The 57121-nt window shown below is 54.1% G+C and carries 53 protein-coding genes, 1 tRNA gene, 1 other RNA gene and 1 pseudogene (1 of these 56 cut by a window edge); 30 read left to right on the forward strand and 26 right to left on the reverse strand.

Annotated elements, in window-relative coordinates; all coding sequences use genetic code 11:
- Positions 1 to 1147, forward strand: the 3' portion of a protein-coding gene (locus tag ACKPCT_RS21425; protein WP_319567916.1) for an ABC transporter transmembrane domain-containing protein. Its footprint begins 647 nt before the window's first position; only the last 1147 of its 1794 coding nucleotides appear in the window; its start codon lies off the left edge, out of view; its stop codon occupies positions 1145 to 1147.
- Between the two features lie 17 nt (positions 1148 to 1164).
- Here ACKPCT_RS21425 and ACKPCT_RS21430 read toward each other — a convergent pair whose 3' ends face one another.
- The 11 genes from ACKPCT_RS21430 to tkt form a co-directional block, all read right to left on the reverse strand.
- Complete coding sequence (locus ACKPCT_RS21430; RefSeq protein ID WP_319567917.1) at positions 1165 to 2193, reverse strand: peptidoglycan -binding protein; 1029 nt, start codon at positions 2191 to 2193, stop codon at positions 1165 to 1167.
- Between the two features lie 63 nt (positions 2194 to 2256).
- A complete protein-coding gene (locus ACKPCT_RS21435; protein ID WP_319569452.1) occupies positions 2257 to 3291 on the reverse strand; it encodes a flagellar motor protein MotA in 1035 nt (344 codons plus the stop codon).
- Positions 3292 to 3442: 151 nt separating this feature from the next.
- Positions 3443 to 3934 (reverse strand): DUF6691 family protein, encoded by a 492-nt coding sequence (locus tag ACKPCT_RS21440; RefSeq protein ID WP_319567918.1) that lies wholly within the window; start codon positions 3932 to 3934, stop codon positions 3443 to 3445.
- A gap of 11 nt (positions 3935 to 3945) precedes the next feature.
- The gene (locus ACKPCT_RS21445) at positions 3946 to 4362 is read right to left on the reverse strand and encodes a YeeE/YedE family protein (RefSeq protein WP_319567919.1); all 417 of its coding nucleotides are present in this window, start codon (positions 4360 to 4362) and stop codon (positions 3946 to 3948) included.
- A gap of 328 nt (positions 4363 to 4690) precedes the next feature.
- A complete protein-coding gene (locus ACKPCT_RS21450) occupies positions 4691 to 5476 on the reverse strand; it encodes an inositol monophosphatase family protein (RefSeq protein WP_090073249.1) in 786 nt (261 codons plus the stop codon).
- Positions 5477 to 5642: 166 nt separating this feature from the next.
- Complete coding sequence (gene efp, locus ACKPCT_RS21455; RefSeq protein WP_090073251.1) at positions 5643 to 6206, reverse strand: elongation factor P; 564 nt, start codon at positions 6204 to 6206, stop codon at positions 5643 to 5645.
- Positions 6207 to 6449: 243 nt separating this feature from the next.
- A complete protein-coding gene (locus ACKPCT_RS21460; RefSeq protein ID WP_175528071.1) occupies positions 6450 to 7565 on the reverse strand; it encodes a tetratricopeptide repeat protein in 1116 nt (371 codons plus the stop codon).
- A 117-nt stretch (positions 7566 to 7682) separates the two neighbouring features.
- On the reverse strand, positions 7683 to 8321 hold the full coding sequence (locus ACKPCT_RS21465; protein ID WP_090073255.1) for a thiamine phosphate synthase: 639 nt from the start codon (positions 8319 to 8321) through the stop codon (positions 7683 to 7685).
- A gap of 163 nt (positions 8322 to 8484) precedes the next feature.
- Entirely contained in the window at positions 8485 to 9678 is a 1194-nt protein-coding gene (locus tag ACKPCT_RS21470; protein ID WP_090073256.1) for a phosphoglycerate kinase, read from the reverse strand.
- A 259-nt stretch (positions 9679 to 9937) separates the two neighbouring features.
- Complete coding sequence (gap, locus tag ACKPCT_RS21475) at positions 9938 to 10948, reverse strand: type I glyceraldehyde-3-phosphate dehydrogenase (RefSeq protein ID WP_090073258.1); 1011 nt, start codon at positions 10946 to 10948, stop codon at positions 9938 to 9940.
- A gap of 228 nt (positions 10949 to 11176) precedes the next feature.
- Positions 11177 to 13162 (reverse strand): transketolase, encoded by a 1986-nt coding sequence (gene tkt / locus ACKPCT_RS21480; RefSeq protein WP_319567920.1) that lies wholly within the window; start codon positions 13160 to 13162, stop codon positions 11177 to 11179.
- A 613-nt stretch (positions 13163 to 13775) separates the two neighbouring features.
- Between tkt and ACKPCT_RS21485 the strand changes: the two genes are divergently transcribed.
- The 6 genes from ACKPCT_RS21485 (at position 13776) to ACKPCT_RS21510 (ending at position 17062) form a co-directional block, all read left to right on the forward strand.
- Positions 13776 to 14057: a DUF4164 family protein gene (locus tag ACKPCT_RS21485; protein ID WP_090073262.1), complete on the forward strand. Its 282-nt coding sequence runs from the start codon at positions 13776 to 13778 to the stop codon at positions 14055 to 14057.
- 38 nt (positions 14058 to 14095) lie between these two features.
- Entirely contained in the window at positions 14096 to 14455 is a 360-nt protein-coding gene (locus ACKPCT_RS21490; RefSeq protein ID WP_090073264.1) for a cell division protein ZapA, read from the forward strand.
- Between the two features lie 51 nt (positions 14456 to 14506).
- Positions 14507 to 14667: non-coding RNA, 6S RNA (ssrS, locus tag ACKPCT_RS21495), on the forward strand.
- A gap of 61 nt (positions 14668 to 14728) precedes the next feature.
- Positions 14729 to 15322 (forward strand): 5-formyltetrahydrofolate cyclo-ligase, encoded by a 594-nt coding sequence (locus tag ACKPCT_RS21500; RefSeq protein WP_319567921.1) that lies wholly within the window; start codon positions 14729 to 14731, stop codon positions 15320 to 15322.
- Positions 15323 to 15358: 36 nt separating this feature from the next.
- Complete coding sequence (locus ACKPCT_RS21505; protein ID WP_090073268.1) at positions 15359 to 16192, forward strand: TIGR00282 family metallophosphoesterase; 834 nt, start codon at positions 15359 to 15361, stop codon at positions 16190 to 16192.
- 120 nt (positions 16193 to 16312) lie between these two features.
- Complete coding sequence (locus ACKPCT_RS21510) at positions 16313 to 17062, forward strand: YebC/PmpR family DNA-binding transcriptional regulator (RefSeq protein ID WP_090073270.1); 750 nt, start codon at positions 16313 to 16315, stop codon at positions 17060 to 17062.
- 91 nt (positions 17063 to 17153) lie between these two features.
- Here the strand turns inward: ACKPCT_RS21510 and ACKPCT_RS21515 are convergent, their stop codons facing one another.
- Positions 17154 to 17786, reverse strand: a complete 633-nt coding sequence (locus ACKPCT_RS21515) for a LysE family translocator (protein ID WP_090073272.1) — start codon at positions 17784 to 17786, stop codon at positions 17154 to 17156.
- 145 nt (positions 17787 to 17931) lie between these two features.
- Between ACKPCT_RS21515 and ruvC the strand changes: the two genes are divergently transcribed.
- The 13 genes from ruvC to glmM all read left to right on the forward strand — a co-directional run bounded on the left by ruvC (position 17932) and on the right by glmM (position 32014).
- On the forward strand, positions 17932 to 18435 hold the full coding sequence (gene ruvC / locus ACKPCT_RS21520) for a crossover junction endodeoxyribonuclease RuvC (protein ID WP_090073274.1): 504 nt from the start codon (positions 17932 to 17934) through the stop codon (positions 18433 to 18435).
- A gap of 22 nt (positions 18436 to 18457) precedes the next feature.
- On the forward strand, positions 18458 to 19075 hold the full coding sequence (gene ruvA, locus ACKPCT_RS21525) for a Holliday junction branch migration protein RuvA (RefSeq protein ID WP_090073276.1): 618 nt from the start codon (positions 18458 to 18460) through the stop codon (positions 19073 to 19075).
- Positions 19072 to 20124 (forward strand): Holliday junction branch migration DNA helicase RuvB, encoded by a 1053-nt coding sequence (gene ruvB / locus ACKPCT_RS21530; protein WP_090073278.1) that lies wholly within the window; start codon positions 19072 to 19074, stop codon positions 20122 to 20124. The genes ruvA and ruvB overlap by 4 nt, the downstream gene beginning before the upstream one ends.
- A complete protein-coding gene (gene ybgC, locus ACKPCT_RS21535) occupies positions 20114 to 20575 on the forward strand; it encodes a tol-pal system-associated acyl-CoA thioesterase (RefSeq protein ID WP_319567922.1) in 462 nt (153 codons plus the stop codon). Before ruvB ends, ybgC begins: the two co-directional genes overlap by 11 nt.
- A 340-nt stretch (positions 20576 to 20915) precedes the next feature.
- On the forward strand, positions 20916 to 21626 hold the full coding sequence (gene tolQ, locus ACKPCT_RS21540) for a protein TolQ (RefSeq protein ID WP_090073280.1): 711 nt from the start codon (positions 20916 to 20918) through the stop codon (positions 21624 to 21626).
- Positions 21627 to 21629: 3 nt separating this feature from the next.
- Positions 21630 to 22082 (forward strand): protein TolR, encoded by a 453-nt coding sequence (tolR, locus tag ACKPCT_RS21545; protein ID WP_090073282.1) that lies wholly within the window; start codon positions 21630 to 21632, stop codon positions 22080 to 22082.
- Between the two features lie 95 nt (positions 22083 to 22177).
- On the forward strand, positions 22178 to 23038 hold the full coding sequence (locus tag ACKPCT_RS21550) for a cell envelope biogenesis protein TolA (protein WP_319567923.1): 861 nt from the start codon (positions 22178 to 22180) through the stop codon (positions 23036 to 23038).
- 207 nt (positions 23039 to 23245) lie between these two features.
- A complete protein-coding gene (tolB, locus tag ACKPCT_RS21555) occupies positions 23246 to 24502 on the forward strand; it encodes a Tol-Pal system beta propeller repeat protein TolB (RefSeq protein ID WP_244544708.1) in 1257 nt (418 codons plus the stop codon).
- Between the two features lie 371 nt (positions 24503 to 24873).
- Positions 24874 to 25353, forward strand: a complete 480-nt coding sequence (gene pal, locus ACKPCT_RS21560; protein ID WP_090073286.1) for a peptidoglycan-associated lipoprotein Pal — start codon at positions 24874 to 24876, stop codon at positions 25351 to 25353.
- A 330-nt stretch (positions 25354 to 25683) separates the two neighbouring features.
- Positions 25684 to 26700, forward strand: coding sequence for a tol-pal system protein YbgF (gene ybgF, locus ACKPCT_RS21565; protein ID WP_319567924.1), 1017 nt, complete (start codon positions 25684 to 25686; stop codon positions 26698 to 26700).
- A complete protein-coding gene (gene tilS, locus ACKPCT_RS21570) occupies positions 26687 to 28141 on the forward strand; it encodes a tRNA lysidine(34) synthetase TilS (RefSeq protein WP_319567925.1) in 1455 nt (484 codons plus the stop codon). Before ybgF ends, tilS begins: the two co-directional genes overlap by 14 nt.
- Positions 28142 to 28393: 252 nt before the next feature.
- Positions 28394 to 30316 (forward strand): ATP-dependent zinc metalloprotease FtsH, encoded by a 1923-nt coding sequence (gene ftsH / locus ACKPCT_RS21575; RefSeq protein ID WP_090073292.1) that lies wholly within the window; start codon positions 28394 to 28396, stop codon positions 30314 to 30316.
- 351 nt (positions 30317 to 30667) lie between these two features.
- A complete protein-coding gene (glmM, locus tag ACKPCT_RS21580) occupies positions 30668 to 32014 on the forward strand; it encodes a phosphoglucosamine mutase (protein WP_319569453.1) in 1347 nt (448 codons plus the stop codon).
- A 70-nt stretch (positions 32015 to 32084) separates the two neighbouring features.
- Here glmM and ACKPCT_RS21585 read toward each other — a convergent pair whose 3' ends face one another.
- The gene (locus ACKPCT_RS21585; protein ID WP_319567926.1) at positions 32085 to 32987 is read right to left on the reverse strand and encodes a DMT family transporter; all 903 of its coding nucleotides are present in this window, start codon (positions 32985 to 32987) and stop codon (positions 32085 to 32087) included.
- Positions 32988 to 33328: 341 nt separating this feature from the next.
- Here ACKPCT_RS21585 and ACKPCT_RS21590 point away from each other — a divergent pair, with 341 nt between their 5' ends.
- From ACKPCT_RS21590 to ACKPCT_RS21610, 5 genes are all read left to right on the forward strand, one after another.
- Positions 33329 to 34072, forward strand: a complete 744-nt coding sequence (locus ACKPCT_RS21590; protein ID WP_319567927.1) for an outer membrane protein — start codon at positions 33329 to 33331, stop codon at positions 34070 to 34072.
- Positions 34073 to 34435: 363 nt separating this feature from the next.
- Positions 34436 to 35599 carry a phosphoserine transaminase gene (locus ACKPCT_RS21595; RefSeq protein ID WP_319567928.1) on the forward strand — a complete coding sequence of 388 codons (1164 nt, stop codon included), beginning with the start codon at positions 34436 to 34438 and terminating at the stop codon, positions 35597 to 35599.
- Positions 35600 to 35734: 135 nt separating this feature from the next.
- Positions 35735 to 37324, forward strand: coding sequence for a phosphoglycerate dehydrogenase (gene serA / locus ACKPCT_RS21600; protein WP_319567929.1), 1590 nt, complete (start codon positions 35735 to 35737; stop codon positions 37322 to 37324).
- A gap of 483 nt (positions 37325 to 37807) precedes the next feature.
- Entirely contained in the window at positions 37808 to 39103 is a 1296-nt protein-coding gene (locus tag ACKPCT_RS21605; RefSeq protein WP_090073301.1) for an adenylosuccinate synthase, read from the forward strand.
- A gap of 79 nt (positions 39104 to 39182) precedes the next feature.
- Positions 39183 to 40820: a hypothetical protein gene (locus ACKPCT_RS21610; RefSeq protein ID WP_319567930.1), complete on the forward strand. Its 1638-nt coding sequence runs from the start codon at positions 39183 to 39185 to the stop codon at positions 40818 to 40820.
- Between the two features lie 196 nt (positions 40821 to 41016).
- Here the strand turns inward: ACKPCT_RS21610 and rpoH are convergent, their stop codons facing one another.
- Together rpoH and ACKPCT_RS21620 are read right to left on the reverse strand one after the other, a co-directional pair.
- Positions 41017 to 41913: an RNA polymerase sigma factor RpoH gene (rpoH, locus tag ACKPCT_RS21615; protein WP_319567931.1), complete on the reverse strand. Its 897-nt coding sequence runs from the start codon at positions 41911 to 41913 to the stop codon at positions 41017 to 41019.
- A 109-nt stretch (positions 41914 to 42022) separates the two neighbouring features.
- Positions 42023 to 43057 (reverse strand): RluA family pseudouridine synthase, encoded by a 1035-nt coding sequence (locus tag ACKPCT_RS21620; RefSeq protein WP_319567932.1) that lies wholly within the window; start codon positions 43055 to 43057, stop codon positions 42023 to 42025.
- On the opposite strand from ACKPCT_RS21620, the gene ACKPCT_RS21625 reads away from it, so the two are divergent.
- The gene (locus tag ACKPCT_RS21625) at positions 43056 to 43430 is read left to right on the forward strand and encodes a hypothetical protein (RefSeq protein ID WP_090073308.1); all 375 of its coding nucleotides are present in this window, start codon (positions 43056 to 43058) and stop codon (positions 43428 to 43430) included. The two genes, ACKPCT_RS21620 and ACKPCT_RS21625, sit on opposite strands and share 2 nt — an antisense overlap.
- 76 nt (positions 43431 to 43506) lie before the next feature.
- Positions 43507 to 43581 (forward strand) — tRNA-Glu (locus ACKPCT_RS21630).
- A gap of 567 nt (positions 43582 to 44148) precedes the next feature.
- Here ACKPCT_RS21630 and ACKPCT_RS21635 read toward each other — a convergent pair.
- The 7 genes and pseudogenes from ACKPCT_RS21635 to ACKPCT_RS21665 all read right to left on the reverse strand — a co-directional run.
- Positions 44149 to 45186: pseudogene (locus tag ACKPCT_RS21635) on the reverse strand (recombinase family protein); the annotation flags it as partial.
- Entirely contained in the window at positions 45183 to 45380 is a 198-nt protein-coding gene (locus ACKPCT_RS21640; protein WP_319567934.1) for a hypothetical protein, read from the reverse strand. The pseudogene ACKPCT_RS21635 and the gene ACKPCT_RS21640, both read right to left, overlap by 4 nt.
- Positions 45381 to 45993: 613 nt before the next feature.
- Complete coding sequence (locus ACKPCT_RS21645) at positions 45994 to 46473, reverse strand: hypothetical protein (protein ID WP_319567935.1); 480 nt, start codon at positions 46471 to 46473, stop codon at positions 45994 to 45996.
- Between the two features lie 134 nt (positions 46474 to 46607).
- Positions 46608 to 47012 (reverse strand): hypothetical protein, encoded by a 405-nt coding sequence (locus ACKPCT_RS21650; RefSeq protein WP_319567936.1) that lies wholly within the window; start codon positions 47010 to 47012, stop codon positions 46608 to 46610.
- Positions 47013 to 47098: 86 nt separating this feature from the next.
- The gene (locus tag ACKPCT_RS21655; RefSeq protein ID WP_319567937.1) at positions 47099 to 47665 is read right to left on the reverse strand and encodes a hypothetical protein; all 567 of its coding nucleotides are present in this window, start codon (positions 47663 to 47665) and stop codon (positions 47099 to 47101) included.
- 141 nt (positions 47666 to 47806) lie between these two features.
- On the reverse strand, positions 47807 to 49795 hold the full coding sequence (locus ACKPCT_RS21660) for a relaxase/mobilization nuclease domain-containing protein (protein WP_319567938.1): 1989 nt from the start codon (positions 49793 to 49795) through the stop codon (positions 47807 to 47809).
- Positions 49796 to 49943: 148 nt separating this feature from the next.
- A complete protein-coding gene (locus ACKPCT_RS21665) occupies positions 49944 to 50405 on the reverse strand; it encodes a plasmid mobilization protein (RefSeq protein WP_319567939.1) in 462 nt (153 codons plus the stop codon).
- A 38-nt stretch (positions 50406 to 50443) separates the two neighbouring features.
- Between ACKPCT_RS21665 and ACKPCT_RS21670 the strand changes: the two genes are divergently transcribed.
- The 3 genes from ACKPCT_RS21670 (at position 50444) to ACKPCT_RS21680 (ending at position 51546) form a co-directional block, all read left to right on the forward strand.
- The gene (locus tag ACKPCT_RS21670) at positions 50444 to 50782 is read left to right on the forward strand and encodes a hypothetical protein (protein WP_319567940.1); all 339 of its coding nucleotides are present in this window, start codon (positions 50444 to 50446) and stop codon (positions 50780 to 50782) included.
- 129 nt (positions 50783 to 50911) lie between these two features.
- Positions 50912 to 51148 (forward strand): type II toxin-antitoxin system Phd/YefM family antitoxin, encoded by a 237-nt coding sequence (locus ACKPCT_RS21675; protein ID WP_319567941.1) that lies wholly within the window; start codon positions 50912 to 50914, stop codon positions 51146 to 51148.
- Complete coding sequence (locus ACKPCT_RS21680; protein ID WP_319567942.1) at positions 51148 to 51546, forward strand: type II toxin-antitoxin system VapC family toxin; 399 nt, start codon at positions 51148 to 51150, stop codon at positions 51544 to 51546. The genes ACKPCT_RS21675 and ACKPCT_RS21680 overlap by 1 nt, the downstream gene beginning before the upstream one ends.
- Positions 51547 to 51577: 31 nt before the next feature.
- On the opposite strand, the gene ACKPCT_RS21685 is transcribed toward ACKPCT_RS21680, so the two are convergent.
- The 4 genes from ACKPCT_RS21685 to ACKPCT_RS21700 all read right to left on the reverse strand — a co-directional run bounded on the left by ACKPCT_RS21685 (position 51578) and on the right by ACKPCT_RS21700 (position 56625).
- Positions 51578 to 51817: a hypothetical protein gene (locus tag ACKPCT_RS21685; protein ID WP_319567943.1), complete on the reverse strand. Its 240-nt coding sequence runs from the start codon at positions 51815 to 51817 to the stop codon at positions 51578 to 51580.
- Positions 51817 to 52485: a ParA family protein gene (locus ACKPCT_RS21690; protein WP_319567944.1), complete on the reverse strand. Its 669-nt coding sequence runs from the start codon at positions 52483 to 52485 to the stop codon at positions 51817 to 51819. The genes ACKPCT_RS21685 and ACKPCT_RS21690 overlap by 1 nt, the downstream gene beginning before the upstream one ends.
- 536 nt (positions 52486 to 53021) lie before the next feature.
- A complete protein-coding gene (locus tag ACKPCT_RS21695; RefSeq protein WP_319567945.1) occupies positions 53022 to 54809 on the reverse strand; it encodes an ATP-dependent helicase in 1788 nt (595 codons plus the stop codon).
- Positions 54802 to 56625 carry an ATP-dependent nuclease gene (locus ACKPCT_RS21700; protein ID WP_319567946.1) on the reverse strand — a complete coding sequence of 608 codons (1824 nt, stop codon included), beginning with the start codon at positions 56623 to 56625 and terminating at the stop codon, positions 54802 to 54804. Before ACKPCT_RS21700 ends, ACKPCT_RS21695 begins: the two co-directional genes overlap by 8 nt.
- Positions 56626 to 57121: the final 496 nt, after the last annotated feature.

Here is a 57121-nt window from a genome sequence, read left to right on the forward strand (position 1 = left end):
GCGTATCTTGCAGTCATTCACACAGGAGGAACGGGCCAAATCCGTTTTCAGCAGTAATATTGAAGCCGCCTTCGGCGCGGCGCGGGCTTCTGTCCGAGCAAGGGCCGTGCTGACGGCTTTTGCCTTTTTTGTCATCTTTACCTCGATCGTGGCGGTGCTCTGGTATGCGGCCCATGATGTGACAGCCGGGCGGCTTTCTGCTGGCGCGCTTAGCCAGTTCGTTATCTATTCCACCATGGCTGCTGCTGGCCTTGGCGGCATGAGCGAGGTCTGGGGTGAGATATCGCAGGCGTCCGGTTCTGCCGAGCGGCTGTTTGAGTTGCTGGACGAGCCGGTGCTGGTGAAAAATGCCCAAGTGGTGAGCCCTCTGGTCACGGCATCCAACCTGTCGGTCGCATTCGAGGGGGTGGATTTTCACTATCCCTCATCAGAAGAGCGGACAGTTCTCTCGGCGCTCTCCTTTGCCATTGCTGGCGGGGAAACAGTGGCTATCGTCGGGCCGTCAGGTGCGGGCAAGACCACGGTCTTCCAGCTGCTGATGCGCTTTTATGATCCTGAGAGAGGGCGCATTTTGCTTGGTGGACAACCCATCGGAGGGCTGGATCTCAACGCTCTGCGCAGCGCCATCGCGCTGGTGCCGCAGGAGCCTGTGATTTTCGCCATGTCGATTGCCGATAATATTGCCATGGGGCGGGAAGGGGCCGAGCGCGAAGCCATTATCGAGGCAGCCAGAGCAGCGCATGCCCATGACTTCATTGCCCAATTGCCCGAGGGCTATGACACCATGGTCGGGGAACGCGGGGTGACGCTCTCGGGCGGTCAGAGACAGCGTTTGGCCATCGCACGGGCGATCCTCAAGGATGCGCCTATTTTGCTGCTGGATGAGGCCACAAGCGCTCTGGACGCGGAAAGCGAGCGCTATGTGCAGTTGGCCCTTGCCGACCTGATGAAAGGGCGCACGACGATTGTCATTGCCCACCGTCTGGCAACGGTAAAGAAGGCTGATCGTATTCTAGTGCTTGAAGGCGGAGCGCTGGTGGAGCAGGGCACCCATGACAGTCTTGTGGCCGCAGGCGGGCTTTATGCCCGTCTGGCACAGTTGCAATTTGGCATGGATGATCTAGGACATGATCTGGATGCCCCATAATGGGGCATCTTTGCCTGTTATCGCTGGGTTAGCTTGAATTCGATGCGGCGGTTCTTGCGCAGGGCTTCGTCCGATTCGCCTTTTTCAAGCGGTTGGAACTCGCCAAAGCCTGCGGCTACGAGGCGCTCGGGCGGCACGCCCTTGGAAATCAGATATTTGACAACCGAAATGGCGCGGGCCGATGACAGTTCCCAGTTGGAAGGGAAGCGGGCGCTGTTGATGGGGCGGTTATCCGTATGGCCGTCGACACGCAACACCCAGTCGATCTCTTCCGGAATATCCTGAATCAGTTCCAGGAGGGCCTCTGCCACATGGTCGAGTTCCTGCTCGCCTTCCGCTTTCATGCGATCTTCACCAGAGGAGAAGAGCACTTCTGACTGGAAAACAAAGCGGTCGCCGACGACGCGGATGTCTGAACGTTGGGAAAGGATTTCCCGCAAGCGGCCAAAGAAGTCTGAGCGATAGCGCGACAGCTCCTGCACGCGTTGGGCCAGCGCGATGTTGAGGCGTTTGCCAAGGCTGGCAATCTTGGTCTGACTTTCCCTGTCGCGGGTCTCAGAGGCTTCCAGAGCGTCTTCCAGAGCGGCGATCTGGCGGCGCAGGGCAGAGATCTGCTGGTTGAGCAGCTCCACCTGAGCCAGAGCGCGCTGGGAAATGGCTTTTTCACTTTCCAGCTGATTGGTCAGGGTCGCAATCTGCCCGCCTGCACTATCCTGATCCCCCTTCTGGGTTTCAAGCTGTATGGCAAAGCGATCACGCGCGGCTTCGGCGCTGGAAAGGCTGGCCTGAAGGGTCGCTATAGAGCTTTCCATATCCTGCCCGCTGGCGCGTTCCAGCGCGAGCAATTCGGTCAGTTCGGCAATCTGGCTGTTCAGTTCATTGAGCGCCGTGTCCTTGCCGGAGATTTCCTGGCTTAGGAAGAACTGGGCTACCATGAAAACGGTGAGCAGAAAGATGAGCACGAGCAACAAGGTCGCCATGGCATCGACAAAGCCGGGCCAATAGTCGGCTCTTTGTTCACTGCGACGATTACGGGACAGGCCCATCTTACTTCCTCACACATCAATCATGGGCTCGGTGCTTCACGGTGTGAAGGGAGCCCCTGTTGCCTAGTTTTGCCTGTTGGAGCTGGCTTTTGACAGAACGTCATTGAGCTTGACCAGCACATCCTTGACTTCTTCCTGCTGGCTTGCCTGTTGGTCGGCCCATTCGCGCATCAACTGCTGTTCGGTGCGCAAATGTTGCACAAGCCCCTGAATGCCTTCGGCAAGATTGGCCATGGCCGATGTTGCATTGCGCCCGCCGCCGGTTTTGGCCTCTTCACCGGCCTGATCAATCTTGCGAGAGAGTTGTTCGAGCACGGCAACGAGCTGCTCATTGTCGCCATTGCCCAGTGCTTCGCCATAGCTGTTGTCGAGATCTTCGAAATTGATGTCGGTAACGGTTGAGAGCCAGTCTTCCAGATTGGTAAAGAAGCGGGTCTGTGCCTGACTTGCCTGCAGATCAAGGAAACCAAGCACGAGTGAGCCGGAAAGACCAAAGAGCGAGGATGAAAAGGCGGTGCCCATGCCTTGCAATGGCGCTTCAAGCCCCTGTTTGAGATCTTCGAAGATAACGCCCACATCGCTGGAAGCGACCGACAGAGAGCTGATGACGTCGCCCACGGAACTCACCGTTTGCAACAGGCCCCAGAAGGTGCCCAGAAGGCCGAGAAACACCAGAAGACCGGTAAAGTAACGCGACATGTCGCGCGCTTCATCAAGGCGCATGCCAACCGATTCCAGAATGGATCGCATGGTCGAGGTGTTGATCGCCATGCGGCCTACACGGTCCCCCAGCAGGGTGGCCATGGGAGCCAGAAGGATCGGTGGTCTGTCCACTTCCAGCCCCGGATCGCCAAGACGGAAATTGTTGACCCATTTGACTTCGCGAAACAGGCGCACAACCTGACGCAGTGCAAGGAAGATACCGACGATCAGAACGAAAAAGATCATCGCATTCAGAAGCGGGTTGCTCCAGAAAGCTTCAAGGATCTGGCGATACAGGATGATGGGAACAAAGGCGGCTGCGCCAATGAAGATGAGCATGCGCCACAAGTAGCGTTGTGGGCTTGAAAGCTTGTAAGGATCGAGTTCGCTAGACATCATCCGATTCCGGTTACGCGAAAAGCTGGTCAAGAGCTTGACGAAGGGTTAACGCCAAGCTCAAGAACTTTGCCCAATTTCGTCCAATAGTAAAAGGGGTCTTGTGGACTATACACGCAATCAGAGGCAGAAAGATGACGCAAACAAGGGCTTATGCGCGATCCTGAATCTTTTCCGTGCCGCTGGTAAAGGATGCCGGGGTTGCAGATGAGGCGGAATGCTCGAAGAGCCGGGCCTTCTGAATCAGTTGCGCGAGCATGATTCCCGCGATCAGAGCGAGCACGAACAGGAAGCTGGTCGGGTGGCCCAAACCAAGGGCTGGCAGGGATGCGCCCGGGCAAAATCCGCCGATCCCCCAGCCGATGCCGAAGATAGATGAGCCGATCACCAGTTTGCGGTCGATTGTGCGATTGTTTGGGACATTGAAATTCGGCGTAAAGACAGGCTTGCGCAGTTTGCGAAAAATGAGCGCGTAACCGGGCACCGCTATGGTGAGGGCACCCGCCATGACAAAAGCAAGGCTTGGGTCGAAACTGCCTGCAAGATCAAAAAAGTTAAGCACTTTGGCAGGGTTTGCCATGCCCGAGGTGATGATGCCGAGACCAAAGATGGCCCCGATCAAGCCGGCTACCAGATATCGCATGGGGATGTCCTTTAAAAGATATGACGTGTGAGGAAGACCGTCAGGAAAGCAAAGCTCATGAACATGATGACAGCCACGGCTGAGCGGCGCGAGAAGCGCGCAAGGCCGCAGACGCCATGGCCGGAGGTGCAGCCGGAGCCAAAAGTTACGCCGATGCCGGTAATAACCCCGCCAATGATCAGGGCCTCAAGGGAAACAGGCATTTGATAGGCGATGTCGCTGATGGTTACCTCATATAAGAGAGGTGCGAGAACGGCACCCGTCAGAAAACTTGCTTTCCAGCGCATGTCCCTGCCAAACGGTGGCAGGATACCCGCCAAAATGCCCGTCATGCCCGCGATGCGGCCCCATGAGAGCATGAGCAGAACCGCGGCAAGCCCGATCAGTGTGCCGCCTGCAAAGGAGACCAGAGGGGTGAATTCAGTCACTTGATTTACTCCACGAGGGGAAGGGGGAAGCGAAGCAGATTGGCATTACCATACTTCTTTTATACTTTCTTATATTCGACTTAAGTCAAATTATCGAGCGTTTCCATGATTATTTCGTGGATTTCGAATATTAGTATATTGAGGACCGGTTTGGTGGCATGCCTTTCTCTTTGTCACGCTATGAAGGAGGATGGATTTCCATCCTTGACCACCCTTGGGTGTCGAGCAAAGCGCTTCTTTGTCTGAGGGTGGGCACAAAAAAAGACCGCCGATAAGGCGGTCTCTTCTGAATTCTTAAAAGTGAGCTTCGAAATGCGTCCGTGCTGGACTATTTCTTCAGGGTCTTTTCAAGGCGCGTGCGGATGAGCTCATTGCCTGCAATGACAGAGCCATTTTCCAGCATTTTGTCGCCGCCGTTAATGTCCGTTACAAAGCCACCGGCTTCGCGCACCATGATGATGCCTGCTGCGATGTCCCAGGCGTTGAGTGCCTCTTCCCAATAGCCATCAAAGCGGCCAGATGCCACATAGGCCAGATCCAGGGATGCTGCGCCGAGACGACGGATGCCGGAGACGTCTGCCATAACCTTTTCCAGCTGTTCCAGATAAGGCTTGTGCTTGCCACGGCCCAGATGCGGAACGCCGGTGCCGATGACGCAGTCATGGAAGTCGTCACGGGCCGCAACGCGCATGCGACGGTCATTGTAGAAGGCGCCACGGCCGCGCTCTGCGGTGTAAAGATCATCGGTCGCCGGATTGTAGATAACTCCGGCGATGATGCGGCCTTCATGTTCCAACGCAATGGAAATTGCGAACAAAGGAATGCCATGCAGGAAGTTCGTAGTGCCATCCAGCGGATCGATGATCCAGCGATGGCTCTTGTCGATGCCTTCTTCCTCGCCGCTTTCCTCTCTGAGGAAGCCGAAATTCGGGCGGGCTTTTCTCAATTCATCGGTAATAATTTTTTCCGACTGAAGGTCGGCATTCGAGACGAAATCGCCCGGCCCCTTGCGGGAGACCTGAAGATTTTCCAGTTCGCCGAAATCTCGAGCCAGTCGGCGGCCTGCCTTGAGGGCGGCTTGAACCATAACATTGAGAAGAGCAGAGCGTGCCATTGTCTTTAAGTTCCCAGATAAGCGGCTGGTGAATAATCCTTCCTGCCCGTTTGGCAGCGAAGCGGGTATGCACCATGTAAAACAAGGCGCGTCGACGATTTTACTCAAGCGACGCGCCGTAAGGATTGCAAAGGCCAATCATGATCGGCCAGCTTGACAAGCGAGCTTAGTCAGCGCGCTTCACATATTCAATTTCGTTGGTATCCACGACGATCTTTTCACCGGTGGTGACGAACGGAGGAACCATGCAGCGAACGCCATTTTCGAGCATTGCTGGCTTGTAGGAAGACGACTGGGTCTGGCCCTTGATGGTCGGCTCGGTTTCGGTCACTTCCAGAGTTACCTGATCAGGCAGGTCGATGCCGATCGGCTTTTCTTCATACAGTTCCACAACAACAGGCATGCCGTCCTGTAGGAATGCGGCGCGTTCGCCGACAAAATCCTTGTTCAATTCGAGCTGTTCGTAGGAAACGGTATCCATGAATACCAGATTGTCACCTTCTTCATAGAGGAATGTGAAATCCTTTTGCTCAAGACGCACGCGTTCAACGGTTTCACTGGCGCGGAACCGTTCGTTGAGTTTGCGGCCGTCGAGAAGGTTTTTCAGCTCAACCTGAGCGAATGCACCGCCTTTGCCTGGCTTGACTGCATTCACTTTCACCGCGACCCAGATCGTGCTCTGATGTTCGATTACGTTGCCAGGACGGATTTCGTTGCCATTGATCTTCATAACAAACCATCTTGCTGACAGGACGCGAGACGTGAACGGCTGCAGCGATCCTGTAAAAATGCCATAGGGTGAAAAGGCCCCGTACGGATCAAATCGAGAATGATCTTCGGGGCAGGTGGCCCTGTAGGACCATATTCAGGGGGTATTTGCAAGGCTTTTGGCAGAGTTTCCGGCTAAAAACTACCTTAAGTCTTTCAATTTTGGTAAATTTGCTCTCATATTTGATGCCGGAAGCGAGAATGGCTACCAAAGGGTATGCGTCTTGAGGGCATTTATTGCCAATTGCTTTTCCTTATCGGGCAGCTCTTGGAAAAACTTCTCGAGCCAATCATCGCTTTTGCCAGCTCGCTTGGACAAAAGATAGTATTTTGCCGCATCGATCGGATCTGCCGGCTGGCCATAGCCACGCGCCAGAATGCGAGCAAGGCGGTTCTGCGCAAGAATGCTGCCTGCATCGGCAGCCTGTTTGAGCCATGCTCGGGCGGCGGAAAAATCTTGGCGAACGCCCTTGCCCTGAAACAGCATCAGGCCAAATTCCAGTTGTGCATCCAGAAACCCGCCCTGTGCGGCGCGCTGCATCCAATAGGCGGCCTGATCAAGGTTGGGTGCAGGGAAGAAATCGGACTGATAAAGATTGGCCAATGTATATTGTGCAGCTGCGACACCTTGCTGGGCAGCCTTTGTCAGCAGATCCATCGCCTTTGTGATGTCTCTCTCAACCAGCTGGCCGCGCAGATAAAGTAGCCCCAGATTGAACTGGGCATTTTTCTGGTTTTGCTCGGCTGCCTTCCGGAAGTAGGTGAGAGCCTTGTCGAGATTTTTCTCAACGCCCTGTCCCTGCGCATAGAGCAGACCGATGTTGAACTGGGCTTCCCTGTCGCCTCGGTCGGCGGCAAGTTCAAACCAGTTTGCGGCTTCCTTCAGATCCTGCTCGACGCCGGTCCCTTTCAGATATAGCTCTCCGAGCAATGTCTGGGCGTGCATGTCATCCATACCGGCCAGCTTTGTGGCAAGCGCAAAAGCTGTGAGATAGAAACCACGCTGGTAGGCCGAATAGGCCGACGTTTTCTTCAGCACAAAGCGGGGCACATCGAACGGATTGCTCGGATCGGTAATCGATGCAGAGCCATCAAACACATAAGGCACTTTCGAGCCGTCTTTCGGTGCGGCCCCGATTGGCGTTGTCAGTTGCTCGCCGGCTGCAGCTGGAGAGAAGAGCTCCGGGGAAGGGTCTGACGCCCATGCGGGGGTCATACACAGCGTCAGGGCTGATGCAAGCGATGCATTCAGACATTTGCGCGAGAAAGCGCGGATAGTCAATCGGCTTGCGCTTGGCGCAGCATTCAGTTTGGAAAGCATGACCATGTAATCTGACGTCGTTTGCTGTGGGCTATCCGTGTGCCCGTTAGGCTTTTGTTTGGCAACCAAATTCGGCCATTCTGTGTCGCTCTCATCTTTGCGGGATGAGAGGTTGACTCAGGATTGTTCCTTGGCGCCTTCTGCAAGCAGGGTACATGCTTCGTTTACTGCAACCTGCGGACCGGCTTCATGGTCCCAGATGGCTTCGCGCAGGGCGATGAACTCAATGCCCATGGCCGAGACCTTTGCGCATTCGGAAAGATCAGAGCCGCCGATAATCACCGCGGGCACCTCGAACAGGGTGGACCACCAGTCGGCCATATCCAGCGACTTTTCATGAATCGTCTCCATGGTTGGCGCGTCCAGGCGGCCAAACATGATATAGTCGATACCGCTTTCGCCAATTTCCATGGCGGTGTGGCGCTTGTTGCCGCCTTCTGCACCGAGCATGAAGCGATTGGCATAGTCTTCCGCACCATTCTGAATATCGGTAAGATCACCGTCAATATGCAGGCCGTCACATTTGGTGCGGCCAGCGACGCGGGAATCGCCGCGCAAGACCACGGCGATGTCATGCTTTTGTGCCATCGGTGCGATGGTCTGGGTGATTTTCTGCAGTTCGTTGTCGTTATTCGTTTCGCAATCGATCAACAAGGCTGCGATGTCGCCCCCATCCATGGCGGCTTGCAATTGGGCCGGGAATGTCTCCAGATCAATGTGCCTTGGGGTAACGAGATAAATCTGGGTGGGCTCCATGATGTGACCTATCGATGGTTGGACGGTTTATGCGCTTCGCTTTCATATCTCGCAAAAGTGGGTCTGTTGCAAGGGCGCGAAAGCTTTGAGAAATAAAAAATGCGCCAATCGCGAGATCGGCGCACCTTTTTGATCATTGGGAACGGGGCAAATACCCCATTAATCAGGCTTTGAGAACTTCAACACCCGGAAGAGCCTTACCTTCCATCCATTCGAGGAATGCCCCACCAGCGGTGGAGATGTAGGAGAAGTCATCATAAACGCCAGCATGGTTGAGCGCGGAAACCGTGTCACCACCGCCGGCAACAGAGGTCAGCTTGCCTGCTTTGGTTTCTTCAGCGGCTGCCTGTGCGGCAGCAACGGTTGCGGTGTCGAATGGTTCGATTTCGAACGCGCCGAGCGGGCCATTCCAGACAACGGTGTTGGCTTTCTTGATCCATGCAACAACGGCTTCAACAGACTTAGGACCAACGTCGAGCATCATGCCGTCAGCCGGGATGCTGTCCACGTCGAGCACTTCGTGCGGAGCGTTGGCAGCGAATTCCTTGGCGACCAGAGCGTCGGTTGGCAGGACGATTTCACAGCCAGCTTTTTCAGCTGCGACGAGAATGCGTTTTGCGGTTTCGGCCAGATCATGTTCGCAAAGGGATTTGCCAACGTCTTTGCCCTGGGCTGCCAGGAAGGTGTTGGCCATGCCGCCGCCGATAACCAGACCGTCAACTTTGCTGACGAGGTTTTCGAGCAGGTCGATCTTGGTGGAAACCTTTGCTCCGCCGACTACAGCCAGAACCGGACGGTTTGGCGTGCCCAGAGCGGCATCAAGAGCTTCGAGTTCCTGCTGCATGGTGCGACCGGCAACTGCTGGCATATGGTGGCACAGGCCTTCGGTGGAAACGTGCGCACGGTGGGAAACGGAGAATGCGTCTGCTACGAGTAGGTCGCCATTGGCACCCAGCTGTGCAGCAAATTCAGGATCGTTCTTTTCTTCGCCTTTGTAGTAGCGGGTGTTTTCCAGAACGAGAACGTCGCCGTTGGCCATGTTGTCGATGGCAGCCTTGGCAACATCGCCGATGCAGTCTTCTGCAAAGCCAACAGGCATCTTGAGGGCTTTGGACAGCGCCGGAACAACCTGCTTGAGGCTCATTTCCGGAACCTTTTCGCCCTTGGGACGACCAAAGTGAGCAAGGATGATGACCTTGCCGCCTTTTTCGGAAATTTCGGAAAGGGTCGGTACGATGCGGTCGATACGGGTGGTATCGGTGACTTCGCCATCTTTCATCGGGACGTTCAGGTCAACGCGAACGAGCACGCGCTTGCCGCTCAGTTCTACATCATCAAGGGTTTTGAAATTCGCCATTGGATGATCCTACAGTCTGGCCGAGCCATGTCGGCTGTGTGTCTGATAAAAGCCTCTCGGTCCTTTTTAGGCCGGAAAAGGCTTCAGGTCGGTGCCCTACCCATGGTGCCTGTTGCAGGCGCGGCATGTCTGCCGCTCATGAAGTAGAAAAGGCGCTGTTCCCGGACTAAAAACCGCTAGTCCGGTTTTGTCTCTAAAACAGCGCCTTTGAAAATTTCACATTCTGCCGGATTGCTCCGGCAGAAAAGGCTGTCATCAATTACTTGATGAGTTTAGCCATTGCGACTGCAGTGTCGCCCATGCGGTTGGAGAAGCCCCATTCGTTGTCGTACCAGCTCAGGATACGAACCATGCGGCCGTCCATGACTTTGGTCTGATCCATGTGGAAGATGGAAGAGTGGCTGTCATGGTTGAAGTCGGAAGAAACGTTTGGCAGATCGGTGTAACCCAGAACGCCAGCCAGTTTGCCGTCGGCAGCAGCCTTGATTGCTGCGTTGACTTCTTCAACAGTGGTGTCTTTTTTGGCTTCGAATACCAGGTCGACAACAGATACGTTCGGGGTAGGAACGCGGATTGCAACGCCGTCCAGTTTGCCAGCCAGTTCTGGCAGAACCAGACCAACAGCTTTAGCAGCACCGGTAGAGGTTGGGATCATGGACAGAGCAGCAGCGCGTGCGCGATACAGATCTTTGTGCATGGTGTCGAGGGTAGGCTGGTCACCAGTGTAGGAGTGAATGGTGGTCATGAAGCCTTTTTCGATGCCAACAGCTTCGTTCAGTGCGTAAGCAACTGGAGACAGGCAGTTGGTGGTGCAGGATGCGTTGGAAACAACCAGGTCATCTGCAGTCAGGGAGTCGTGGTTGACGCCGAAGACGATGGTTTTGTCAGCGCCTGCTGCAGGAGCAGAAACCAGAACGCGTTTTGCACCAGCGGTCAGGTGCATGGAAGCTTTTTCCTTGGCGGTGAAGATACCGGTGCATTCCATTGCAACGTCAACACCCAGTTCGCCCCAAGGCAGTTCTTCAGGGTTGCGGATGGCGGTTACCTTGATCGGGCCACGGCCTACGTCAATGGTGTCGCCGTCAACGGTAACGGTGCCAGGGAATTTGCCATGTACAGAGTCGAAACGTACGAGGTGAGCGTTGGTTTCAACCGGGCCAAGGTCGTTGATAGCAACAACTTCGATATCGGTACGGCCGGATTCGATGATAGCACGAAGCACGTTACGGCCAATACGACCGAAACCATTGATCGCCACTTTTACAGTCATGACTTTCTCCTGATTTAGCCGGCACTTTTTCTTATCGAGCCGGTCTTGCACTTAGATCAACTTGATGAACGCGTGATATAAGAGGGTTTATGTCCGCGCCTTGATCGATCTCATATTAGGTGGACAATATACTTTTGTCGTATGACAATTCAACATCGCTGTTAAGCGAATTGGCAGAAAAAATCATTTTTTTCCTGCCAATCAGGTGCGCTTTATGAGTATTTACGCTTATTTTAGGCGTTCGACAACCTTTGCGACAACATTGTCGGAGGTGATGCCGAATTTTTCGTACAGCTCTTTATAAGGGCCGGAAGCGCCGAAGCTGTCCATACCAACAAAGATGCCGTCCGAGCCGATAAAGCGATCCCATCCCATGCGAAGGGCAGCTTCAATGCCAACTTTGACCTTGGCTTCGCCCAGAATATCTTTCTTATACTCTTCTGACTGCGCTTCGAAAAGCTCAAAGCATGGTACAGAGACCACGCGGGCCAGAATATCCTGCTCTGCCAATGCTGCTTGTGCAGCCATGGCGATTTCAACTTCAGAGCCGGAAGCAAAGATAGATACGTCAGCGTCGCCATCGCAGTCAGACAGAACATAGGCACCGCGTCCGCAGAGATTTTCTTCGGAATATTCGGTGCGATATGGTGTCAGACCCTGGCGGGTCAGTGCCAGAGAGCTTGGGTTCTTGTCTGACTTGATCGCCAGTTCCCAGCATTCTGCTGTTTCCATCGCGTCTGCAGGACGGAAGACCTGCATATTCGGGATGGCGCGCAGGGAAGCAAGGGTTTCAACCGGCTGATGGGTTGGACCATCTTCGCCAAGACCGATGGAATCATGGGTCAACACATAGATGACCCGCTGTTCCATCAGAGCTGACAGACGCATCGCACCACGCATATAGTCGGCAAAGACCAGGAAGGTCCCGCTATAAGGAATGACACCGCCATGCAGAGCCATGCCGTTCATGGCAGAGGCCATGCAATGCTCACGAATACCCCAGTTCATGTAGCGACCGGAGAAATCGTCAGGCGTGACCGATTCGGTCGACGGGGTCTTGGTGTTGTTGGAACCGGTGAGGTCGGCAGAGCCGCCAATGGTTTCCGGCACGGCTTCGGTGATGACGTTGAGTGCCATTTCGGAAGCTTTGCGGGTTGCCACATTCTTTGGTTCTTCAGCCAGAGACTTCTTGTAAGCTGCCATGGCATCTTCGAAGCCGGATGGCAGATCGCCACGCATGCGGCGTTCGAACTCTGCTCGGACTTCAGAATCTGCAGCTTCCAGTCGCTTTTGCCATTCTTTGTGGGCCTGCGCGGCATTGAGGCCGGCAATGCGCCATGCATCACGAATGTCAGCAGGCAGCTCAAACGGTGCACAATCCCAGCCGAGCGCTTCGCGGGTGGCCGCGATTTCATCTGCGCCCAAGGGAGCCCCGTGCACCTTGTTGGTGCCAGCCTTGTTGGGAGAGCCAAATCCGATCACTGTCTTACAGTCGATCATGGTCGGCTTGTCGCTCTTCTGAGCTTCCTCAATGGCCTCGGCGATGGCCGCCTGGTCATGACCATCAACGCTGATGGTGTTCCAGTTGCTGGCCTTGAAGCGTGCATGCTGGTCGGTCGAGTCGGAGACGCTGACATTGCCATCGATGGTGATGTTGTTGTCGTCCCACAGCAGCACAAGCTTGTTGAGCTTGAGATGACCTGCCAATGCGATGGCTTCCTGAGAGATGCCTTCCATAAGGCACCCGTCACCAGCCATGACATAGGTCCGGTGGTTGACAAGGTCGTCACCGAATTTGGCTGACAAAAGTCTTTCCGTGATCGCCATGCCGACGGCATTGGCGATGCCCTGACCCAGCGGGCCGGTTGTCGTTTCGATGCCTGCAGCATGACCATATTCAGGATGGCCTGCCGTTTTGGCACCCAACTGACGGAAGTTGGCCAAATCCTCAATGGACATGTCTTCATATCCCAGCAAATGCAGCAGGGAATAAAGCAGCATCGAACCGTGGCCGCCAGACATCACGAAACGATCACGGTCAGCCCATTTGGGGCTGGTAGGATCAAATCTCATGAATTTGGTGAAAAGAACGGTAGCAACGTCCGCTGCACCCATTGGAAGGCCAGGGTGTCCGGAGTTTGCTTTCTCAACGGCATCCATTGAAAGAAAGCGGATCGCATGCGCCATGCGAGTCTGTTTATCCATGTTGTTCATGAACTCTGCTTCTGGATGTTGTTCAATGCCTACGACTTGGAAATAAAATAGAATTGTCCATCGTCGTGTCTACAATCGAACGCAATCTGGTTAAACAGGAACTGCCTTGCCACTTAGCAAGCCCGGCAGACAGAGGCGTTTTACAAACGCCCTGACATTTAACATCAAGGGGATGAGAGTCAATGCGCCCGAAAGGGCAATCCGCCAAAACAGCAGAATATGCATGATATACGGGCTAGTTTTATTCGTCTGTGGACTTGGACTGTTGAAGAGTTGGGGCCATTGACGAAGTTAGATTATGTCTCCTAGATTTAAATCATATAAGGATTCTTGCGTGGTTTGCCAGTCTGATTCTGTTCATCTATGACTGTTTTCTCCTCGCAAATCCAATGCCCGGTTGCTTAATGCTTGATGGTTCCGCTTGGGGGAAACGACGCTGGAAGCATCTTCGACTTGGTAAAAACAAAGTTTCCGGTTATCTGTAAGCCGGTTTTGTAGCGTCTGGCGCAGCTGGGGGAGAGACTATCCGGTTTTGATATCTCTTCTGGCCGCAGCCGGTAGCAAGGCTGGAAGACAAGGAAAACGGGCCGTTTCGTGTGAGTTTGGGGGCTATATGAGTGAGAATGCGCGGGTAGAGGCGGCTTTGGGCAGACTCGACAGGGCGATTGAGACACTGTCGCAATCGGTTGACAAGAGACAGACCAGAGAGCTGTCGGTCAAGGCCCTGCAGGATGATCTGCAACGCTTGACGCAAGAGCGATCGGAGCTGACAGGCTCGCTGGAGAAGCAGAAGAAGCGTACCGAGAAGCTGGAAGGGGCTAGTGAAGAAGTGTCCCGTCGGCTCGGTGCAGCAATGGAATCAGTCCGGGCCGTTTTGGACCGGCATGGTGGATGACATGCGTGGTCAGCCACAAAGGTCGGCTGGAGTAAAAGATGGTTCAAGTCAGTGTCAGCATTAACGGGCGTGCCTACCGGATGGCCTGTGAAGATGGGCAGGAAGAGCACCTGCTGGCATTGTCGCGGCGTTTTGACGCCATGATCGAGCAGTTGAAGGAAAGCTTTGGTGAAATTGGTGATCAACGCCTGACTGTTATGGCCGGAATTATGGCGATGGACTTGCTTGCTGAAGCGGATGGCAAGGTCAAGGCCCTCAATGAAGAGATTTCGGCCTTGCGGGATGCACGCTCAGCGGTGATGGAAAAATCCGAAGGGGATCAGGAAGCTCTGGCGGAAAGAATCGACAAGGCGTCCGAACAGTTGGAGAAATTGTCGAAAGTTCTGCTTGAAAGCTAATGAGATAACAATCGCACTGGAAATTCGATAGCAATTCCTCTATATATGGAAAGCTTGCTGCACTTCGCGTTAGATGCAACTTTTCCTCGGGGCCTTAAAGATCCGAACGGGAGCTGGCGCTGATCTGGACCGTGGTCCGTTTCAACTGGCACCCACCTGTAATTCAGGTGTCCCAGGATCATGAAAGCGTCGACGGTCGTTGCGGCTTCAGTTTTGGAGCGGCGGTCCTTTTTTGGACTTGCCGCTCTTTTACAATAAGTTGGTAATCGACCGATGGACGACGTAGCAACAAGAGACCGCAAGCGGGAAGCAAGGCGCCAGATGCGCGCATTCAGAAATGCTATTCCCGCCGAACAGCATGCTGTCGCAAGCAAGCAGATCTGTAACAATCTCATCAATTATCTGGATTGGGGTAAGGTGCCTGATAATGGCTGTGTCGGCCTGTTCTGGCCGGTTCAGTCAGAGGTCGATGTCTCTTTGCTCCAGCAGCCCTTGCGTGACAAAGGATTAAAGCTTGCACTACCAGTGACTGTCGGGGCGACGGGCATGATCTTCCGGCGCTGGGATGATGGGGCGGAACTGGTTGATGCAGGCTACGGCACAGTTGGGCCAAAGGTTGATGCGCCGGAGGTTTTTCCGGACTGTCTCCTGATGCCCCTCTTGGCCTTTGATGCCCAATGCAACCGCTTGGGATATGGTGCGGGTCATTATGATCGCTATATTTCCGAACGCATCATCCAGAATTCCCGACCTTATCTGGTGGGGCTGGCTTTTGCCTTGCAGCAACTGGACAAGATACCCGTTGGAGAGTATGACCTTCCGCTAGATGCTATTTTGACTGAAAAAGAAATTGTTGTTCCGGCCTGATTGAGAGACAGAGCCGGTTAGATTGAGCGGGAATTCATGCGACTGCTGTTTATTGGAGACATTGTTGGACGGTCCGGGCGGGCTATTGTTGAAGAAAAACTTCCGGGGCTGATCGAGCAATATGGTCTCGATTTCGTCGTGATCAACGGCGAGAATGCAGCAGGTGGCTTCGGCATCACCGAAACAATTGTGCAAAATCTGGTTGATGCGGGCGCTGATGTCATCACCACAGGCAACCATGTCTGGGACCAGCGCGATGCCATGGTCTATTGCGAGCGCCAGCCGGCCTTTCTGCGTCCGATCAACTTTCCCAAAGGCGTTCCGGGCAAGGGCGCCAATCTCTACCATGCCCGCAATGGCGCTTCTGTGCTGGTCATGAATGCCATGGGCCGGGTCTATATGGATGCGCTCGATTGCCCGTTTCATGCAGTGGACAAGGCGCTTGCCGATTGCCCTATGGGCGAATTTGCTGACGCGATCATCCTTGATTTTCATGCTGAAGCGACGTCCGAGAAACAGGCTATGGGCTATTTTTGCGATGGCCGCGTCAGTATGGTGGTGGGCACCCATACCCATACCCCAACCTCTGATCATCGGATTTTGCCAACTGGCACGGCCTATCTGACCGATGCTGGCATGTGCGGTGATTATGATTCCGTGCTCGGCATGGACAAGGAAGAGCCCATTCAGCGTTTTCTGCGCAAGGTTTCTTCTTCGCGCTACACGCCAGCTCTTGGGGCGGCAACCCTTTGTGGTTTTGCAGTTGATACAGATGATCGCACCGGACTGGCGCTGGCAGCCGAACCTGTGCGGATCGGTGGCCAATTGTCCCGCCATATCCCGAGTTTCTGGGAAAAGAGCGGGAATTGAACCAAACTAACCAGTCTCGTGCGCCAAGGTCACTTGATCTTTGCCGCCATAGTGTGGCATGACCGGCAGCAAATACTGCGTAGGACGCGCGACGACCAAAGATTATACGGAATGTAGGATATGGCAGGCCATTCAAAATTCAAGAACATCATGTATCGCAAGGGCGCACAGGATGCCAAGCGGTCCAAGCTGTTCTCCAAACTTTCCAAGGAAATTACCGTTGCCGCGAAAATGGGTGGCGGCGATCCGGATTCGAACGCTCGTTTGCGTCTGGCTATTCAGAACGCGCGTGGCCAGTCCATGCCCAAGGACAATATCGACCGCGCCATCAAGAAGGCCGAAGCCGGTGATGAAGGCAACTTCGATGAAGTCCGGTATGAAGGCTATGGCCCTGCAGGCACTGCAGTTGTTGTTGAGGCCCTGACCGATAACCGCAACCGCACCGCATCCAACGTGCGCGCAGCCTTTACCAAGAGCGGCGGGTCTTTGGGAGAAACCGGCTCGGTTGCCTTCATGTTTGATCGTGTCGGTGAAATTTATTATCCGGCAGAAGTCGGCGATGCGGATACCGTACTGGAAGCTGCCATCGAAGCTGGCGCTGATGACGTGGTCAGCGACGAAGAGGGCCACACGATCTACACCACGTTTGAAGATATGAATGATGTGGGCAAGGCTTTGGAAGAGGCATTCGGCAAGGAAGCTGAATCCCAAAAAGCGATCTGGAAACCACAGAACGAGATCGATGTTGACGCTGAAAAAGCCGAAAAGATCATGAAGCTGATCAACGTTCTGGAAGATGATGACGACGTACAGAATGTCTATTCAAACTTCACCATGAGCGATGAAGTGGCTGCATCTCTGGAAGGTTGACGCTTTCTATTCTGGATGCAAAACAGATTTTGACCCTGCAGTGGATTGCCGCTGCGGGGTTTTTGTTCGCTCAAATGGTGGTGCCAACGCGTTATTGACTGATGGAAGTCGTCAGAATCTTGATGCTGGCTGCGCCAAACAGCATGGCAAATAGTCCATCAAGAGCGCGCCGTGATTTTCTGTAGCCTGCAACGATGGGCTTGCTGGCAAAGATCAGCGCATAAAGGTGGCAGATTAGGGCACTTTGGCAGCCGAGCGCCAGGACAACTGTGGCCAGATCCATGGGACGCGCGTCACTGGGAAGGCCCAGTGCATATATTGAGCCCAAGAAGAAGATCGCCTTCGGGTTGGTCAGGTGTATTGCAAGACCCTTGAGATAGGTGCGGCCAAGGCCGAGCGGTTGCTTTTCTGCTGACAGCGGCTCTGCAGCAGAGGGGCGTATGGCTGAGCGTGCAGATTTGCCTGCCAGATAGAAAAGATAAGCAGCGCCGGCATATTTCAGAGTTTCGAAAAGCCAGCTGTTGGCAAGCATCACGGTTCCCATGCCAAGGGCTGCGGCCGTTGACCAGATCAGAGAGCCGCTCGTAATGCCTGACGCAAGAACAAGCCCATGCTTGCGCCCATTTGTCATGGAGTTGCCCGCTATGGCGAGGGTTGCCGGGCCGGGGCTGGCCATGGCGATCAGAGCTGCGCCTAAAATCAGAGGAAGGTTTATATCGGTCATTCTGAGAGCTTCTCCGGCATCGCCTTAAAATGGCATCAAGGGTAAGAAAAAAAGCTATAGTCTCATGGCTTGAGAAAATGTCAAATCCTGTTTGAACCCTTAGTTTGTTCTGGTATTGTTCATATTCTTCGGCTATGCATGAAGCATGAGAGAGCATCCTACCAGAATCGTTGGCTTCGACCCCGGATTGCGTAAAACCGGATGGGGCGCCATTGACGTGATCAACAACCGGCTGATCTTTGTTGGCTCGGGGCTGATTACGTCCGAGGGCAAGAGCGACCTTGCAACCCGCCTGCTTCAATTGCACAACGGGGTCATGAGCGTGTTGCAGAAATATGAGCCTCAGGAAGTGGCCGTTGAGCAAACCTTTGTGAACAAGGACGCCACGGCAACATTGAAGCTGGGGCATGCAAGGGCCATTTCGCTGCTGGCTCCGGCGCAGCTCGGGCTGCCTGTGTCTGAATATGCCCCCAACGCGGTCAAGAAAACCGTTGTCGGGGTGGGGCATGCTGACAAGAAGCAAGTGCAGACCATGGTCAAGATGCTGCTGCCAAAGGCCTATTTCGATAGCGAGGATGCGGCTGATGCGCTTGCCATCGCCATTTGCCATGCGCATCAGCGCGGGCAGAAGACCTATAAGATTGCTTAGTTGAGAATGAGGACAGTGCCCGATGATTGGCAAGCTCAAGGGATTGATCGATGAATATGCTGATAGCTATGTCATCATTGATGTCGGTGGCGTTGGCTATGAGGTTTATTGCTCGAACCAGACCTTGCAATCCTTGCCATCGGTCGGGGAGGCGGCGACGGTTCTGATCGAAACCCATGTGCGGGAAGACCAGATCAAGCTTTTCGGCTTTGCAACAGCGCTTGAGAGGGACTGGTTCCGGCTTTTAACAACTGTGCAGGGGGTGGGGCAGAAGGTGGCTTTGGCTATTCTCTCGACCCTCAAGATTTCCGAACTGACCTCGGCCATTGCGCTGCAGGACAAAACCATGGTTGCTCGCTCTCCAGGTGTTGGCCCCAAGGTGGCCCAGCGGATTGTTTCGGAATTGAAGGACAAGACACCAAGCCTTGCTGCAACCGATGGGGCCGTTGCCAATCTACAGGCCGAGATCGATGCCGTTGGCGCGCCCAAAGCCATGGCGGAGGCGGTTTCGGCGCTCTCCAATCTGGGGTATTCTCAGGTTCAAGCAGGTGCAGCGGTCGCCACCATCATCAAGCGGGAAGGGGAGGGGCTGGGGACCGCCGCTCTCATTCGTCATGCGCTCAAGGAGCTTAGCCAATGATCGAAGAGGAAGAGCGCCTCGTTGCTGCGGGCACACGCGAGGAAGAAACGGATCGGGCCTTGCGGCCGCAGATGCTGGATGATTTTGTCGGGCAGGCACAGGCCCGCGCCAATCTCTCCATTTTCATTGAGGCGGCCCGCACGCGCAAGGAAGCGCTTGACCATGTTCTGTTTGTTGGCCCTCCGGGGCTGGGCAAGACGACGCTGGCGCAGATTGTTTCCCACGAGCTGGGCGTGAATTTCAAATCCACGTCCGGTCCGGTTATCGCCAAGGCGGGGGATCTGGCTGCTCTGCTGACCAATCTGGAAGAGAATGATGTTCTCTTTATCGATGAAATCCACAGGCTCAATCCTGCGGTGGAAGAAATTCTCTATCCGGCAATGGAAGACTTTCAGCTCGATCTGATCATTGGAGAGGGGCCGGCGGCGCGCTCGGTGAAGATCGATCTTGCCAAATTCACCCTTGTTGCGGCGACAACGCGGCTGGGGCTTTTGACCACACCTTTGCGGGATCGCTTCGGGATTCCGGTGCGGCTCAATTTTTATACTGTGGAAGAACTGGAGTATATTGTCACACGTGGGGCCCGTTTGATGGGGGTATCCATCACCCGGGACGGAGCAACTGAAATTGCCCGCCGTTCGCGCGGCACCCCCCGTATTGCTGGCAGACTTCTGCGGCGCGTGCGAGATGTCGCCATCGTTCAGGCCGGTGGTGAAATCAGTCGTGAATTGGCTGACCGCGCCCTGCAGATGCTCGAAGTTGACAATGAGGGGCTCGACGCCCTAGACAGACGGTACCTGACCTTGATCGCCACCTCCTTTGGCGGCGGTCCGGTTGGTGTAGAGACCATAGCCGCGGCGCTCTCGGAACCTCGGGACGCTATTGAAGAGATAATAGAGCCTTATTTGATCCAGCAGGGTTTCATCCAGCGCACGCCGCGCGGACGCCTGTTGGCGCCCAAGGCTTTTGCCCATCTTGGGTTGGCTGTGCCTCAGAAAGACACTCCTCCACAAATGGGTCTGTTTGCTGAAGGAATTGATGATGCCTGAGCATCGCAATGAAGGCGACTGGCCAGATCTTGCCGGTCGATTGACTGACTACGGACATCAGCAGATGATCCGGATTTATTACGAAGACACAGACTTTTCCGGTATTGTCTATCATGCTTCCTACCTGCGTTTCATTGAACGCGGGCGCTCTGACTATATCCGCCTGCTGGGGGTGCAGCATAGCGCACTTGATAGTGGCGAGAATGGCGAGAGGCTGGCTTTGGCCGTGCGACATATGGATATCAACTATCTGCGGTCTGCCCATATTGATGATATTCTGAAGGTCGAAACGCGCATCAACACCATCAAGGGGGCGCGCATGATCCTCGATCAGCAGATCTTGCGTGGCGAAGAGGTGTTGTTTACTGCACAAGTGACCGTTGTTGCCATTACTCGTGAGGGAAAACCCCGTCGTTTGCCTGAAAAGATGAGAAAAATTTTGATCCCCTGAGGGTTGAATTTCTCCGCATCAGAGCCTTTCCTTTCGGTTCTGTTCACTTTACTTAAACTTTCATTAACCATAATCGTGCCTTGTCAAAGGGTGCGTTCGATATGGTTGTGTGCACGCGCCGACCCTAGTTTTGACAAATTCTGATGACAAATGCTGTCGCTGGAAGGTCAAACCGGGGCCGGTTGTTTGTGCCTGTTTGAGAATGGTTGCGGTATGGATTGTGGCAAGCTGATTTGCCGAATATCTCCGCAATCCCGGTTTTTATGCATGGTTTCACTCCTGGCCCTTTTCTTGCCAGATGGGGCGAGATGAGGGCATGCGCTAGAAAGGACTAAGTTTCATGCCCAATGAGGTTGTGCAAACAGCCCTTGCCAATGCCACTGCCGATGTATCGCTGATGACCCTGTTCATGCAGGCTCATATTGTGGTCAAGCTCGTGATGATTGGTTTGATGGCTGCGTCGGTCTGGTCTTGGGCGATCATCATCGACAAGAGTTTGCTTTACACGCGTACCAAGCGTCAGATGGACCGGTTTGAAAAGGTCTTCTGGTCCGGGCAATCTCTTGAAGATCTTTATCAGACGCTCTCGGGGCGTCCCAATCACGCCATGGCGGCGCTGTTCGTTGCCGCGATGCGCGAATGGAAACGCAGTTTCGAGGGACAGGCCCGTTCTGTTGCCGGTTTGCCCGCGCGCCTTGAGAAGGTGCTTGATGTGACCTTGTCTCGCGAGGTGGATCGACTGGAAAAACGCTTGCTGTTTCTGGCAACCGTTGGCTCGGCTGCGCCCTTTGTTGGCCTGTTTGGTACGGTTTGGGGCATCATGAGCGCGTTTCAGGGTATCGCTGCATCTAAGAATACGTCCCTTGCTGTGGTTGCGCCCGGTATTGCAGAAGCCCTGTTTGCGACGGCAATCGGGCTGGTTGCCGCTATTCCTGCGGTTATAGCCTATAACAAACTGGCGTCCATCGCCTCCCAGCATGCCATGCGCCTTGAAGGTTTTGCCGACGAGTTCTCCGCGATTCTGTCGCGTCTGATGGACGAAAGGGGTTAATCTATGGGTATGGGCTCGATGGGATCTCCGGGAACGTCACGCAGGCGCGGTGCGCGCCGTGCAATGCGCCACAGGCCTGTTGCCGAAATCAACGTGACGCCAATGGTCGATGTCATGCTTGTGCTGCTCATCATCTTCATGGTGTCGGCACCGATGATGACGGTGGGTGTTCCTCTCGATTTGCCAGAAAGCACGGCCAAGCCGCTTTCCAGCCAGACCGAACCGCTGACGCTCTCCATTCGCAAGGATGGCAGCATCTATCTGCAGGATCAGCAGGTGGAGTTTGATGCTCTGGTCGATACCCTGCTCGGCGTTGCTGAGAATGGCTATGAAGAACGGATCTTTGTGCGTGGTGACAAGGATGTGGACTATGGCTCCATCATGAAGGTGATGGGCGCGATGAACCGCGCCGGTTTCAAGAAAATCGGGCTGGTTAGCACCGAGGAGCTTCAATAACCTTGAAGAATGTCGGTCTTATTGTTTCAAGTGTTGGTCATGCAGCGCTGATGGGCTGGGCTTTGATTAGTCTTCCGTCACCGAGCGCTAATGACGTGAGCGATCTTGAAATCCTGCCGATTGAGCTGGTGTCTGTCTCCGATGTGACCGATGTGGTCAAGGGAGAGGCCACAGCAGAGGTGCAGGAAGAGGTCAAGGAAGCCACAAAGAAAACGCCTGAACCGATAGAGGAAATTCCAGAGCCCGCGCCCAAGGTTGCACCCAAACCGAAAGAGGCTGCACCGCAGGAGCAGGCCGAACCGCAACCTCCCGTCGTTGAGCCCGATCCGGTTCCGACGCCGGAACCCGAGCCAGCCCCTGAACCGGAGCCAGAGCCGACACCACAGCCAGAACCCGAGGTGGCTCCTGAGCCAGAACCTACGCCCGAGCCGGAACCTGAAAAGCCGGCGGAAGTGGCGCCAAAACCGATTGCAGCCTTGCCCAAGATCAAGCCTCGCATTCCGCGCCAACCTGCCCGTCAGGAAGAGCCCAAGCGTTCGTTTGATGTCAATGCATTGAAGGCCCTTGCCAATGAGGCCGAGACGGGCGCTCCCACTCAGAGTGGGGCCGAGGATCAATCCGCGTCCTTCGGCTCCAGGAACGGCTCCGAAGCGGCCGCGATGACGCAGAGCGAGCTGGATGCCTTGCGGGCGCAGATCTCCCGTTGTTGGTCGCCACCGGTTGGTGCCGCGGATGCGTCACAATTGGCTGTAAAGATCGAGTTCGGACTCGACCGGCAGGGCAATGTGAATTTTGGGCCTCAGCCGATCCAGTATCCGGCCAACCAGTTCGGTGTTGCTGCCGTTGAAAGCGCCATGCGTGCGGTGCGCCGCTGTGCGCCATATTCGCTGCCAGCTGATAAATATGAAGCGTGGCGCCGTGTCCGGATCAATTTTGATCCAAGTGACATGTTCTAGACCCAATGTATGAGGAGCCCACAGGGCTCTTCGGTATAGATTATCAGGATGTTCATTCATCAAGCGGGCCGCTCGCGGTCTGGATAGGACAGGACAATAATTGTGATGAAACAGCTTCGACATGCAATGCCCATCCGGCTCCTCAATGCCTTTGTGACCATGAAAGCCGTCTTGCTGCCTCTTGTGGCCTTTGCCATTCTGTCCAGCATGGCCATGGTTCGCCCCAGCTATGCCCTGATCGAAATTGACATCACGCGCGGTAATATCCAGCCAATGCCGATTGCCATTACCGATTTCAGCGGCGTGGGACAGGGTGTGGAGATTTCCAAGGTGATCGAGGCGGATTTGCAGCGCTCGGGCCTTTTTGCGCCGATCAATCGGAACTCCTTCCTGCAGAAGGACCTGTCATCTTCTACGGTGCCGTCTTTTCCAAACTGGACCGTCATCAATGCCCAGGCTCTGGTGACGGGTACCGTGACCCGCGAAGCCGATGGACGCCTCAAGGCCGAGTTCCGTCTCTGGGACGTTTATGCGGGCAAACAGATGACCGGCCAGCAATTTTTCACCACGCCGGAAAACTGGCGCCGTGTCGCGCACATCATCTCGGATGCCATTTATGAGCGCCTGACCGGTGAAAAGGGCTATTTTGATACCCGTATCGTCTTTGTCGATGAAAGCGGGCCGAAGGATGGACGCGTCAAGCGGTTGGCCATTATGGATCAGGACGGTGCCAATGTGCGCTATCTGACGGATGGTCGTAATCTGGTGTTGACCCCACGCTTCTCGCCGACCAAGCAGGAAGTCACCTATATGGCTCTGGAAGATGGGGAGCCGCGCGCCTATCTGCTTAACATTGAATCCGGTCGCCGGTCGGTTGTTGGGCAATTCCCGGGCATGAGCTTCTCTTCCCGTTTCTCGCCTGATGGCCAGAGCATTGCGCTCAGCCTACAGCAGGGTGGCGACGCCAACATCTACCGTATGGATCTGCGCAACGGCAAGATCACCCGCCTGACCAATTCGGCCTCCATTGATACCAGCCCGAGCTTTTCGCCCGATGGTCGCCAGATCACTTTTGAAAGTGACCGTGGCGGCAGGCAGCAGATTTATGTCATGGGCGTCGATGGCTCCAATGTGCAGCGCATCAGCTTTGGCGAAGGCAGCTATTCAACACCGGTCTGGTCACCAAGGGGCGATCTTATTGCCTTTACCAAGCGCTATAAGGGCGAGTTTCAGATTGGGGTTATGAAGACGGATGGATCTCGTGAGCGCATTCTTGTCAGCGGTTTCCACAATGAGGGGCCAACTTGGGCTCCCAATGGGCGTGTGCTGATGTTCTTCTCTGAAAGTCAGGGACCCAATGGTGGGCCGAAGCTCTATTCCATCGATCTCACCGGCCGCAACAAATATATGGTCCCGACTCCGGCCTTTGCGTCGGACCCGGCTTGGTCGCCTCTGATCGATTGATCCGGTTGGGATCAATTTAGAAAGCTATCCTGTTCTAGTCTCCGGGTTGATTGTGTTATCAGCCCGGGGATTTTTGTTTGTACCCTTCTGAGTGGACGTCAGAATATGGCACGATGGGGCCGTCGAATCTGGCGGTGAATTGGTGTGGATGCCGGGTTTGCCTCACTTTTAGGGGCGTAAAGGGGGCTGCGCCTCAGTGTGGCCATCTTTTGATTCAAACAGAAGGACAGAGGCATGGCCCTCACAAGATAAACCCGAAAAGCGGTTTTTAATGGTTTGGTAACCATGTTTGCGAACGGGCGGTTAACCTAAATTTTCTATTATTCCGATCGACAAATCCTGATCTCAATAAACTTTCGAAGGACAATCAGATGTCAAATCGTGCAAAATCTTCCATTCGTGTTGTATTCGGCGTCGCTCTGCTGACTGCGTTGGCAGCCTGTTCTTCGACGCCTGATAAATTGAGTGGTGCTGGCCTGAACTCGGCAACTCCGGGTACGGCACAGGATTTCGTGGTCAATGTTGGCGACCGCGTTTTCTTTGAAACCGATAGTTCCGATCTGAACTATTCGGCTCAGGCCACTCTGGACAAACAGGCCACATGGCTGCAGCAATATCCCAACTATCGCATCGCGATTGAAGGGCATGCCGATGAACGAGGCACCCGCGAATATAACATCGCTCTGGGCGCACGCCGTGCCAACTCGGTGCGCAACTATCTCGTCTCCAAAGGCATTCAGTCTGGCCGCCTGACGACCAAATCCTATGGCAAGGAACGTCCTGTTGCGGTCTGCAACGACATTTCCTGCTGGTCTCAGAACCGTCGTGCCGTTACGGCGCTGGCAAACTGATCCCACAAGGCGTCGTTCGGTATGCTGAAGGGCGCGCCTAGAGGATGCCGGAGCAAAAAGCGACGAAGAGTTTATGAAAAGGGCCGGTTTATACCGGTCCTTTTTGTTTCGTTGCATGGCGCCACACATTTTCCTATATTTGCGTTCAAACTATGTACGATACCATTTGCTGTAAGCGTTGGTTTCAATGTCGGGCAATTGTCAGGGGCTTTGATAGGGGTATCGTCAGGGCCATGTCAGTATGTCGGGCATATGCTATGGCCTGTTGTTGGACTTGGGCCATACTTGACGGCATGCCATGGTTGCGCGATTGATTTAATGGGGATTTTCATGAATAGATTTTTGGTAGCCATGGTGGCGTTGGTCGTTGGTGGCAGTGGAACGGCTCTAGCCTCCAGTCAAGCCTCTCAGGATGAATTGGCCAGCCGGATCGGGGCGCTTGAAACTCAGGTGGTCGAACATGGCGTGCCGATGCCGCCCATGCCGATAGCACCACAGCCCAAGCGCATGCAGGTTGCCCAGTCGGCTGCCAGCCTTGCGGTGCGGGTGGATCGTCTTGAAGAGCAGATGCGGCAGTATAACGGCCAGATCGAAGAACTCAATTTCCGTGTGCGCCAGTTGCAGGAGCAGTTGCAGCGCTTTCAGGAAGATACCGAATTCCGCTTTCAGGATCTGGAAGGCGGCAAGCGTCCGCGCCGGTCCTCAAACAATCGTCCACAACCAAGCAATCCGGCCCCGCAGCAATTTGACCAGCTTGGCAGCCCACCACAAAGTCTGGGCAGCCTTTCGCAAGATCCTGCTCCCCAGAATAATGATTTCGGCAGCTCAAACCTGATCGGACAAGCGCCGAGTGGCAATGGGTCTGCCCCGATTGATCTGTCATCCATGCTGGGCGGTGGCGGCGGGGTCAGTCAGCCTGCGAATAACGGATCTTTTGGCGCCAGCTCTGCAGGTGGTCTGACCGGTGACCCGAATTCGGATTATGATGTAGCTTATGGCTATATGCTCCAGAGCGATTATGTAGCTGCGGAGCGGGCCTTTCAGCAATTTGTCGGGGCCTATAGTCAGGATCGCCGCCTTCCTGATGGTTATTACTGGCTGGGCGAAGCCAAATTCCAGCAGGGCAAATATCGCGACGCCATTCAGGTCTTTCTGGATGCCTATTCCAAATATCCAAGCGCGCAGAAAGCCCCTGACATGCTGCTGAGAACGGGCATGTCTCTGCGCCAGATCAACGAACGTGACGCGGCTTGCGCGACCTATGAGGAATTGCTGCAGAAATTCCCCAATGCATCATCCGCCATCCGTCAGCGCGTGCGGGCAGAGATTCAAAGTGCAAAATGCTAATGTAACGACCGCTGAAGACGATCCGTCTAAAGCTCAGCCGCTGTCCGATGCAGAATTGGACGCGGCCTTTTCTTTTATGCTTGATGCTCTGAAGATGACACATTCCTCCCGATCCGAGGCTGCGAACAAAGGCGTGGCGCAGGCCCGCTTGCCGCTTTTGCTGGCGGTTTCTGGTGGTGCGGATTCGGTCAGTCTGATGGTGCTGTGCCATGAGTGGGTCGAGCGCAACAAGCTCCCTATTTCCCTTTTTATTGCCAGTGTGGATCATCGCTTGCGGCCAGAGGCTGCGGATGAATGCGCCTATGTGGGCAAACTTGCGCAGGTGCGTGGGATGGACCATGCGACACTAGTCTGGGATGAAGAGAAATCCCATTCCAATCTTCAGGGGGAGGCGCGTGAAGCCCGCTACCGGCTTTTGTCAGAGCATGCCCATAGTTTGGGATGCGCCCATATTGTGATTGCACATCATCAGGATGATCAAGCCGAAACCCTGTTAATGCGGCTCATTCGCGGCAGTGGCGTGACGGGATTGGCGGCGATGCGGCCACAACAGGCCTGCGGAGCGGTTACTCTTCTGCGGCCCCTGATGGCGTTTCCCAAGGCGCGGTTGAAGGCAAGCCTTAAAGCGCGGTCAATCGACTGGTTCGAGGATCCGAGCAACCAGAGCCCGAACTATATGCGCGTGCGTGTGCGCTCCCTGCTTCCGGTCTTTGCGCAAGAAGGATGCGATTCTGCCCGCTTGGCCGCAACGGCCCGGCGATTGCAGCGGGCAGATCAGGCTCTGGATGAAATTGCCTATGGATTTTATCTGCGACATATCGCCTCGGAGCCAGGACGGTCTCTGTCGGTTTCCCTTATCTCGCTGCAAGAACAGAGTGAGGAGATCCGTCTTCGTCTGCTGCGCATGATGATCGCTCATGTGGTCGCCTCGGCCTATCCGCCAAGGGAAGAAAAGCTGTTGACGCTTGATGCCGCTCTTGGTGGGGAGGGGCTCTTTGAGAAGCGGATAAAGCGGACTGTGGCAGGCTGTTGCTTTGAAGTTTCGGCCAAGCGCCTCTGGGTCTATCGTGAACCGGGGCGCAATCGGCAGGAAATTGCGCTTGAGGGCCCGTGTGAGGTGAACTGGCAGGGGCTCTATAGCGTAAAGATTTCAGGCGCTTTTGCGGGCGATGTCATGGGCGGAGAGCGATCGGATATTCTGCTGCGACCATTGGGCGAGGACGGTCGAACATTGTTGAGTAAGGAAGGGCTTTCTTTCCCTGAGCAAGGATGGAGCGGCGAATCTGGTCCCAAGGGGATCCTTGAGGCGCTTCCCTCTGTCTGGTGTGATGGACGCCCCCAGTTTGTGGTTGATTGGCCAAAAGTTGAGGTGGTTGAGGATTTTCACGTTGAATTTGAGGAAAAACATTCGAATTTCGACGCAAATGAAACGTTAGAGTAAATCTTATTACTATAATAATGCAGAAAAGGGGGGCACTTGCCTTGGCAAGGACCCATCGAGACCCTAAATTCATCGAGAATGAACATAGGCGCCGAAGAAATCTTCCGATTTTTATGGCCGCCGCAAATTCTGGCCTGCTGTAAAGGGCGTGTGATCACACCCTTGCGCTTGCAACAAGTCAGTCAGAAGAGAGAGACGGGTCGTTTTTCGGAACAGAACGATCCCGATATCTGAGGAACCAAGGGATAACATATGAACGCGAATTTCCGCAGTCTGGCTTTGTGGGTCATTATCGGCCTTTTGCTGGTAGCATTGTTCCAGCTGTTTCAAAGCCCGGCGCAACAAGCCAATACACAGGAGATTCCATTTTCGCAGTTTGTGACTGATGCGGAACAGGGTCGTGTCAAATCTGTCACGATCGTAGGTCAGCAGGTCACGGGACAAATGTCGGACAGTAGCGGTTTCCAGACCTATATACCGCAGAATGACACGACGCTTATCCCTCTGCTGCAAGAAAATGGCGTTTCCATCACAGCCAAGCCACAGACCGAGAGCTTCTCGCTGCTCAATGCGCTGATTTCCTGGTTCCCGATGATTCTTATCCTCGCCGTGTGGATTTTCTTCATGCGTCAGATGCAGGGTGGCGGCAAGGCTATGGGCTTTGGAAAGTCCAAGGCGAAGCTGCTCACCGAAGCGCAAGGGCGCGTGGTGTTTGAAGATGTCGCGGGTGTTGATGAAGCCAAGGAAGACCTTCAGGAGATTGTCGAGTTTTTGCGTGATCCGCAGAAATTCCAGCGTCTTGGTGGTCGTATTCCACGCGGCGTGCTGCTGGTTGGCCCTCCGGGCACCGGTAAAACCCTGTTGGGTAAGGCAATCGCTGGCGAGGCTAATGTGCCTTTCTTCTCGATTTCCGGTTCTGACTTCGTGGAAATGTTTGTTGGTGTCGGTGCCTCTCGTGTGCGCGACATGTTCGAACAGGCCAAAAAGAATGCGCCTTGCATCATCTTCATTGACGAGATCGACGCGGTAGGACGCCATCGTGGTGCCGGTCTTGGCGGTGGTAACGATGAACGCGAACAAACGCTCAACCAGTTGCTGGTCGAGATGGACGGCTTTGAAGCCAATGAGGGTGTCATCCTTGTGGCTGCGACCAACCGTCCTGACGTGCTTGACCCGGCGCTGATGCGCCCAGGCCGTTTTGACCGTCAGATCGTTGTGCCAAACCCGGATATCACGGGCCGTGAAAAGATCCTCAAGGTGCATATGCGCAATGTGCCTCTGGCTCCCGATGTTGATCTGAAGACCCTTGCACGCGGTACTCCGGGCTTCTCGGGTGCTGACCTGATGAACCTTGTAAACGAGGCTGCCCTTCTGGCAGCGCGTCGTGATCGCCGTCTGGTGTCCATGGCCGAGTTCGAAGATGCCAAGGATAAGGTGATGATGGGGGCCGAGCGTCGTACGCTGGTGATGAGCGAGGAAGAGAAGAAACTGACCGCCTATCACGAGGCTGGCCATGCTCTGGTTGCTCTGCATATGCCTGCGTCTGACCCGATCCACAAGGCAACGATCATTCCGCGCGGTCGTGCGTTGGGTATGGTGATGCGTTTGCCGGAAAAGGATCAGGTGTCTCTGACCCGCGCCAAATGCTACGCCGACCTTGCGGTTGCCATGGGTGGTCGTGTGGCTGAAGAGCTGATCTTCGGCTATGACAAGGTTACCTCCGGTGCTTCGGGTGATATCCAGATGGCTACGCGGCTTTCCAAGGCCATGGCGACCCAGTTCGGCATGTCCGATAGCCTAGGGCCTTTGCTCTATGCTGAGAATGAGGAAGAAGTCTTCCTTGGTCATTCCGTTGCCAAGCAGCAGAATGTGTCTGATGACACGCAGAAGCTGGTGGATGCCGAAATCAAACGCTTTGTTGATGAAGGCTACCAGAAGGCAAAGGAAATCCTGACCGAGCATCAGGATGAGCTTGAAACCATCGCTCAGGGGCTTCTGGAATATGAAACCCTCTCCGGTCAGGAAATTCGCGATTTGCTTGGTGGGACGCCGCCGATCCGCGAAACGGATGACGAGCCGACCACTCCGAAAGGCTCTGCAGTGCCTTCGACCGGCGCGATCAAAAAGGGTGGTGAGACCGATGGTGGCGGGGCCGAGCCTCAGCCGGAAGCCTGATCGGTTCTTCCAGTCGATTGTGAGATTAAGATAAAGAAAGCGCCCTACAGAGGGCGCTTTTTTGTTGGCTGTCATTGCATTGGACGGTTGGCGATTGAATCGTATGCGAACGGGCAGACGACAGCCTGTAACAACAGGAAACAAAGTTTGACTGGATGATCCTGAATTCTTTCTCAATTTAACGTATAAAAAGCGTAGGAATGGCAATGCATTTACGGGGCCTTAGCGAGTCCCGCTCTAGTGTCCTGTATCTATTGGCACTTGTGTTTTTGCTGGCTGCGCCGGTTTGCTTTTTGGCTGACATGGGCGCGGTTGGACTTGATAATTTTCCGCTTGAAAGGTTGGTTGAGACTGATGGCTAAATATTTCGGAACAGACGGTATTCGAGGGTGCGCCAATCGTTTTCCAATGACGCCAGAAATTGCAATGAAGGTTGGCATGGCGACCGGCAAGATCTTCCGCCGTGGTGACTTTCGCCATCGGGTGGTGATCGGCAAGGATACCCGCCTTTCCGGTTATATGCTGGAGCCGGCCCTGACCGCAGGGCTGACGGCCATGGGGATGGATGTGTTCCTTCTGGGGCCGGTGCCGACACCGGGGGTTGCGATGTTAACGCGGTCTCTGCGCGCCGATCTCGGCGTGATGATTTCTGCCTCGCACAACCCTTATGAGGACAACGGCATCAAGCTTTTCGGACCGGATGGATACAAGCTGTCTGACGAGATCGAAGCGGAGATCGAAGAACTGATCGAAACCGACATGGTCAACAGTCTGGTGGCTCCGGAAGGTTTGGGGCGGACCAAGCGAATCGAGAGCGTTTATGACCGCTATATCGAATTTGCCAAGCGGACCATGCCCAAGGATCTTTCGCTGGAAGGCCTGCGTGTTGTCATCGATTGTGCCAACGGGGCTGCTTACCGGGTTGCTCCGGATGCCTTGTGGGAATTGGGCGCCGAGGTCATCAAGATCGGTGTTGATCCGAATGGTTTCAACATCAATGACAATTGCGGCTCGACATCCGTCGGGGCTCTTGTTTCCAAGGTGCGCGAAGTGCGGGCCGATATCGGCATTGCGCTGGATGGAGACGCAGACCGGGTGATTATCGTCGATGAAACAGGCTCTGTGGTCGATGGGGATCAGTTGATGGCTGTGGTTGCCGAGAGCTGGTTCCGTGAAGGTTTGCTGACTGCGCCGGGTATTGTTGCCACCGTCATGTCTAATCTGGGGCTGGAGCGCTATCTCAATAGCCTCAAACTCTCTCTGGTGCGTACGAAGGTTGGTGACCGCCATGTTGTCGAGCATATGCGCAAACATCACTATAATGTGGGCGGAGAGCAGTCTGGTCATATCGTGCTGAGCGACTATTGTACCACGGGCGACGGGTTGATCGCCGCACTTCAGATTCTGGCCGTTGTGGTGAAAATGGGCAAACCGGTCAGCGAAGTGTGCAACCGGTTTGAGCCGGTGCCGCAGCTCTTGATGAATGTGCGCTATTCCGACGGAGCCCCTCTGGAAGCGGATGCCGTTAAAAAGGCTATTACGGCGGGGGAAGCCGCGCTTGGCGACAATGGACGTCTGGTCATCCGTAAATCCGGCACAGAACCGCTTATTCGCGTTATGGCGGAAGGGGATGATTCTGATCTGGTGGAGAAGGTCGTTGGCGATATTTGCGACGAGGTGCGCAAAGTCAGTGGCTAAAGGCTCATCGATCCTTTGCATAGAATGAAAAAAGTCGCTCTAAATCAGAGCGGCTTTTTTTGTTGTCTGTCTAGACCGGAAGACGACCCTGGCGGCTGCTAATGGCAACCCCTGCAAGAATGATCGCAAAGCCGAACCATACGCCCCATGTAAGGCTTTCATTGAGGAAGATAATCCCGCCAAGAGCCGTGGCCACGGGGATCAGATAGTTGCTCATGGCTAGGAAGGTCGCCGTGGTCTGGGAAAGGAGAACGAAGACCATTAGGGTGGCCAGTGCCGTCGGGACAATACCCAGATAAATGAGGATGAGCCACTGCCTCATGTCCGCATTGAGAAGGGCATCCGCAGGCTCGAAGAAGAATGCTGCCAAGAGCAACAGGCATGCGCTTGTGGTTACCACCGCTGTTGCCTTGTCCAGATTGTCGGCTGGCGGGATGAGGCGCGAAGAGACCGTGTTCATCGCGTAGCACAGGCTGCAGAAGAAAATGGCCAATTCGCCCAAGAGTTCAAGATTGTGCTCGGGTGAGGCGGGGCCTGAATCGGGCTTGATAATGAGTACAAGTCCGGCAAAGCCGATGAGAAAGCCGATCGCCTTGTTGCGGGTCATCTTTTCATCGGGCAGCAGGAAGTGAGCCAACCCCAGAACGGAAAGCGGCACGGTTCCAATCAGAATGCCTGCAATTGCAGAGCTGGTATATTGCATCCCCCATGCCAGAAAAATGAACGGTACAGCCGAGCTGATCAGGGCCAGCCAGATAACCCACGGAATATGGTGCCTGCCGAGCGACCATGGTTTGCGCACGATAAATACCCTGTAGAGGATCAAGGCGATCGCTCCGGAACTGACCCTGCCTGCTGTAAGCCAGATGGGGGTCATTTCTGCGGCAATCACGCGCGTAAGAATAATGGCCGAGGCCCAACACAGGACGAGAAAAGCCAGAATGAGCCAATGACGGAGGGCATGAGTCTGCATGATTATCTAGAAAGTCCGGTGAGGGTGGCGGGTAGGTCTGGCTATATCGGTAATTGGCCCACCAGCGCAAGAGCCTCCGAACGAAAGAATGGGTAATGCACCATTTGTCTGGGGCCTGTCCAGGCGGGAGGGGCGTCGCTTAAGGATTGGTAACGGTTTGTTAAGAATAAAATTTGCAATTTGCACGAATTTATCTATGCATAATTGATTGTTTGACTATTCTTTGATGTATTTATGTTTAATATTCGTAGTTAATCCAGTATTAAGAAAATTCTGTGATCTTTTCTCTTGAGTGTATATCTCTAATTCAAGTTCAAATCTTTATGTCGAGAGGAAAAGAGATGAGCAGCCTCAAAAGAAATTTGTTTTTGAGTGTGTTCGGGGCCGCTATGACAGCTTCTGTTGCTTTTGCAGCGGATTTGCCTGCGCCGCCGATCATCGAATACGAACCTGAAGTTCCTGTAGAAATTGGCTCCGGCTGGTACTTGCGCGGAGACCTCGGGGTTGCCGCTTATACCGGTGCTGGCGCCACGTGGGTGGATTCCACTGGAACCAAATGGCATTTTGCTAACGAAGATATCGAGAACGGCTGGTTGGCTGGCATCGGTGCCGGTTACTATTTCAATGAAAAGCTCCGCGGCGATGTGACGCTGGACTATCATGGAAAAGCAAAGTTCAAGGCAGATGCACCATGCGCGGCTGCGCCATGCACGACGAAAGAAACGCTGAAATTCAGCGCCTGGACTCTGATGCTGAACGGCTATTACGATATTGGTACCTGGAATTCGATCACGCCTTACGTTGGTGCTGGTGCCGGTATGGCCTATCTGCGCGCAACGGATTATACCACGACCTCTGGTCAGGTATTTGGCAACAATAGCCGGGTGAATTTTGCCTGGAACGTGATGGCCGGTGCTGCATTCGACATCAGCGATCGTCTCAAGCTTGATGCCAACTATCGTCTGATGAATTTCGGTAAGGCCCGCACTGGACATTCTTCCAATGCAGCCCAGCCAAATCCGGTTAAATTCAGCGATCTGTATGCGCACGAGTTCCGTCTCGGCCTGCGCTACGACTTGAACTAGATCGAGCGATGCTGTCTTGCGTTATCGGCGCGGACCTATCCTGCTATTTTGCTTTCATGGAAGTGTGGCGGATGTGGTCATGAATATTGGCTGACGGAGACAGATCTTTATTGCTCCTCTCGAAGAAGGCGATTATCCAAGAGCGATGATCGCCTTCTTCGACGTGGTGATTTTGTTTCCCATGCCAGCTCCATGCTATTTCCCGAGCGGGGATAGGCGATAGCTGTGCGATAATCGTGCAACTGTTGTTGCTATACGGTGATCAACTGCAAGAATCCGTTTGACGCATGTCGTAAAGAAGAGTAACCCGATTTGTGGGACACCTCTCCCCAACGAGAGGCAACTATCTGTGAGGGTAGCTTTATGACAGATATTACACTACCGGCCGTACGGCCGAACAATCCCCATTTCTCTTCTGGTCCTTGCTCCAAGCGTCCTGGCTGGTCTTTCGACAGCCTTGCAGACGCGCCGCTGGGCCGTTCTCACCGCGCTAAACTTGGCAAATCCAAGCTGAAAGAAGCGATTGACCTGACCCGCGAAATTCTCGGCGTGCCTGCCGACTATCGCATCGGGGTTGTGCCTGCATCCGATACGGGTGCCGTGGAAATGGCTCTGTGGTCTCTGCTTGGTGCGCGGGGAACCGATATTCTCGTTTGGGAAAGCTTTGGTGCTGGTTGGGCAACCGATGTTGTCAAGCAGCTCAAGCTGGATGATACCCGTGTGATGAAGGCCGACTATGGCCAGATCCCGGATCTCGGCGCAGTTGATTTCTCCCGCGACGTTGTCTTTACATGGAACGGCACCACTTCTGGCGTTCGTGTTCCCAATGGCGACTGGATCCCGGCAGACCGCGAAGGTCTGACCATTTGCGACGCCACCTCTGCTGCTTTTGCGCAGGATCTTGCATGGGACAAGCTCGACGTTGTGACCTACAGCTGGCAGAAAGTGCTGGGCGGTGAAGCCGCTCACGGCATGCTGATCCTCAGCCCACGTGCTGTAGAACGGTTGGAAAGCTATGTACCAGCATGGCCGATGCCGAAAATCTTCCGCATGACCAAGGGTGGCAAATTGATCGAAGGCATCTTTGAAGGCGCCACGATCAACACCCCTTCCATGCTTTGCGTGGAAGACTATCTTGATGCACTCAAATGGTCCAAAGATATTGGTGGTCTTGATGCCCTGATGAAACGGGCCAATGAGAATCTTGCCACGTTGGAAGCCTGGGCGGACAAGACGCCTTGGGTTGATTTCCTGGCCAAGGACAAGGCGATCCGCTCCAACACATCCGTGTGCTTTACCATTGTAGACGAAGATGTGGCCGCACTTGATGCTGCTGCTCAGGCCAAATTTGCCAAGGCGCTGGTTGCGCGGTTGGACAAAGAAGGCGTTGCTTATGACATCGGGGCCTATCGTGATGCTCCGACGGGGCTGCGCATCTGGGCCGGTGCCACCATTGAGGCGTCCGATCTGGAAGCTCTGACCAAGTGGCTCGATTGGGCCTTTGCTCAGGAAAAGGCCGCGCTCTAGCTCTGGCGCATGTTGCCAATCAGACGGCTCTGCAGGGCAGGGCCGTCGCAAGACCTCAAGACACCATTTTCGTTTCATGCGACTTGCTGCGCCGGGGAGAGTTGGCGCGCGTTGCAAACCAGTGAGGATATTCCCATGGCTAAAGTTCTGATTTCCGACAAACTGTCGCCAACCGCCGTTCAGGTCTTCAAGGACAAGGGCGTAGAGGTTGATTACCTGCCAGACCTTGGCAAGGACAAGGACAAGCTGATCGAAGTGATCGGCCAGTATGATGGTCTGGCCATTCGCTCTGCGACCAAGGCAACCGAAAAGGTCATCGCTGCGGCTGACAATCTCAAGGTGATTGGCCGCGCTGGTATCGGCGTGGACAATGTGGACATCGAGAAAGCCACCCAGCGCGGTATCATCGTGATGAACACGCCGTTCGGCAACTCGATCACCACCGCTGAGCATGCCATCGCCATGATGTTTGCCGTTGCACGCCAGATTCCGGCTGCTGATGCATCCACGCAGGCTGGCAAGTGGGAAAAATCCAAGTTCATGGGTGTCGAGATCACGTCCAAGACCCTCGGCATCATCGGCTGCGGCAATATCGGTGGTATCGTCGCAACCCGTGCTGTTGGTCTCAAAATGAAGGTCATCGCGTTTGACCCGTTCCTGTCGCCGGAGCGTGCTGTCGAGCTGGGCGTTGAAAAGGTCGAACTGGCCGATCTGTTCAAACGGGCCGATTTCATTTCTCTGCATACCCCGCTGACTGACAAGACCCGCAATATTGTTTCTGCTGATGCCATCGCGACCATGAAAGACGGTGTGCGCATCATCAACTGTGCCCGCGGCGGTCTGGTGGATGAAGATGCGCTGGCTGCGGCCATCAAATCCGGCAAGGTCGCAGGCGCTGCCTTTGACGTGTTTACAAACGAACCGGCCAAGGAAAATGTGCTGTTCGGCTTGCCGAATGTTGTCTGTACGCCGCATCTTGGTGCGTCGACCTCTGAAGCGCAGGAAAATGTGGCCATTCAGGTTGCCGAGCAGATGGCCGACTATCTGGTCAATGGGGCTGTTTCCAACGCACTCAACATGCCTTCGATTACCGCAGAGGAAGCACCGCGCCTGACGCCATTTGTCAAGCTGGCCGATCAGCTCGGCTCGTTTGCCGGTCAGTTGACCGAAAGTGGCCTCAAGGGCATTCGCATCGAATATGAAGGCGATGTGGCCGAGATGAATACGCGGGCCCTGACGTCCGTTGTTCTGGCCGGTGTGCTCAAGCCACTGTTGCAGACCGTGAATATGGTCTCAGCTCCGGCGATGGCCAAAGAACGTGGTATCACTATCGAAGAAACCCGGCGTGAACAGCAGGGCAACTACGAAAACTATATTCGCCTCACTCTGGTGACCGAGCGTCAGGAACGCTCTGTTGCCGGTACCGTGTTCGGTGATGCCAAGCCACGCATCATCCAGATCAAAGGTATTAATATGGAAGCCGAGCTGGGTGAGAACATGCTCTATATCACCAACAAGGATAAGCCTGGCTTCATCGGTCGTCTGGGCACCTTGCTGGGCACGTCCGAATTGAACATTGCAACCTTCAATCTTGGCCGTAAGCAAGCTGGCGATGATGCCATTGCGCTCATCGAAATTGATGGTTCGATCAGCGATGCGGTGATTGCTGAGATCGAGGCGCTGGAGGGCGTTGTTCAGGCCAAGGCGCTGAAATTTTCCGTCTGATTAGACCGGGCTGGAGCCATCGTTCTGGCGTATGAAAATGAGAGGGCGTTTCGCGATCAGTGACGATTGCGAAACGCCTTTTTGTTGTGGCCTTCTGAGTCTTTTTGCTGCCGTTTCCTGTGTGGTTTGCAGGGTGGGAGGGCATATCTTGTGCCAAAGGCTGCCAATCACTGTGCAAATGCAGCATTCACGGGGCAAATATGCATGATCAGCAGTGGTCTAGCCTTTGAAAAGTCGGTTTCGCACTCGCTTCACACTAAAGAATTGTCTATAGTCCTGCTCGCTTGATGAGGTGGTTTTGCCGTTGGACGGCGAGGTCTGTCATCAAAGGGTGTGTCTTGCCTGTGCAAGGCGCGTTTCCATGGGATTGGGTTGGTTGATGCAACCGCGTCGGCTGAATTTCCCGTCATTTCCTAATTTGCTTTTAACAAGCAATCGGGCCGATCCCTTTCAGATTTAACGTTATTAAAGGAGCTCGCATCGATGGCAAATGTTGTGGTCGTCGGGTCGCAATGGGGCGACGAGGGAAAAGGCAAGATCGTAGACTGGCTGTCGGAGCGAGCCGATATCGTGGTACGCTTTCAGGGCGGCCATAATGCAGGCCATACGCTGGTCATCGATGGTGTAAGCTACAAGCTCAGCCTGCTGCCATCTGGTGTTGTGCGTCCAGGCACCATGGGTGTCATCGGTAACGGCGTTGTCGTTGATCCGCACGCGCTGGTCGCTGAAATCGGCCGTCTTGGCGAACAGGGCGTGGCTGTGTCTCGCGATAATCTGCGCATTGCCGAGAATGCCTCTCTGATCCTGTCGCTGCATCGTGAACTTGATGCGATGCGTGAGGAAGCCGCATCTGCCGGCACCAAGATTGGCACCACCAAGCGCGGCATTGGTCCAGCTTATGAAGATAAGGTTGGTCGTCGCGCAATCCGCGTGATGGATCTGTCCAATCCGGAAACCCTGCCTGCCAAGATTGATCGCCTGTTGGCTCACCACAATCCGCTGCGTCGCGGCTTGGGTGTTGAAGAAATCAAAGCGGATGACATCTATGAAGAGCTGATGAGCGTTGCTGATCAGGTTCTGCCTTTCATGGACCAGAGCTGGCGTCTGCTGGATCAGGCCCGCAAGGCTGGCAAGCGCATCCTGTTCGAAGGTGCGCAGGGCGCCCTGCTCGACGTTGATCACGGCACTTATCCGTTTGTGACCTCTTCCCACACCTCTGCCGGTCAGGCTGCTGCCGGGTCAGGCATCGGGCCATCAGCGCTCAACTATGTGTTGGGGATTACCAAAGCCTACACCACCCGCGTGGGTGAGGGGCCTTTCCCGACCGAGCTGTTCGATGAAGTAGGGCAGTTTTTGGGTGAAAAAGGCCATGAATTCGGCGTTGTCACCGGTCGTAAGCGCCGTTGTGGCTGGTTCGATGCGGTTCTGGTGCGCCAGACTGTTTGCACCTCCGGCATCACCGGCATTGCGCTGACCAAACTCGATGTACTTGACGGCCTTGAAGAAATCAAGATATGCGTCGGGTATATGCTGGATGGCGAACGAATCGATTACCTTCCTGCTTCGCAAGGGGCACAGGCTCGTGTGGAGCCGATTTATGAAACTATGGAAGGCTGGTCTGAAACGACTGCAGGAGCCCGTACCTGGAAAGAATTGCCAGCACAGGCTGTGAAATATGTTCGCCATGTGGAAGAGCTGATTGGCGCTCCGGTTGCTCTTTTGTCTACCAGCCCTGAGAGGGAAGACACGATTCTCGTGCAGGACCCTTACGAAGATTAGGTTGGGGTTGCCTATTGTCTTGGTTGGTGCGATCTTTTGTGCTCAGGTGGCTCCGGCGGACAAGTGAATGGAATAGGAAATGGCGGACTATTACGCAATTTTGAAGCGGGCCGTAGAGGCTGTGCCTACCCAGACTAGGGAACAGAGGCAGACGATCTACGACAAGGCGCGCAAGGCGCTTTTGGCGAAGCTTCAGAATATGGATCCGCCATTAACTCCTGCCGATATATCCAAGCAACGCATGGCGCTCGAAGAAGCCGTAAGGGCTGTTGAGCGCGATTTAAGCGGAAGCGGCATGTCTCTTGCTCCCGCTCATCATGATACTGATGATGAGGCACATGTTCGGGCCGATCAACATCCTCATGAGGCGCCAAAGGTTGGGGCTTCGCACAAGCCCAAAAGCGACCGGCCGAATGATGATGAGCGGGACGCAGGCGAGGCTAGCGATGAGCGCGCTAAGCCTCAAAAACCTCATCAGGGCGAGCGGCCTGATACCAAGGAAAGACCCAAGCAGGAGATTCTCGAAAAGAAGTCTCCTTCTGATAAGGTTGTGCGTCGCGCTGGACAGGATGTCCTGAAAAATGCAGTCAGGGATGCCAATGCGCTCGGGCAGGCGACCAACAAGGCTGTCAAGCATGCTCAGGATGCTGCCGATGCTGTGGGCGAGGAACGCGACAGCGGGGAGGCGGCCCGCATCGAACCAACGCTTGGCGACGCGGTTGTTTCTCAATCCAAGACCTATAAACGGCCTAGCATCGAAGAGGGCGTCTCCGATCGCCCCAGCTATGCTTCTGATGATTCCGCAGATGATGATGGCTCCAAATCGCGCTTTGGGTTGATTGCCATCGCCATGCTGATTGTTGTTGTGCTGATTGGCAGTGGTTATCTGCTGTATGCCAACAGGGATGCCTTCCTTCTTTCCGATACGACTGACACCGAGCAGGCTGCCAATGGCTCCGCCCAGTCTGTTGGGAAAACGCAACCGGGCGATACTGGCTCCTCCAGCAATTCATCCGATATGGCGGCCAAGTCCGTCCGCACGATTACCGTTACGCCTCCATCGGAAGAAGATGGCGCAGCGCAAGACGACGATGCAACCGCTCAAGCCGGTACAACGACGGCTGATGCCACCGCTCCGGCGGTTGAAGATGCAAATAATGGTGCAAGCAGTGGTCCGGCTGATCTGTCTGTTGCCCAGCGCTCGATCCTTTATGAGGAACCGGGGGGCGAGGGCGAACCGGGGTCTGCAAGTGCTGGCGAAGTTCTCTGGTCTCTTGATGGAGAAGGAGACAATGCGGTTGTTGTGATCGACGCAACCATTCCGGACAAGAAGATGTCCTTCAACATCACGATGAAGAAGAATCTGGATGCGGAACTTCCTGCTTCTCATCTGATCGAGATTTCAGCCACCCATGCTGACGCAGATCCGGCCAAGGCGATTGTCAAGATTCCTGGACTTATTCTCAAACCAACCGAGCAGAGCCGAGGGGAAGGGCTTGTCGGGGCTGCTATTCGCATCGCTGATGACCTGCACTGGGTTGCGCTTACCTCGGGAGACCGGGAAGAACGCTATAATCTGGAACTGCTGCATTTGCGCGGTTGGATTGATATTCCGATCCAGTATGAGACCGGTCGTCGTGCGATCCTCACGCTTGAAAAAGGCGAGGCTGGGGATCAGGTGATTACAAAGGCCATTCAAGCCTGGTCCAGTCGCTAGAGCGGAGTCTTCCTGCACGTTCTCGGGCTTTTGAAGATCTGAAGCCAGCGCGTGAGACGCACGGTTTGCGTTTAGGCGCGTCTCAATCGATAGGCATAAAAAAGACTGCCGGACGGGTGTCCGAGCAGTCTTTTGTTTTCTCAGCATGCGCTTGTCTGTGTCGCCAAGCGCCAGATTTTATGGTGAGGCTGGCGGCTCAGGCAGATTCTGTTTCCAGTGCCTTGGCTGCAGCTGTCTGAACCTCTTTTTGCACCTTTTCAAAGGCGCGCACTTCGATCTGACGAATGCGCTCGCGGCTGACGGAGAATTCTTCGGAAAGCTCTTCCAGCGTTGCCGGTTTTTCGGCCAGTCGACGCGCTTCAAAAATACGGCGCTCGCGATCATTCAGAATGCCCATGGCGTTGCTCAGAAGGTCCATGCGATGATTGAACTCTTCTTTGTCGGCCAGAACGGTTTCCTGACTTTCGCTGTCATCCACCAGCCAATCCTGCCACTGTCCGCTCTCGCCATCTGATTTGAGAGGCGCATTGAGGGATGCGTCGCCGGAAAGGCGGCGGTTCATCGAAATGACTTCTTCGTTGCTGACACCAAGTTTCTCGGCGATATAATCAACCTGATCGGGCTTCAGATCGCCGTCTTCCAGAGCCTGAATCTGACCCTTCACCTTGCGCAGGTTGAAGAAGAGACGCTTCTGGTTTGCTGTGGTGCCCATTTTGACTAGGGACCAAGAACGCAGGATATATTCCTGAATGCTGGCGCGAATCCACCACATTGCGTAGGTGGCCAGACGGAAGCCCTTGTCTGCATCAAAGCGCTTGACGGCCTGCATGAGGCCGACATTGCCTTCGGAGACGACTTCGCTCACGGGCAAACCATAGCCGCGATAGCCCATCGCAATTTTGGCAACGAGGCGCAGATGGCTTGTCACCAATTTGTGGGCCGCCTTGCTGTCACCATAGTCAGTGTAACGCTTGGCCAGCATATATTCTTCTTGCGGCTCAAGCATTGGAAAACGTCGGATTTCATTGAGATAGCTGCTCAATCCTCCTTCGGAAGAGAGCGCTGGAATATTGCCAGTAGAATCTTTTGCCATTCATATTACTCCTCTTATCCCCCAAAATGGCAGGACGAGTTGCGCAGCCGTAGCCTGCGGACATAACAAATATAGGCAGAAATGCGACAATTACAGGGCCTTGACCCAATTAAATTGACATTTTCTTCAATGCATTCATTACATTTTGTAAATCTTCCGGCATTTCGCTTTGAAAAACCATTTCTTCGCCGGTTATCGGATGCGCAAAGCCCAGCAATCCTGCGTGGAGCGCTTGTCGCTTGCGGTTTTCTATATCCTCGGCCAAGTCTCTGGGGAGTTTATTGAGCTTGGATTTGAAGCCCTGCCCGTATTCCGGGTCACCCACAAGGGGGTGGCCGATATGGGCCATATGCACGCGGATCTGGTGCGTGCGGCCGGTTTCGAGCTTACATTCGACCAATGACGCCAGAATGTCCCCTTCTGAGGCAAATTCTTCCAAAAGGCGGTAATGAGTGATGGCTTGCCTGCCACCCTGCTTCAGCACTTTCTGCTTGAGACGGTTATGCTGCGAGCGCCCGATCTGGGTGTCGATCGTTCCCTTCTTGTTTTTGAGCTGCCCCCATACCAATGCCTGATAGGCCCTGACAAGAGGGCCAGACCGTCCATGGTCTGCAAATTGCTCACTGAGCCCCTTGTGGGCCGCATCTGTTTTGGCGACGACCAACAGGCCAGAGGTCTCTTTATCTAGCCTGTGCACGATGCCAGGGCGCTTGACGCCCCCAATGCCCGATAGACTGTCGCCGCAGTGGTGGATGAGCGCATTGACCAGTGTCCCTGTCCAGTTGCCCGCTGCGGGATGCACGACCAGCCCGGCCGGTTTATTGATGACGATCAGGTCATCATCCTCAAAGACCACGTCGAGCGGAATATCTTCACCCTGTGGGGTCGGATCTTCGGGGGCAGGCAGAGTGACCGTTATACGATCACCCACATTGACCCGCTGGTTGGGCTCCAGTATCGTCCGCTCTGCCTGATCGGGGCGAGCAAGGACAACATGGCCTTTCTTGATCAGGCTCTTGAAGCGGGAGCGGGAGTGGCGCGTATCCTTGGTGGCGATGACGGCATCAAGGCGCTTGCCGGCCTCGTCCTCTTCGATGAGGAAAGACAGGATTTCATTTTCACTATCAAAACAAGAGTCAGACATGGTGCAACAAACTCCCGACGAACAAATGCCCGGCGATGAGTCCTTTCAGAGCCCGGAAATGCTGGATGTTCAACGCAAGATCCGCATGATGGTTGTCTCTTCAATCCTGATCATGGGGCTTGGTATCTTTTCCATTCTTGGTGTTATTATCTACAAGAGCGTAGCCAATAATGAAAGTGCAGAGAATGGTCAAGGTGATCCGGTCATTGTGGGTAATCAATTGAAGGCCGGTGAGAGCGTGCGCTCGATGATTGTCGAGAATGGCACGATCTATCTTCTGGTGGATGGAGAAGATCGGACATCCCTGATGACGGTCGACAAGAAATCCGGCTCTGTGAGCCGCCGGATCGAGTTTATTCCACAGGGGCAATGAATATTCACAGATTCGTCAAAATCGTCTCTTGCGCTTTGACACAAAGCTCCCTATAAACCGCCTCACCGATTGATGAGCGCCCTTCGTCTAGCGGTTAGGACGCCGCCCTTTCACGGCGGTAACACGGGTTCGAGTCCCGTAGGGCGTACCATTCCCGAACAAAACTGGGCACCTTAGACGTGTTTAGTTTTTCGGGGGTGCATATAGCGTGCGTCAGAGCATGTTTTGACCCGGTGATCCTCACTTCATTATCATTCAGCATGATCTGTTCTATGAACAGGTTCAAATATGCTTTTTGCATGCTCGGATTTCCGCCGAAAAATTTTTCGCGCATGAGTTTGGCAAAAGCTTCCAACTTCTCGGGCGTGATGGCGAGATCGTCATCGCTGATCTGTCGCGCCAAAAGCTCTACCTGCTCTTCCAACTCGTCTCGGTATGCTTTTGTTTTGGTGATGCGTTCCTTGAGCTGCGGATCATTAAGGTCAATGAGACCTTCTTCGATCGCTGCATACAGGTTTGAAAGCGCAGCCGCTTTTGCAGAATGCTCTTTCTTGAGGTGTGCCAGCTTCTGTTTCAGAGCTTCTTTGCCACCCTTCGAACGATCCATGATTTCCTGAAGAGTTAGGTAGAGCCGTTCCGGGTTAAAAAGCTTTTGGGCCAGTTCTTGCAGGATCATGTCATCCATGAAGTCCATGCGAATGCTTCTGCCCGGGCAAGCTGTTTTCCCCTTCCTGGCGCATGTAGAACAGGCATAATAGCGATATTGACCGCTTTTTCCGGTCCTCAAAACCATGCTGCCCCCACATGTGTCGCATTTCAGGAGACCCGAAAGCAAAGTTGGCCCGCTGACCACCCGTGGCGGTGTGTTTTGGGGACGCTTGGCTTCCAATGTCCTCTGCACCTTATCGAACACAACCTGTTCGATGATTGGGGGCACATCAACGGGAATCCATTCCTCACGCGGTTTGATTTCCCGTGTCTTGCTGTCCAGGCGGTTGAAGTAGTGGGTACCGGTGTAGATTGTTCGTTGCAGGATGTCGTGAACGTGGCTCACGTAGAACATCTTTCCTCGACGCTTGATGCCTCTATCATTGAGGTGATCGACAATGGCTTTCACGCCCAGTGGCCCACTGACGCCATCTCCATTTATGTAGAGGTCATAGATCCTACACACCAATGTGGCTTCGTCCTCGTCAATGGCGAGTCTTTTCTTGACCCGGTCTCCCCTTTTCTCCGCCTCTACTGTGCAATATCCGAATGGTGGTTTCCCGCCATTCCAATAGCCTTGGCGGGCATTTTCCAACATCGTACGGGTTGTGTGTTTTGCGGTCTCTGCGGAATGGTAAGCATCAAATCCGGTAAGCACGCTGCGAATGAGATTACCTTGCGGATCATCGGCAATTTCTTGCGTCATAGAGATCAAGGTAACTTTATGCCTTTTCAAACGACGGCGATAAGTTTCGAACTCATAATCGTCCCGAAAGAAACGGCTGAATGAATGCACGAGCACTGCATCAATGGGTTTGTCAGGGCCACAGGCAAAAGCGATGAGTTCCTGAAAAACCCGGCGATTGTCATTTGTTGCCGACGCCCCGGGTTCGATAAATTCTCTTACCAATTCCCAGTCTCTCTGCTCGCAATACTGCTTCGCTTGACGAACTTGATCAGGGATGGAAAGGTCTTTTTCCGCCTGACGACTGGTCGACACTCGACAGTATAAAGCGCAGTTCCTGATCTTTGTATCTGTCATCTTCATTCTCCCATGATCCGTTGAAGGTCGCGATCGAGGTGGTTCAAAATCAACTGAATTTCTTCTTCGGTCACTTCGAAAGATGCTGCCCAGTCACTGGTGACGGTCAGGCTGTTATTCTTTGGCTGCCCTCTGTGACCGGCCGAGTTCAATACATTTTTCGCATCTGCCGTGGTTGTCGGCTGATGTGAAAAATCCATATTTTCTGGTTTCGGACTTGATGGCATTGGGGGACAAACTGAGTTTGATGTTTAGTCGGCGGCGATTTCTAGGCGCCGACTGGGCATCAACGAAGTGAGTCCGTTTGAAAAATTTAAAAATATTTTCTTCGACTTTTATTCAAACTGTTGAATTGTTTGAATAAAGTGCGCCATTCATTCCACTTGCGCTGGATTCGAAGCGGTTGAGTTTTATGCCGGCCGCATGTTGAGCCAGAGATTCCACTAATCAGGATCCTGTTATCGAGGCAGACCGCTGCTTTTGCTGTAGAGGTCGATTTTTTGGGCAGATTTTGGCTTTTGGTAAAAAATGGGTGAATCCCATGACATGGGTTCGTTTGGCTGGGAACCAAAACACATTCTTCCACCACTGCACAAGCTGCTGAAATATTTTAGTAATTTTTCTTTCTGGCACATTTTCAGAAAGTGGGCCCCTCATAAAAGCTCATGACCGTTTGCTGCAATCGCAGACACGTCCAGCCTTCTGGGCGTGAGATCGTCCCGAGAAAAAACATGAGTTTTCAAAATCCATGTTTTTTGGCTGCGTTGCTCTGGCTATTGCAGTTATTCGAGCCGGCCGAGGGACCAGATGTGCTCAGGAAACCACCTGACTTGATGCTGGCTTACGTGGTGTTTCGAAGAGGCAGAAAGACATGCCATCCGCCGAAACTGCGTACCGGTCACTCAATCCAGATTCTTTAATGTCCTCGTCAGGCCTATACTCGATGAGATATTCGACCACCAACATGCTGCAGGTCTCGGTTACGGTTGGAACATAGTTTATTCTCGGGAACTGATCGCCGTCTTCGTCACAGTCGTAGAAGAAAGCATCTTTGCTGAGCCTGGTTCCCGTTGCTGCTTCAAACTCGACGAGGAGCTGATAGAGGCGCCGATCTTCCTCATCTGACAATTCCGAGCTGAAATTGAAATAGCCCGTGATCTCGCCCCCCTCTGCTCTTGTGGTCGCGATGACGCTGGCGATTTCGTCAGGTTGGAGTGTTTTGCACTGCAACGGTCCTGCGACGAAATTCTGTACGCAAATGAATGATCCCATGCTGATGAAAAGGTCTTTCATGATCAATTGTCTCCTGAAGGCATGCCTGACTATAGGCGGTTGTTGGTATTGGGCCTGTGAGGCTATTGGGCTTTTGGCCGTTTCGAACCCCGCCCACAGGATGGGCGGGGTCGAATGGATGCCGATGTTTGCGTTCAATGCGCGCTGCGTGATTGAGCCCGTTGCTTCTCAGCGTGAATGAGATCCAGAAATCGATTGGCAAAATACTGAGCCTCTTGCAGATCAGCCCGTAGACTGGCCATGGCTGGAGCCAAAGGATTGTCCGCATCCAGTTCGGCTATCTCCTCCAGTAAATCGTCGACGATCTGTTCAAATTGCGGATCAAGAACACGGCGATTGATGACAGCATCGATCAGGGCATGCATTGGCCTGATGTCGTCGAAAATATCGCCGAGTGCAATATCGGGCAAAGAGGAAGACGCCTGTCGAGCCGCGTGGATTGCATCGGCTCCGATATCGACGATGCGGCTGGCATCGGTCGTGTGCTTATCGACAAGAAGCGAAATATTGTGGCGATAGGTTTCAGGTATAAGGGGCATATAGTCATCCTTTTCAAAATGAATGGGTTGGTGATTTGTCCGGCCGACACCGTGGCTGGTCGGACAAATCTCAGACCACACTGTGGCTACTGCTGGGGATCGGGTTTTGGGATGGCAATCGGCGCTGGGATAATCATTCCGGACATTTGGTGGCCAGATCTCTTGGCAAGCAGGGCTTGTCGTTTGAGCATATCGGCTCGTCCTTCTGCGCGCTCAACGTTGGTGGCATGGATAAGAGCTCTAAGGCGTTCCAACTGAACGAGCTCGTCACCAACCAACCGACCAAGGACTGGTGTTCCACCCTTGTTGAGTGCAAAGCCTTCATGGTTGACAGAGACAATCACAAGGCCACGCAGATTGTAGACTGTCGGCTGCGTGAGACCTGCAGCACTAAAGGCGGCAGAATGCTCGACGCGGATTTGGGGGCCGTGGTTAAAAGTTGTCCCGATGTCATGTCCCCGTGCGAGAGTCAGATAACGGGTGCCGACATAGATTGCCTCGTCAACGATGAGCCATGGCAATGCCTTCTTGGGTGGTTGTGGAGGATTGTCGAAATGCTCTGAAGGCATCTCGAAGGCAACAATGTCGCCACAGCTGACAGAGTCTTGCCAGTTGCTGGCGTGCTTCGTGGATAAATTATTGGCGGTGGTCATGGATTTTCTGTTCCTATGTGGTTCTCCGCCTATCCATTCCTCCCATCAGTTTTGCAGACCAATCGGGTTGAATGTGGCGTCACCCGGATCGCCACATGAAAGCAGATTGGTCGACTTCTCCCTCTTTCTCTTCGTGCGGTATCACCGCTCATATCCTCTGTCGCGGCGGCGCTTTTTAGGGGAAATTTCACCGCCGTTGGGTTTGCTCTGGGCCTGAGCGCTCGATGATGTGACAGGCTGAGCCTGCCGTTTGTCATTCGTTGGTTGCGAGATCGGGGCGGCAGGTCGTGGCGGTCGAGTTTCCTCATTCCGTGCCATTTGCTCCGTCATCCGACCGTGGGGCTCGCGACGAGGCGCAGGCGCGGCGGAGTTCGTGTGACCGCTATTGTTCCCTGCTTTTCGGTCCACCGTTGGGCGATTGTCGTGGATGCTGGCGTCAGCAACATAATCGTCACCGTCAATGATCTCACCTGTCTCCAGATTAATAAGGCGTTCGAATTCGGCCGCATCGAGGTGGTCAAAGGAGCGGGCTTGTTCCATTGGCCTTGGTGATGTTGCGGGCCGAGCTTTGGCCCTTTCGATGTCTCGCTCCCTTTTCGCTCGTTCTTCCTGCTCACGCTGTCGCTGTTGTCGAAGCTCGTAAATTTTCATGATTATTTCGACGAAGCGGCTCGCTCGAGACTTTCCAGAGCCTTGAACGCTTGAGACAAGCGGGCCCGACTTTTCTGGTCGTTCGGCGCGGCCGCCCAACCAATCAAGGCAACGTTGTAGGCCATCTGACATGTTTGAAAGGCCTTGAATGAGGCTTCGAGCGCGTCCTGCCGTTGCATCAGCAAGTTGACGGTATCGAGCAGTGCTTCGTTTTGCTCTTCGTTGGGTCCGTTCAATTGTGTCACCAATTCTTCGATGGATGACATCAACTCGCGCTCGAGTGGCGTCAGCAAGGTGGGCTGACTGGTATCTTGATGGTTTTGTGGCATCGGTCAAAACTCCACTTTCGAGCATTGAGGCTGTCGACCGGTCGGCAGCATCAAACAGTTGGCCATCTCGCCGGTTTTGATGTCCATGATCAGATATCGGCCTGGCAGCTGGAGGGACATTGGTTTGCCTTGCTGCAGATGGTCCTGCTGGGTCGGCACCAGAAGCCAGAAAATCACCGGCATTGAGAGGATCGCCGCTGCCGCCATCATCTTTTGTCTCTTCATCTGCGCTTCCAATTGTTCCAAAGCTGTCGCAGTTGTCGTTTGTTCCTTGAAGATCTTCGTCAGGATATCCGACAGGTTCTTTTGGAGTTTCTCGTATCGGGCTAGATGCTGTTGCTTCTCGGACCGTTCCTGGTTCAATTCCGTCTCGACTTCGCTCTTGAGGTCTTGGATACCGGCTTTGATTGTATTTCGTGCGTCGTTCAATATGGTGTCCAAGTCGTTCTTCAAGCTCTGCGAGGCTGATGCCATCAAGTCTTTTCGGCTGTTTTCCATGTCTTGCTCGTTCTCTCGCAATCTCTCGCGCAATGGTTTCGTCTCTGGTCCATCCTTCATGGAAAATTACTCCTTTCATGCGCCATCTGGCCTTGTTTTGTGGATCTTTCACAGTGATGTAATTTTTGCGGGCAAGTGGAACCTCTAAGCCGAATTTCTGCAGGGCTTCGATCATCTCTGATCGATCGTTGATGGTTCCGGCTACTATCTGGCTCTCAATCCAGTTCTGGATCTCATCCCGCATTTCGGCCCGGCTTTGACTTTCTTTGACATTTTTGCGCTCTCTGGCGCGGGAAGGGTCTTCAGGATCCGCCCAGCCATAGCGCTTGTTCAGCACGTCGCGCGCGCTGTTGAATGCTTTTTCAAAACGTGGCGGGAACGGATTGAACGATTTGCCCGATATCAGCTCGAGGCGAGGCAGACAGAAATGCAGCTCAACGCTTCCTTCATGCGTATGCCGGACCCAGAGAATATTATATTGCTCTGGCTGCAGGCCGGCGAACGCCAAGCCTTCAATGGCGTCCATCACTTCCTGTTGTTGCTTTTCAGTCGGATTGTCTTCCAACTCAAAGGCAACAACGCCTGACACATATGCCCATTTGAATGGGGAGCTGTTGATCAGGTCGCGCGTGATATGAGGATCGCCACGCATAATGTCTGGCGGCGGATCACGGCGTTTGATGATCACGTCACCATTCTCATCGCGGAGAATGTTGCGAATTTTGTCATAGGCCGGCACATCGAGGGCTATGAGATAATTGACCGGAGCAGCGCCGCCACCCTGACCCTTGCCGAACACATCAATGATCATTGCCGACCTCCTGTTTGGAGTGAGACAGGCGGATGGATGCTAGTTGTCGATCAAGAGAGACAAGGGTGGTGAGGATGTCGATCGCGTCGAGTTGGCGCATATCGCCATGGCGACGCGCCGCATTTATGCCGCGGGCAATCTGGTTGCAATTGGTTCCAATGGCATGGATTGCAACGAGAAGCTTCTGGTCGACTTTCGGAGGTGGACGGCGTGTGCGTCTGGGGCTTTCGATGAGCCCCAACGCATCGCGCAACAGCTCAGAAGTCGATTTGCGCTTGGCCTTGGCCGAGGCAACAAGCTTCTCTTTCTCCGCGGCTGTGCAGCGTATTGTAATCACCTTGGTAAGGTGGTTTACACATGCGCCCTCGGTGGGGTTCGAAGGGGATGGTGTCCTCCCCTCGCAAGGCTCCGTGTCATACACGGGTATCCTTGCTGTCTTCTCTTCACTCATACATCTGCCCCCACTCTTGTGTGTGGTTGGTGGATCAGATGGATATGATTTTCGCGGTGCGGGTAGGCTGCCGTTACGGCCAGATGATGGTTTCGGCAATCCGGTTGGGATCGCTTTTGACCGAGCTGCCCGGCACTATCCTTGCCGAACTTGCAGATAATGCGGGGGCGGATTCCACATGGCCACCATCTGTCGGAGTCATTTTGGCCGACTTGGTTCCTATGGTTTCGAGAGCAGAAATGCATGTATCGTCTCCTGATCAAATCACGTTTGAAGAGAGACGGGATACCGACACTATGAATCCGGACTGCTGGATCAGACGATCAGAGCGTCTCTCAGCAGGGGAAGTGAGTCCGTTTTCGGAAAACAAAAATTGAATTTAAAATTTAATGGCTCTTCGGACTTTCATGTGGGATCCAAAAGCCTTCAGCAGTTGGTTGAACCTAGTGAACCCATCATGGGCTCGTGTACAGTGAGAAATTGTGAAGGCAACCAGGAGGTCCTGCATGCAAGTCAACTTACACGAAGCAAAAGCCAAACTTTCGGCCCTAGTCGAAAAATGCCGCTCGGGTGAAGAGGTGATCATCGCAAAGGCGGGGAAGCCGCTTGCTCGACTTGTCAAATACGAAGCGGATCCCACTCCCCGCGAATTGGGACTCTACAAAAATGCCGGTTTATCAATGCGCAAAGGCATCCATGATGGTGACGCCGAGATCGCGACCATGTTCGGGATGGAAGATTGATGAAACGACTGCTTCTTGACACGCACACCTTCATTTGGGCTCTGACGGATGACCCGGAGCTGGGAACGTTTGCAAGGTCGCTCCTGGCCGATGCTGGAAACGAAATTTATGTTAGTGCGGCAAGCGTCTGGGAGGCTGGTATCAACTCGGCATTGGGGAAATGGTCGATCCCCCTTGATCTTGAGGAAGCGATATTTGCCTTCGGTGCCAAACCGCTTCCCATTTCTCCTTACCATGCGAAAATGGCCGCCAATCTGCCGCTTCATCATATGGATCCTTTCGATCGCATGATTATTGCGCAGGCGCAAACGGAAGGATTGACCATAGTCAGTTGTGACGGTCAATTCTCGAACTATCCAGTCGCATTGATCAATGCCAAGGATGTTCCATCATCCTGAACTTGAAACCGCGCCCAATTCGGGTGTGGGGTTAGGGATTTCTTGCTCGCCATTCTTCCCAAACCAGCTGCCATAGCTGTCCCATCGGAATGCCTCGTGCCACGCAGGTCATCTTGAAATCCCGCAAGGTCTCCTCAGAAACAAGCATATTGAGCTGTCTCTTCATGCCCCTTGGGGGCTTGGCCAGATTGTTTGTCGTTGCCACCTGCAGGTCGGCTTCAGGGCTGCCTTTGCGGTTTTGATTGTCGATGCTGGGCTTTTTCAGTGACATCACCGTTCTCCTGGTTGTTCCTGATTGGCGTCAGACAGCTCCTTCATTAGTGATCGGAAAAATACACGGGCGCGATTGTTGAGCTCTCCGAGCCATGTTTCTGTCACAGCCCGACCAAGATCGCTTGCCCGGCGGTAGGTCACCATGTCGCGCAGTTCACCTGATGCCACGCGATAGCTAGTCTGTTCGAGATAGTGTCGGGCTTCTGAGTTTTCCAGCTCGCTGGTGCCGACGCGGTTCAGGCCTAAGACGATGGTTCGGCGCGATATGCCATTTCTCTCGAGCTCATTGGCCAATTGCACAGTCGGGATGAGGTCGTCGCGTGATGTGCCGGTTGGGATGATGACAACATCTGCAGCCTGAGCAACGCGTAGCGTGTCGCGGGATGCATTGGGGGCACCATCGACGATAACGATGTGATATTTCCCTGCATCCGCCATCACCTGTTCGGGGCTTGCATATGGTCTGGTATCGATATCTGGCTTCATGGCGTTTTCCTTGCGCCATTGGGACCATCTATAGGCAGTTGCCTGCGATGGATCCAGATCGGCGATCAGAACTTGCCAGCTGCCACCCTCCATCCGTGCAAATTCGACTGCGATCATGCGGGCAATCGTGCTTTTGCCGACCCCTCCCTTCTGGGAGACAACAGAAATAATATAGGGCATTGGCTTTCCTTCCATTCGGTTGAAATAATCAAATGGAAGGGAAGTGGGTTCGATATCGCCGAAAGAAAAACGGAAATGCGATTTTTATTAAATTTTTTGGATCGGCCCTGCAGGGACAGCGAATTACGCATTGGACGGCCATAGAAGTCTAGATTTCTAGGGGTCTAGGTTCATAGATTCCTATAGGTCTAGATAACTAGAAGCATAGACTTCTAGAACCCGTGGACTGGTTGTCCTCTGGCGCAGACGCAGAAAGTTCATGGGGAACGTCAATGTGGGCGGATTACGGTCATTTCTTGCGGGTGCGAAATCTTCGACACCGCAGGCTGAAGCAGCTATTCAAGAGACCTTGAGGCGCATTCAGGCTTAGGCCGCCTGTTCGGGCGGAAAGAGGCCTCTCGCTGCAGAGTCGATAGACGGCGGCTTCGTGTCCGATATAGGACTGCCAGCTCAAAAATATACAAACGATAGATGATGATACGCGGACGAGCAAATGGCAGTGTCAGCAATCGTTTGAATAGCGGTCCTTCTGCAGCTCAAACCATTTCCTCCAGGCGATTTTTAACCTCGGTCACGAAGCGCGATGGGTTTGCTTGCTGATACAGCAGGTGAATTTCGTGCCGTGCGCGGGTGAAGCCGACATAGAATAGCCGGCGCGCTTCTCGGACATCTGCTTCGTTGGCGTTGTTTCTCGGCAGCCGCCCTTCTTCAATCCCGAACAGGATGACGACATCGAACTCGCGTCCTTTAGCGCTGTGCAGCGTCGACAAATTGATGCGGTCGATCCCGGAGCCGATGCCAGCGAACTCACCGACTGAGAAATCATCAACATCTCCTTCAGGGCCCAACCGACCGATGAAGGTGTTCAAGATTTCCAGCTCATCGGCCAAGGATCGCGCCTGTCCCATGCACGGTCGAATGATCTCATCGCGCAGGGCAACGAGCCAATCGTGCAAACTGATTGTGTCGTCGCGACGCCCCCAAAGCGCATCGATCAACGTACTTTGGAATTCGAGTCTATCCTCCTCGCCGCCAAGAACCTCATGGAAGAGCCGTGCCCCCTCGGCAATGACCCGAGTGATCCGCGGCTGACCCGATCGCCAACCACCACAGCACCACACCGCGCACTGTTCCAACCAGCGCATTAGGCGGCTGCCGCGAGGATAGAGCGCGTTGCCGTCGGATCGGACGACAGCATAGCCATTGTCCGCCGCCGCCGAGGCCACTTCGTCTCCGATGAAAGCGGCCGGGTAGAGCACCGCTATCTCACCGAGATTTTGGTCCGGGCGCCGCGCGCAGATTTCGGGGATCAACTTCTTGAAAAGATAGCATGCCCGCTCAGCATAATCACCGGGGCGTGGGTGGAAATAGATCGTGCCTGCATGAGCGCCGTCCGGTGCGCGATAACCGCGCTCTTCGCCCAGTGCATATTCCGAAGCGGTGACGATATGTGACCCGCAGCGATAGTTTAGGCCTAGCCGGATGGTTTCGACTTCGTCTCGCTCGGATAGCTTACGCAGCAACTCTGGATTGGCACCGGTGAAACCATAGATCGACTGATCGACATCCCCGACCGCGAACAGGCGAATGCCCGCTCTGAAACAAAGCCCCATTACCATGGCGTGCAAAGCGCGCCCGAGGTCCTGATATTCATCGACGGCAAGGATCGGAAACTTAGCGGCAATCGCTCTCCGGAGCCAGGTTTGCTCTGCAAGCGCGCGAAGAGCGAGCAGTGGCATGTCGTCGAAGTCGATCACTCCCATCTTGCGCAACTCAGCTTCATAAGCCTCGACGAGATGTGACAATTCTGGGTTTTGCGTTTGCCACGCATCAACGTTTCGATTAAGGAAGCGGCGTCTGTGCCTACCAAGTCGAAATTCCCAGGTCTGCGGGTTCTCCGCACCCTTTATGACCTTGGCATGCGCGTTTTCAAGAGCAGCGCGCGTCTGATGTCGGGTCGCCACTGCAAAATCATCGGGCAGTCCCAGCCCCGCCACCTTCGCATAGGGAAGCAGAATCTGGGTTAGTGAAAAACTATGGACGGTACCAATAAATACACGACCGCCTTGCGCGATCCCAAGAGCATCGAGCCGCGCTTCCAGCTCGCGCGCGCATTCGTTGTTATAGGTAATACAGGCGATGCCACGCGGATCCTCTACATCCTCGCTAATCATCCGCGCGAGTTTGACGGTTAGGGTCTTGGTCTTGCCACTGCCTGGTCCGGCAAGCAGCACGCAGTGACCTACTGATTCGTAAGCCTGCCACTGTTTATCGTTTGGCCGCAGATCTTTTGCCGCTTGCAGATAGAGTGCGCGGTCAGACATGGTTGATCACATAGTTGATGGCATCTGCGATATAGCCGGGAACACGCCTGCCAGGTAAGCGAGTGGCGAGCCGCTGGGCATATCGTCCCTTGCCCATCTGCTCAATCATATTGAGCATCTCTACGGCATCATAGGCTTTTGGATCAGCTTCCCATGTGTCGAGTAGGTCCCTTCGTTTCTTGCTGAATTTATACTCTCGCAACGTTTCGATCATCTCTTTTGCATAATCGCCTTCGAAAAGCTCGGTCTCGAGCGTGCCCGAATTCACGAAAATGCCGAAAGTCTCGCATTCCTCGAAGGACTTCTGATAAGTGTCCAAGTCTTTGATGCCCTCAATCAGCGCTTTGGTGTCAGCGCCACCTCGCAAACGATCGATGATGTCGACGAGTTTGAGCGCCCGGTTGTAGGCGCGCGGCTTATTGTTGATCCAATCGCCGTCGGTGATTACGGCGAACGGGATACCCAATGCACAGAGCAGCTTCACGTAGGGCCCAAAGTTGGTTCCAGCTACTGAGCAGACTGACACCCCATGCTCGTCGAGTGAGATGTCCATCTCGTCGGCGAAGGCCGGAATGAGGAAGCGTTCGGCATCACCCTCAACCAGAAGAACGCCGCGGGCGAACACCATCTCGGCGCGAGTGACATCTAGATAACGGGATAAGTCCTCGGTCTCAGCTTCGCCGAAATCTATCGATGCCGTGGAATAACCTTTAGTACCTTGGCCGTCCTGACTTCGCAAAAGGAGCAGCGATTCCAGCGGTGCTACGCTGGCGATATGCGGTGAGTGTGTAGTGAGAATTACTGACAAGGGTTCGGCAACGCTGCTGTCTTCCTTCTCGTTGTCGTCGACATCACGATCAATGATCGTCTCGAACAGATGTTTATAGACCAAGCGCTGGAGATGTGGGTGGAGATGCGACTCCGGTTCCTCAATCGCGAGCAGTGAATGATCGCGTTTGTTGTTTTCGATCAGGCGCTGGAGATCAAGCAGCTTCAGGGTAAGAAATATGAGATTGGCGGACCCAAGACTGGCATCGGCTACACCGCGTCGGCCTTCATCGATCAGAAGCCGAATCTGACGGTTGATACGGGTTGCATCAGTTGCTGAAAATCCCAGTGTAGGTTGAACATCCTGCTTGGGTCCTGCCATCGCGATAAATAGTTTGGCGACCTTGGTCTCCAGCGCTTTTACTTCGTCGAACTCGATTGCTGCCTTGCTGGCTTCTGCGATCTTCTCACCGATCTCCTGGAGTGCCGCCGCGTCAATTGCAACAAAAGCTTCCTCAATCAGTGGCCTGAGCGGTGAGCGGCGCCATGCAGCAAGATCACCTTCAGCATCGCGCAGTGCCGGCAACAGGTCCATGGTAATACGGCGGCGCAAATCGTGTCCGAAACGCTTTGCCGTACTTTCACCACCGAAGCAGACGAAGGAGAAATCGTCGTCGCTCGCAGGAGGGTGCTCCAGACCGGGTTGGGCACACAACTGGTAGGTCAAACGGATTGTGTGGGGATCGTCGTCGAGGCGGAAGTCGCTGAGCACAGCAAGGACGTCCGGGTCGTCCTCAAAATCCTTGATCTCGACGGAGATGGTGATGGTTGTTTCGGCATCTACTGTGGCCAACCCGTCCCAGTAATCAGCAAGACCGAGCTGGCGGCTGCTATCTGGTAGCGAAGAGTCAAAGATAAGGCGCAGACCAAAAAGCAGATTGCTTTTTCCGACTCGGTTCTCACCGACGATGACGGCATTGCCATCTAAAGCGACATCGAGGTCTTGAAAGTTACGGAAATTTTGGATTTTAATTCTAGAAAGATACATAGCGGCCGCTCCATCCCTTCAGCCGAAAAATACATTATAGCCGGATACGAAATAGCCGGATACGAAAAGCACAAGCTGCTTCCATTTGATAAGCCTTATCCTAGGACGCCCTCCAGCCCTTTTCAAATTCTTTCAGGGAATGGAGGTGAACCTCTTTCTTGTATGATCGACTTCGTGTCCGTAGTTGCCGAAGGAATGACTGACATTGGTGATCACCGCAAGAACGTCCTCCCACCCGTTCGAGCATCTGTGGCTGAGCGTCAACGACCGAGGTTATAGTGCGAAGTGGCCATTGGATGGGACGGGGGCGAACTTCAGCTTTGGGCTGCGACCGCTATTCACGAGGCTAGATGAGCGCCTTCATATGAAAATGCCCGGTTCATGTCCAGTTCGAGCCCAGATTGGCCCTTGAAAATGCCGGGCCCTTTCGCATGTGCTCAAAACACACTCGGACATCACTGTCCATTTATGCCACTAGACCAATAAAACGAGCCAC

It is taken from the genome of Cohaesibacter marisflavi, assembly GCF_963665895.2.
In the GTDB taxonomy this organism is placed as follows: Bacteria; Pseudomonadota; Alphaproteobacteria; order Rhizobiales; family Cohaesibacteraceae; genus Cohaesibacter; species Cohaesibacter marisflavi.

Bases quoted from the DNA above. Each gene is read 5' to 3' on its own strand.
- ACKPCT_RS21430 (WP_319567917.1), bottom strand. From the start codon at position 2,193: ATGGGCCTGTCCCGTAATCGTCGCAGTGAACAAAGAGCCGACTATTGG.
- ACKPCT_RS21435 (WP_319569452.1), bottom strand. From the start codon at position 3,291: ATGTCTAGCGAACTCGATCCTTACAAGCTTTCAAGCCCACAACGCTAC.
- ACKPCT_RS21440 (WP_319567918.1), bottom strand. From the start codon at position 3,934: ATGCGATATCTGGTAGCCGGCTTGATCGGGGCCATCTTTGGTCTCGGC.
- ACKPCT_RS21450 (WP_090073249.1), bottom strand. From the start codon at position 5,476: ATGGCACGCTCTGCTCTTCTCAATGTTATGGTTCAAGCCGCCCTCAAG.
- efp (WP_090073251.1), bottom strand. From the start codon at position 6,206: ATGAAGATCAATGGCAACGAAATCCGTCCTGGCAACGTAATCGAACAT.
- ACKPCT_RS21460 (WP_175528071.1), bottom strand. From the start codon at position 7,565: ATGCTTTCCAAACTGAATGCTGCGCCAAGCGCAAGCCGATTGACTATC.
- ACKPCT_RS21465 (WP_090073255.1), bottom strand. From the start codon at position 8,321: ATGGAGCCCACCCAGATTTATCTCGTTACCCCAAGGCACATTGATCTG.
- ACKPCT_RS21470 (WP_090073256.1), bottom strand. From the start codon at position 9,678: ATGGCGAATTTCAAAACCCTTGATGATGTAGAACTGAGCGGCAAGCGC.
- gap (WP_090073258.1), bottom strand. From the start codon at position 10,948: ATGACTGTAAAAGTGGCGATCAATGGTTTCGGTCGTATTGGCCGTAAC.
- tkt (WP_319567920.1), bottom strand. From the start codon at position 13,162: ATGAACAACATGGATAAACAGACTCGCATGGCGCATGCGATCCGCTTT.
- ACKPCT_RS21485 (WP_090073262.1), top strand. From the start codon at position 13,776: ATGAGTGAGAATGCGCGGGTAGAGGCGGCTTTGGGCAGACTCGACAGG.
- ACKPCT_RS21490 (WP_090073264.1), top strand. From the start codon at position 14,096: ATGGTTCAAGTCAGTGTCAGCATTAACGGGCGTGCCTACCGGATGGCC.
- ACKPCT_RS21500 (WP_319567921.1), top strand. From the start codon at position 14,729: ATGGACGACGTAGCAACAAGAGACCGCAAGCGGGAAGCAAGGCGCCAG.
- ACKPCT_RS21505 (WP_090073268.1), top strand. From the start codon at position 15,359: ATGCGACTGCTGTTTATTGGAGACATTGTTGGACGGTCCGGGCGGGCT.
- ACKPCT_RS21510 (WP_090073270.1), top strand. From the start codon at position 16,313: ATGGCAGGCCATTCAAAATTCAAGAACATCATGTATCGCAAGGGCGCA.
- ACKPCT_RS21515 (WP_090073272.1), bottom strand. From the start codon at position 17,786: ATGACCGATATAAACCTTCCTCTGATTTTAGGCGCAGCTCTGATCGCC.
- ruvC (WP_090073274.1), top strand. From the start codon at position 17,932: ATGAGAGAGCATCCTACCAGAATCGTTGGCTTCGACCCCGGATTGCGT.
- ruvA (WP_090073276.1), top strand. From the start codon at position 18,458: ATGATTGGCAAGCTCAAGGGATTGATCGATGAATATGCTGATAGCTAT.
- ruvB (WP_090073278.1), top strand. From the start codon at position 19,072: ATGATCGAAGAGGAAGAGCGCCTCGTTGCTGCGGGCACACGCGAGGAA.
- ybgC (WP_319567922.1), top strand. From the start codon at position 20,114: ATGATGCCTGAGCATCGCAATGAAGGCGACTGGCCAGATCTTGCCGGT.
- tolQ (WP_090073280.1), top strand. From the start codon at position 20,916: ATGCCCAATGAGGTTGTGCAAACAGCCCTTGCCAATGCCACTGCCGAT.
- tolR (WP_090073282.1), top strand. From the start codon at position 21,630: ATGGGTATGGGCTCGATGGGATCTCCGGGAACGTCACGCAGGCGCGGT.
- tolB (WP_244544708.1), top strand. From the start codon at position 23,246: ATGGCCATGGTTCGCCCCAGCTATGCCCTGATCGAAATTGACATCACG.
- pal (WP_090073286.1), top strand. From the start codon at position 24,874: ATGTCAAATCGTGCAAAATCTTCCATTCGTGTTGTATTCGGCGTCGCT.
- ybgF (WP_319567924.1), top strand. From the start codon at position 25,684: ATGAATAGATTTTTGGTAGCCATGGTGGCGTTGGTCGTTGGTGGCAGT.
- ftsH (WP_090073292.1), top strand. From the start codon at position 28,394: ATGAACGCGAATTTCCGCAGTCTGGCTTTGTGGGTCATTATCGGCCTT.
- ACKPCT_RS21585 (WP_319567926.1), bottom strand. From the start codon at position 32,987: ATGCAGACTCATGCCCTCCGTCATTGGCTCATTCTGGCTTTTCTCGTC.
- ACKPCT_RS21590 (WP_319567927.1), top strand. From the start codon at position 33,329: ATGAGCAGCCTCAAAAGAAATTTGTTTTTGAGTGTGTTCGGGGCCGCT.
- ACKPCT_RS21595 (WP_319567928.1), top strand. From the start codon at position 34,436: ATGACAGATATTACACTACCGGCCGTACGGCCGAACAATCCCCATTTC.
- serA (WP_319567929.1), top strand. From the start codon at position 35,735: ATGGCTAAAGTTCTGATTTCCGACAAACTGTCGCCAACCGCCGTTCAG.
- ACKPCT_RS21605 (WP_090073301.1), top strand. From the start codon at position 37,808: ATGGCAAATGTTGTGGTCGTCGGGTCGCAATGGGGCGACGAGGGAAAA.
- ACKPCT_RS21610 (WP_319567930.1), top strand. From the start codon at position 39,183: ATGGCGGACTATTACGCAATTTTGAAGCGGGCCGTAGAGGCTGTGCCT.
- rpoH (WP_319567931.1), bottom strand. From the start codon at position 41,913: ATGGCAAAAGATTCTACTGGCAATATTCCAGCGCTCTCTTCCGAAGGA.
- ACKPCT_RS21625 (WP_090073308.1), top strand. From the start codon at position 43,056: ATGGTGCAACAAACTCCCGACGAACAAATGCCCGGCGATGAGTCCTTT.
- ACKPCT_RS21620 (WP_319567932.1), bottom strand. From the start codon at position 43,057: ATGTCTGACTCTTGTTTTGATAGTGAAAATGAAATCCTGTCTTTCCTC.
- ACKPCT_RS21640 (WP_319567934.1), bottom strand. From the start codon at position 45,380: ATGGATTTTTCACATCAGCCGACAACCACGGCAGATGCGAAAAATGTA.
- ACKPCT_RS21645 (WP_319567935.1), bottom strand. From the start codon at position 46,473: ATGAAAGACCTTTTCATCAGCATGGGATCATTCATTTGCGTACAGAAT.
- ACKPCT_RS21650 (WP_319567936.1), bottom strand. From the start codon at position 47,012: ATGCCCCTTATACCTGAAACCTATCGCCACAATATTTCGCTTCTTGTC.
- ACKPCT_RS21655 (WP_319567937.1), bottom strand. From the start codon at position 47,665: ATGACCACCGCCAATAATTTATCCACGAAGCACGCCAGCAACTGGCAA.
- ACKPCT_RS21660 (WP_319567938.1), bottom strand. From the start codon at position 49,795: ATGCGTGGCGATCCTCATATCACGCGCGACCTGATCAACAGCTCCCCA.
- ACKPCT_RS21665 (WP_319567939.1), bottom strand. From the start codon at position 50,405: ATGAGTGAAGAGAAGACAGCAAGGATACCCGTGTATGACACGGAGCCT.
- ACKPCT_RS21670 (WP_319567940.1), top strand. From the start codon at position 50,444: ATGGATATGATTTTCGCGGTGCGGGTAGGCTGCCGTTACGGCCAGATG.
- ACKPCT_RS21675 (WP_319567941.1), top strand. From the start codon at position 50,912: ATGCAAGTCAACTTACACGAAGCAAAAGCCAAACTTTCGGCCCTAGTC.
- ACKPCT_RS21680 (WP_319567942.1), top strand. From the start codon at position 51,148: ATGAAACGACTGCTTCTTGACACGCACACCTTCATTTGGGCTCTGACG.
- ACKPCT_RS21685 (WP_319567943.1), bottom strand. From the start codon at position 51,817: ATGTCACTGAAAAAGCCCAGCATCGACAATCAAAACCGCAAAGGCAGC.
- ACKPCT_RS21690 (WP_319567944.1), bottom strand. From the start codon at position 52,485: ATGCCCTATATTATTTCTGTTGTCTCCCAGAAGGGAGGGGTCGGCAAA.
- ACKPCT_RS21695 (WP_319567945.1), bottom strand. From the start codon at position 54,809: ATGTCTGACCGCGCACTCTATCTGCAAGCGGCAAAAGATCTGCGGCCA.
- ACKPCT_RS21700 (WP_319567946.1), bottom strand. From the start codon at position 56,625: ATGTATCTTTCTAGAATTAAAATCCAAAATTTCCGTAACTTTCAAGAC.